The sequence below is a fragment of the Haliscomenobacter sp. genome, assembly GCF_033763495.1.
Lineage (GTDB): Bacteria > Bacteroidota > Bacteroidia > Chitinophagales > Saprospiraceae > Haliscomenobacter.
The window spans coordinates 1-57,671 of record NZ_JANRKL010000227.1; the positions used below are offsets into that span (position 1 = coordinate 1).

The 57,671-nt window shown below is 46.3% G+C and carries 22 protein-coding genes and 1 CRISPR repeat array; of the genes, 15 read left to right on the forward strand and 7 right to left on the reverse strand.

Going from position 1 to position 57,671, the window contains the following annotated elements; genetic code table 11:
* Positions 1–1,421: 1,421 nt before the first annotated feature.
* From SFV55_RS26735 to cas2, 4 genes are read left to right on the forward strand one after another with little or no spacing between them, the layout of a single operon-like run.
* The gene (locus SFV55_RS26735; RefSeq protein WP_320032650.1) at positions 1,422–3,446 is read left to right on the forward strand and encodes a hypothetical protein; all 2,025 of its coding nucleotides are present in this window, start codon (positions 1,422–1,424) and stop codon (positions 3,444–3,446) included.
* A gap of 3 nt (positions 3,447–3,449) precedes the next feature.
* Positions 3,450–4,517, forward strand: coding sequence for a reverse transcriptase family protein (locus SFV55_RS26740; RefSeq protein WP_320032651.1), 1,068 nt, complete (start codon positions 3,450–3,452; stop codon positions 4,515–4,517).
* Positions 4,518–4,520: 3 nt separating this feature from the next.
* Positions 4,521–5,525 carry a CRISPR-associated endonuclease Cas1 gene (cas1, locus tag SFV55_RS26745; protein WP_320032652.1) on the forward strand — a complete coding sequence of 335 codons (1,005 nt, stop codon included), beginning with the start codon at positions 4,521–4,523 and terminating at the stop codon, positions 5,523–5,525.
* A gap of 60 nt (positions 5,526–5,585) precedes the next feature.
* Positions 5,586–5,888 carry a CRISPR-associated endonuclease Cas2 gene (cas2, locus tag SFV55_RS26750; protein ID WP_320032653.1) on the forward strand — a complete coding sequence of 101 codons (303 nt, stop codon included), beginning with the start codon at positions 5,586–5,588 and terminating at the stop codon, positions 5,886–5,888.
* A gap of 279 nt (positions 5,889–6,167) precedes the next feature.
* Positions 6,168–8,394: direct repeats of the CRISPR family, unit length 36 nt; unit sequence GTAGGAGTGATATGTGCTGACAAAGGGCACTTCGAC.
* A gap of 291 nt (positions 8,395–8,685) precedes the next feature.
* On the opposite strand, the gene SFV55_RS26755 is transcribed toward cas2, so the two are convergent.
* The 3 genes from SFV55_RS26755 to SFV55_RS26765 form a co-directional block, all read right to left on the reverse strand.
* A complete protein-coding gene (locus tag SFV55_RS26755) occupies positions 8,686–10,464 on the reverse strand; it encodes a T9SS type A sorting domain-containing protein (protein WP_320032654.1) in 1,779 nt (592 codons plus the stop codon).
* Between the two features lie 71 nt (positions 10,465–10,535).
* A complete protein-coding gene (locus SFV55_RS26760; RefSeq protein ID WP_320032655.1) occupies positions 10,536–14,609 on the reverse strand; it encodes an RHS repeat-associated core domain-containing protein in 4,074 nt (1,357 codons plus the stop codon).
* Between the two features lie 16 nt (positions 14,610–14,625).
* Positions 14,626–24,333, reverse strand: coding sequence for a right-handed parallel beta-helix repeat-containing protein (locus SFV55_RS26765; RefSeq protein ID WP_320032656.1), 9,708 nt, complete (start codon positions 24,331–24,333; stop codon positions 14,626–14,628).
* Between the two features lie 661 nt (positions 24,334–24,994).
* Between SFV55_RS26765 and SFV55_RS26770 the strand changes: the two genes are divergently transcribed.
* The 11 genes from SFV55_RS26770 (at position 24,995) to SFV55_RS26820 (ending at position 50,760) form a co-directional block, all read left to right on the forward strand.
* A complete protein-coding gene (locus SFV55_RS26770; RefSeq protein WP_320032657.1) occupies positions 24,995–25,108 on the forward strand; it encodes a DUF4942 domain-containing protein in 114 nt (37 codons plus the stop codon).
* Between the two features lie 86 nt (positions 25,109–25,194).
* Complete coding sequence (locus tag SFV55_RS26775) at positions 25,195–26,652, forward strand: 7TM diverse intracellular signaling domain-containing protein (RefSeq protein ID WP_320032658.1); 1,458 nt, start codon at positions 25,195–25,197, stop codon at positions 26,650–26,652.
* 76 nt (positions 26,653–26,728) lie between these two features.
* A complete protein-coding gene (locus SFV55_RS26780) occupies positions 26,729–27,703 on the forward strand; it encodes a response regulator transcription factor (RefSeq protein WP_320032659.1) in 975 nt (324 codons plus the stop codon).
* A 420-nt stretch (positions 27,704–28,123) separates the two neighbouring features.
* Positions 28,124–28,576 carry a DUF6623 family protein gene (locus SFV55_RS26785; protein WP_320032660.1) on the forward strand — a complete coding sequence of 151 codons (453 nt, stop codon included), beginning with the start codon at positions 28,124–28,126 and terminating at the stop codon, positions 28,574–28,576.
* Positions 28,577–28,643: 67 nt separating this feature from the next.
* Positions 28,644–30,593, forward strand: a complete 1,950-nt coding sequence (locus SFV55_RS26790; protein ID WP_320032661.1) for a hypothetical protein — start codon at positions 28,644–28,646, stop codon at positions 30,591–30,593.
* A 419-nt stretch (positions 30,594–31,012) separates the two neighbouring features.
* Positions 31,013–38,785 carry a SpvB/TcaC N-terminal domain-containing protein gene (locus tag SFV55_RS26795; RefSeq protein WP_320032662.1) on the forward strand — a complete coding sequence of 2,591 codons (7,773 nt, stop codon included), beginning with the start codon at positions 31,013–31,015 and terminating at the stop codon, positions 38,783–38,785.
* A gap of 59 nt (positions 38,786–38,844) precedes the next feature.
* Positions 38,845–39,549: a hypothetical protein gene (locus tag SFV55_RS26800; RefSeq protein WP_320032663.1), complete on the forward strand. Its 705-nt coding sequence runs from the start codon at positions 38,845–38,847 to the stop codon at positions 39,547–39,549.
* Between the two features lie 8 nt (positions 39,550–39,557).
* Positions 39,558–48,944 carry a neuraminidase-like domain-containing protein gene (locus SFV55_RS26805; protein WP_320032664.1) on the forward strand — a complete coding sequence of 3,129 codons (9,387 nt, stop codon included), beginning with the start codon at positions 39,558–39,560 and terminating at the stop codon, positions 48,942–48,944.
* Positions 48,944–49,261, forward strand: a complete 318-nt coding sequence (locus tag SFV55_RS26810) for a nucleotidyltransferase domain-containing protein (RefSeq protein WP_320032665.1) — start codon at positions 48,944–48,946, stop codon at positions 49,259–49,261. Before SFV55_RS26805 ends, SFV55_RS26810 begins: the two co-directional genes overlap by 1 nt.
* A gap of 597 nt (positions 49,262–49,858) precedes the next feature.
* Positions 49,859–50,056 carry a hypothetical protein gene (locus tag SFV55_RS26815; protein WP_320032666.1) on the forward strand — a complete coding sequence of 66 codons (198 nt, stop codon included), beginning with the start codon at positions 49,859–49,861 and terminating at the stop codon, positions 50,054–50,056.
* Positions 50,053–50,760, forward strand: coding sequence for a hypothetical protein (locus tag SFV55_RS26820; RefSeq protein WP_320032667.1), 708 nt, complete (start codon positions 50,053–50,055; stop codon positions 50,758–50,760). Before SFV55_RS26815 ends, SFV55_RS26820 begins: the two co-directional genes overlap by 4 nt.
* 214 nt (positions 50,761–50,974) lie before the next feature.
* Here the strand turns inward: SFV55_RS26820 and SFV55_RS26825 are convergent, their stop codons facing one another.
* From SFV55_RS26825 to SFV55_RS26840, 4 genes are all read right to left on the reverse strand, one after another.
* Positions 50,975–54,514: an adenylate/guanylate cyclase domain-containing protein gene (locus tag SFV55_RS26825; protein WP_320032668.1), complete on the reverse strand. Its 3,540-nt coding sequence runs from the start codon at positions 54,512–54,514 to the stop codon at positions 50,975–50,977.
* A 291-nt stretch (positions 54,515–54,805) separates the two neighbouring features.
* On the reverse strand, positions 54,806–55,057 hold the full coding sequence (locus tag SFV55_RS26830; RefSeq protein ID WP_320032669.1) for a hypothetical protein: 252 nt from the start codon (positions 55,055–55,057) through the stop codon (positions 54,806–54,808).
* Between the two features lie 330 nt (positions 55,058–55,387).
* The gene (locus tag SFV55_RS26835; protein WP_320032670.1) at positions 55,388–56,242 is read right to left on the reverse strand and encodes a KilA-N domain-containing protein; all 855 of its coding nucleotides are present in this window, start codon (positions 56,240–56,242) and stop codon (positions 55,388–55,390) included.
* Positions 56,243–56,464: 222 nt separating this feature from the next.
* Positions 56,465–57,397: a CHC2 zinc finger domain-containing protein gene (locus tag SFV55_RS26840; protein WP_320032671.1), complete on the reverse strand. Its 933-nt coding sequence runs from the start codon at positions 57,395–57,397 to the stop codon at positions 56,465–56,467.
* Positions 57,398–57,671: the final 274 nt, after the last annotated feature.

A 57,671-nucleotide genomic window follows, 5' to 3' on the forward strand; every position in this document is an offset into this window, starting at 1 on the left:
TATGTGCTGACAAAGGGCACTTCGACAGGTCCTCTTCAAGCCACATAAAAAGTTTATATATTGTAGGAGTGATATGTGCTGACAAAGGGCACTTCGACAGGCCGAAGAGAGCCTACGATTGCGTTCAATGTCGGGTAGGAGTGATGTGTGCTGACAAAGGGCACTTCGACTCACGATGTACTTGAGCTGAGTAAAGAGCTAAGTGTAGGAGTGATGTGTGATGACAAAGGGCACTTCGACAGGAGGCGTAAACCTGCGTTGAATTTTGTCATTTGTAGGAGTGATGTGTGCTGACAAAGGGCACTTCGACTTGAAGGCTGGTTTGAATATGTTTTCCATGTTTTGTAGGAGTGATATGTGCTGACAAATGGCACTTCGACTCCCAGTTAGAGTCGGTGAGGTTGGTAAGCTCGTAGGAGTGATATGTGCTGACAAAGGGCACTTCGACTGGAGAGCTCAGCTTTTCTGTTTAAATAACTTGTTGGTAGGAGTGATGTGTGCTGCCAAAGGGCACTTCGACTTTTTATCCCCGATTTTGATGGTGAGGTTTTGGGATGTAGGAGTGATATGTGCTGACAAAGGGCACTTCGACATCAGGAACAGCACCGCGAAAAAAAATAATTTTTTGTAGGAGTGATGTGTGCTGCCAAAGGGCACTTCGACAAACTTGCCATGATTTTGAAATGTTTTGGTAAATTGTAGGAGTGATATGTGCTGACAAAGGGCACTTCGACAGTGAAAGTCGATAAAAACGTTATTCTCCGATCCGCTGTAGGAGTGATGTGTGATGACAAAGGGCACTTCGACAACCAATGAGGTGCAGACAAAGGTCAAGATATACGTAGGAGTGATATGTGCTGACAAAGGGCACTTCGAAGAACCCCTTTTGAATCGTGCTTTCACGTAGTTCTTGTAGGAGTGATATGTGCTACCAAAGGGCGCTTCGACTAGCTGCCACGTTTTTGCTAATGGTCAGGGAGAGGTAGGCTCTAGGAATCTGCGATCGTAGAGCCTGCTCGCGCAGCGAGCGTAAAAGGATCGACGAGCGCCCGACGTAGTGGCAGGTAAAACCTTAAGCAAAATGGCACAAACCCGGCATCAATTCATTTAGATAAAATAAAATTCGTTCACTCTTTGTAAACCAAACCACTTAAACATATAAAAATAAAAATTTAACCTTTGTGCATCTTTTTTTACCACTTGCTTGTTACGTCTAATGTATACAATCCAAAGAAACCAAATTAGTACCCAGGAAGTAAGCTCGAAGCGATTACCATTACCCTAAATGTAGCACGACGAATTAGCGAATACATCATCTTGTAGCACTTGCACACCAAGACCAGCAAACACCCAGCATACTACGTCCTGTACCTACAGTGAACGCATTCCTCTTATTGCTCCATTCCAAAAACTATTAGGTCATGAGCAAGGCCAAATCCAGTAAAACTCCGGCTGAAACCCTCTTCAGCCATCATGTTTTTTTGTTCCCTTTTAAATGGGCACCCTTTACCCAAAAAGAGGAAGCCAGTGCTTCTTTTGATAAACAAACCAACCTGAAGCCTTTGGTGGAAGAATTTCGCAAAGTGCCCGAACGTTGGCGCAGCAAAGCCTTTAAAATCGACACCCTCTTGGGCTATTCCGAGTACAATTATTTTTTGGACTACGTCCGGGAAATTTTGTATGATTTGCACGAAGACGAGGCCAAAGGGGATGACAACTCCGACCCGGTTGGCAGCACTTCCCCTTTGTATACTCCCAATAGTGGGACTAAGGATGTGATCCAACATTTTGAATATGTACCCAGCCGGGGCAAAATGTTTTACCACATCAAATTGCAAGGTCGTGAAAAGCCCTACGAACTGGAAATTGAGAGCTTTTTTCTGCACTTGTATTACACCGGAGTGGGTGTGTTCAGTTTTCACCTCAACAATCGTCATGCGGAGCAGGCTAACCCGGAAGACATCCTGGCGATCAATCAATTTGGCCGCCGCCTTTACCCCATTTACTTCGACATCGATCAAGATGTGATTGGAACCCAGGAAATTTTTAAGGATCAAAATTTTGCCGCAGGTTTGAAAGGGGTAGCCGGCAAACGTGAACAAGGCGCCCAACGCGAAGTACTCGCCGAATCCATCTCCGTAACCTTGGGTGAGCAGACCTCCATGGAAGATTTTGCAGACTATACCAATTACGAGAAATTCAAACACAATCCTTTTTTGTTGCCCAAGTTCATCAAGGAATTTTTACCCGAGGGTTTGTTTTGCACCCACGACAACCCAGAGGCCAACACCAAAGGGCGTTATACCATCAGCCCAGCGCTCGACGATCGGATGTTTGTAGTATGTTGGTACGGCCAGTCCCAACTCTCGGCACAATTGCGCGAGGCTTTTCGCTACGAGCAGGTGTATAAAAACGCAGTGATTGAACCCCAGCATGCTGCCATTGAACCAGCCCTGGACTGGTGGTACAAATATGTTTTTGTAAATACCAAAACCATGACCTGTCAGAATGCCGAGTTGCGTTGGAAAAACATGCAAAACAGTACCAATTTGCGCTGGCGAGATCAAGGTACATTTTATGGGGTTACGGCTTATTCGCTGGTCATGGTGACGAACAACTTGACCGAGTTGAAAAAAAGCAACCGCGGCTTTTTGGTGACTTACCTGCAAAGCATTTATTACAAATTAGTCGAACTGGTCTTGGTGCAAAGAGCCACCGTAGAGCGTTTTGCCGATGAGGTTACCCACATATCCCGCCTTGAAGACGATAAAAATGGCAATGAATTGCCCATAAAAGTGAGTGCCTTATACAAGCAGTACATTCGGTTTGTGAATAAAATATATTTTCGGGAGGTGACAGCTCAAGCCTTGGGCTCAGAGTTATACGAGGGATTGCAAGAGCAGGCCAGCGTGAGCAAAAACGTCAAGGATTTGGACGATGAAATCAAGGAACTACATGCTTACGTCCAACAAACCCAAGAGCGCAAACGCAACAACCGCCTGGCTCAGGTATCCAATATTACCGCGGCTTTTTTGGGGCCTTCCCTGTTGATCGGGTTTTATGGCATCAGTAGTTACCCTCAATTTGAGAGCCCTTGGCGGGAAATTGGGATTCTTTGGCTGATGCTCAGTTCGTATTTTACAGGTTATTTTTCGCGACGCATTTTTCGTGAGAACCCCAGTTATCCCAACCAGAAGGAAGTGAATCTACGTACGCGGTACGCGTTGATACCTTTTGCAATCGGAATGGCTTTCCCACTATTGGCACCATTGCTGAAAACCTGGGTTTTCGACAATAAACCTGCCGTCATCGAAGCAAAGCATCTTGACGTCCGACAAGAAACAAAACTAAAATCCTTGCCCATTCAAGGAGATACCAGCCGCAAAAATTTGATCGTTCAGCCGCCGCTCGCACCAAACTTATTCACGTTCCCCAAAACCAACTGACCCATGCCACTAGCCATCACCCTTGTGGGCATGCAAGCCCGGACGCAGCGCTTTTTGGCTTGCCGCAGCCTGGATCAACTGGCTTTTGTGCTGCGCAGAGCACCGACCATGTTGGCTTCGCTAGCCGAGCATCCGCAGTACCGGGAATTTTATGTGCCGAAAAAAAACGGCGATAAGCGGTTGATAGAAGATCCCCAACCGCCCCTCAAAAAGCCATTGCGCAAGCTCAACGACTTCTTGCAAGCCGTGTATTTTTTTCACCGCACCGAATCGGCCTACGGTTTTTTGACCAATCCGGTCGACGATCCGCAGCCGCGCCACATCCTCAGCAATGCGCGAGTCCATTTGGGTTGTACCTGGTTGTTGAACATGGACATGCAGGATTTTTTTCACACCATCAGCGAGGAAAGGGTGTTGGAAATCTTCGAGGCGCCCCTGTTCAATTTTCCCCGCGATGTAGCTGCGGTGCTGGCTGGTTTGTGTTGTTACAAGGGGCGTTTGCCGATGGGCGCACCTACCAGCCCTATCTTGAGCAACCTGGCTTCCATCCCTCTGGATCAGGATTTGCAACATTATGCCAAGGAGCGGGGTTGGGCCTATACCCGCTATGCCGACGACATGAGTTTTTCGGGGCACAGTCCGATTGAGGCAATACATGTGGAAGAAATCAGCGCCATCGTGCAACAGTACGATTACCGTATCAACCCAGCTAAAACCCGGATTTTTGCCCCCGGTGGCGCACCCAAAGAAGTGACCGGGTTGTTGATCGAAAACCAGGATGTTGCACTCACTGCCGAGTACTACACCCAATTGCAAGCCGCCATTGAACACCTGAGCCTGGTCGTAGATGCCAAATACAGCACCAGTGCCGGGCAAGTACACTTCACTCCCTGGCTCAATGAATTGCAACAACAAGTACAGGGCAAACTGGCTTTTGCTGGGCACATCCTCGGCCCGGAAGCCCCCCAATACCTGGAACTGGAGCGCAACTTTGAACTGGCCTTGCAGCCGCCGGAATACTTCGGCCCGCTGACCTGGCTGGAATTTGGTTATGAACACCTCAAATTTTGACCCATGCAAATGATCCTCAATACCACCGGGCTGGCGCTGAAAGTAGAAAAAGGTGTGTTTTTGGTGAGCACTGGCGACGAACGCAGGCTGATCAGCCCAGAAAGCCTGCATAGCATTGCCATCACTTCGCCCTGTTTGCTTAGTTCAGCAGCAATAGAATTGGCCGCTGATGCTGGCATCCCCATCTACTTTTACGACGATACTGGCGATGCTCGTTCCTGTTTGCGCAGCCCCTATTTCGACAGTCTAGCCACTCTGCGCCGCAAGCAGGTCTACTTTAGTGATGATCTGGCTGGTTCCTGCTGGGTCTTGGAGCAGTTTCGGCACAAAACCCAGCACCAGTTGCAAAACCTGACTTACTTGCAAGACCGTCGTGGCAGCCAAGAGGGGGCCTTACAAACTGCAATACTGGCTTTGCAAGAAGGACTGCTGACCTTGAATACCCACCAGCAGATACCTTCTAGCACCTGGAGCGCGGGCCTGATGGGGTGGGAAGGCAGCCAAGCTCGTGCGTACTGGCAGGCGGTAGCCGCAGCACTACCCGCAGCCTGGACTTTCAAAAGCCGGACGCGGCGGCCAGCGCAAGATGCTTTTAATGCCTTGCTGAATTATTTTTATGGCTTTTTGTACGGGATAGTGGAGCAGGGTATTTTTGCCGCAGGGCTCGACCCTCACCTGGGTATTTTGCACGTTGATGACTACGACCGCCCCACCTTGTCTTATGACCTCATTGAGGCTTTTCGACCCTGGGTTGATCGATTTATCCTGGAATTGGTACTGAGCGATCAGGTGGAGCAGGGGTATTTTGAACCTCGTTCTAGCGGCATTTTCCTCAACAGCAACGGCAAACGTTTTTTGATCCCACAATTCAACGAGTGGATGAAACAAGCGGTGCGTTGGCAGGAGCGCCAAATGAGCCGAGAGGCACAGATTTTTCGCGCCGCCGCCATGCTGGCCAAACACATTCAAGAAACGGTACAGCGCCCCGATCCCGCTGCTGCCCCATAAGTAGCGGCAGCCCTATGTGGCTGCTTGAAATAATGCTGCTACACCAAAACAATAAAAACCATGCACCTGATCAGTTACGATATCGTACACAATCGCTTGCGCCTCAAAGTTGCCAAACTGCTGCTGCGCTACGGCCTGCATCGGATTCAGTATTCGGTGTTTTTGGGTGAAATCAAAGAGTCGACTCTAGGGCGTTTGCAAGCCCAACTTCTGCTGCTGCCCCAAAGCCCCGAATGGTCGCCCGAAGACACCATTCTGCTACTGCCTTTGCACCAATACAGCGAAGACAACCTGGAATTCATCGGAAAAACACCCGAACGCTGGGAGGAAATGACTGGGCAATTGCATACCTTAGTGATCTGAAAAGCGAAAAGTGAGGTGGGCGGCGTCCAACAAATTCGTCACTTTAAAAATGTTCTTTGACATGCTGAAAACATCCATTATCTTTGGAAAAATGATGCCAACATTGGGCAATGTGCTGAGAAAACCAGCACGGGATACGGGGTTCGGAAAGCAGGTTTTACCCCTGCCCAAACCCAAATTTTGCAAATTTGATAATCTCCTATGTTCGTGTACGCCGAGTTATCTACAGCTGAACTACTCCTACTTTATTCATTATCAGTCATATGGTGATTTTTAAGGGTAGGAGTGATATGTGCTGACAAAGGGCACTTCGACACGGAATGGCGTATTCAATGAGCTTTTTCATGAGCGTAGGAGTGATATGTGCTGACAAAGGGCACTTCGACTCACTAGCACGGCCACCAGGATCAGGAAGACTGTAGGAGTGATATGTGCTGACAAAGGGCACTTCGACCTCCTTGTCCCATGCTATTTCCCATGGCCTTGAAAGTAGGAGTGATATGTGCTGACAAAGGGCACTTCGACCGGCTTGGGTTTTCCCAGAAGCACGTGTAAGGAACGTAGGAGTGATATGTGCTGACAAAGGGCACTTCGACTGTTTTGGGGGGTGCCGCCGTTATTTGGCGACTGTAGGAGTGATATGTGCTGACAAAGGGCACTTCGACCAAAGCGCGCAAGAATGGCGTTCACGTCCCCCTCGTAGGAGTGATATGTGCTGACAAAGGGCACTTCGACATCATCGCCCTTGTGAGTTGTTTGCTTGTTTCGTGTAGGAGTGATATGTGCTGACAAAGGGCACTTCGACAAGAATCCCACCAGCGAGAAGATGATCTTAAAGCGGTAGGAGTGATATGTGCTGACAAAGGGCACTTCGACCGCTGTGCACGCCATACGTCACCATCAAAATACCTGTGTAGGAGTGATATGTGCTGACAAAGGGCACTTCGACTTTCCACGAAAAATAGCTGAGACAACCGGCACACTAACGTAGGAGTGATATGTGCTGACAAAGGGCACTTCGACGCTTTAGCGATAAATTCGGAAGAGTTCTTCAAGAAGTAGGAGTGATATGTGCTGACAAAGGGCACTTCGACTTGAGCCGTTGCAGTAGTCGCAGTCCCCATCAAAGTAGGAGTGATATGTGCTGACAAAGGGCACTTCGACCGTATTAATCGTCCCAAGTTCGCCGTTGCCGACGGTAGGAGTGATATGTGCTGACAAAGGGCACTTCGACTGAAGCATAGACCTTGAGGCATCATAGTTGCCCATTGTAGGAGTGATATGTGCTGACAAAGGGCACTTCGACTTGCGTGCCCCCTTCGCGCTGATAATAAAAAATGTTGTAGGAGTGATATGTGCTGACAAAGGGCACTTCGACGAAAACGAAGCGGATTGCGAAGCTGTCTATCGCGAGTAGGAGTGGTATGTGCTGCCAAAGGGCACTTCGACTTTGTTCTTCCGTCATTGTTTGTAAATTACTACAGTAAGAGTGATATGTGCTGACAAAGGGCACTTCGACTTCTTTTTTGGCAACTGATTGAATGGCTCTGAAAGTAGGAGTGATGTGTGCTGCCAAAGGGCACTTCGACTTGCTGTAGACGGCGAAGGATTTCAGGTATCCTTGTAGGAGTGATATGTGCTGACAAAGGGCACTTCGACCGGCGGCTGCCAAACCGATAACAACAAAAGAAAAGTAGGAGTGGTATGTGCTGACAAAGGGCACTTCGACGTTTGCCGGACAGTCGAACAATCTTTCCGTTATCGGTAGGAGTGGTATGTGCTGACAAAGGGCACTTCGACGAGTTGTTCTTTATTTAAACGTGGCATTTTAAATGTAGGAGTGGTATGTGCTGACAAAGGGCACTTCGACATTGACTGGACGTACCTGCCCGAAAACAAAAATTGGTAGGAGTGGTATGTGCTGACAAAGGGCACTTCGACTACGGATTTATTCTTAGCCTCCCACACTGCCCGAGTAGGAGTGGTATGTGCTGACAAAGGGCACTTCGACAAAAGATGCTTCTCAAAGAAGCGGGTAGCTTCAAGTAGGAGTGGTATGTGCTGACAAAGGGCACTTCGACACCATGTCTCCGACGACTTCACCATTACCAGTTATGTAGGAGTGGTATGTGCTGACAAAGGGCACTTCGACCTTAGCTTGAAGCTGAATGTGGTGATGCCGATTTTGTAGGAGTGATGTGTGCTGACAAAGGGCACTTCGACTATCCACCAGCTAGTGAAATAAATTGGTTAATGGTAGGAGTGGTATGTGCTGCCAAAGGGCACTTCGACAAGCCTTGTGCATATGCTAGCCCAATTAGGTTCAACCAAGTAGGCGGGATATGTGCTGACAAAGGGCACTTCGACACAGGCCAGATTAGTGAAAGTGCAAACACCCAGTAGGAGAGATATGTGCTGACATAGGGCACTTCGACGCGAATGGTTGCGGTGGTTGTTGGTGTGCTCATGAGTAGGAGTGGTATGTGCTGACATAGGGCACTTTCGGGAATTTCGAACGCAAGGCTCCCCACACTCACACTTTCACACGCACACCTCACACCTTCTCGTGTGCCGAAATTGGGCGAGGCTTTACATCCAAAATAGGAAAAAGTCCAGGCATATTGCTTTGTCAAAAGCTTGTCTTTGTGTCCTTTGTGCTGCCTTCGGGTTCTTTGTGCTAATTTTTCATTGTGATACTTGTAAATTCGGGATGATTCATGTTTTATGCGGAAGTTCTTGTCTAGGAGCCGTACCCAACTGCCCCACAACCCACAAGTGCCCGCCTCAGAACTACGCATCAATACTTTAAAAACTGCCCAACCGCGATCCTCCGATTCCCATTTTTCACCAATACCAAATAACTACCTGCGGAAAGCCCATCAACCTCAAACAGTTGGGTGAACCTTCCCGCGCCAATTTTCCCAATCGGCCGCTGCAAGGTTTGTTTGCCCTGAGCATCCTGGATGATGAGCGTCAAATTTGCCGCTTGTTTGAGGTCAAATTGAACATTCAAAGCGTTTTCTACTGGATTTGGGAAAAGTTTAAAGGACTGTACAAATACGGGGTCGATGGTGCTGACCGAGCTACTGACCGTGATCGAATCTCTACTCTTGCAGCCGTTTTCACTGACCACCTCAAGGCTATAAACGCCTGGAGTTTTGACCCGAATACTTTGGCTTGTTGCACCCGTCGACCAGCGATAGCCGGCTCCCATACTGCCCTTGTTTGCCAATGTTACAGAATCCCCTTTGATCAATTGCACATCGGGCCCTAAGTCCACTTGTGGGCTAGGGTAGAGGCTGAATACGGCGGAATTGGCTACAAACCGATCATCGTCCAGCGATCTGATTTGGATGATGGAATTGGCACCTGCCGTGGCATTTTTGGGGATGTACCAGCTGTACTTGGTTCCTGCACTGACTTCAGACTTGATCAAACTGAAGGTCTTTCCTTGATCGGCGGAGTAATACAGCGCAAAACGTTCTCCGGCATTGGTCGCCTGCCACTGGATAGTGAGGGTGTCCCCGCTACAATAGCTGCTGCCCAAGCGGGGGGAATTCAGTGCTAAAGAACCTACTACGCCCAGGGTTGTTGCTGCTTCAGCCATGTTTTTGGGCGCTTCTTTGTTGCCCACATGATCGGTAGCCCGAACGTAAAAGGCGTATTTAGCCAGCGCTTCACCCGCAAACAGGAAAAAGGTAGTGTCGATATCTCCCTGATACAAGTAAAAGGGGCTTTCATTTTTGGATACGTAGAGGTCATAGTACGAAAGGCCTGATCCCTTGGGGTCGTCTTCGGCAGTCCACTGCAGCAAGATGGTATTGGCTGGACTGGTCTTGGGTATGGCCTTTAACTTGCTCTGCGGAGCAATGGCATCTACGATATTGGTCCACAAATTGGTGGCTATGGCTGGGTTGATGTCAAATACAATCGAGGCTTTGGCCTTGCAGGTGTCTCCACTGGCAATGCCCTGGTGGGGTAAAATGGTAAAGGTGGCAAAACCTTCCCCTCGTTTGGTGAGGGTATCGTTGAAACGGTTGATGGTGGTATCGTTGACGGGCAAAAACCCCCTTAGTGCATCTTCTGGGCGCAACCCGGTTTTAGGGTCAATGGATTCAAAGATCCAGAAGGCTTCGTTTTTTTGTACGTCAATGCCCGCGGTAAGGTCTACAAATACGCCTAGTGAATCAACGGTGTTGGTGATGCGGGTGCGGTAGAAGGACTGATCCGCAGGCACCTGGTAACGGAATTGGCCAAAGCCGAATTCGTTGAGCCGGAAGGAGTAAAGGTCGTAACGCGGGTCTACAGGCATGCGCACCACTACTCTTTGGGCGGGCCCAGTGGCAAAATCTGGATCGTTTTCAAAACGGATCATGTATTGCAGGTTCTCCCTGGCTTTGACGTAACGCTGATCGGCATAGCCGAGTGGGCCTACGATGTCGTTGGGGTCAAAGGCGTGGATGACGGGGAAGCCGAATGGGTTTCCGGGCCAGGGGAAATAGGGTATGCAGTTTGGACAACCGTAACCGGGCCCTGGTTCGCCTCCGTTTGGGTTTGGGTATGGACATTGCGCCAATAAATAGCTGTTTAGAGTAAAGACTAAAACAGTTATTATTAATTGAATTATTGTTTTCATCTCAGTTTGAATTAACCCTTAACATCAAGTCGTGTTCCTACGCCGTTTTTAGGGAAGAAATGATCACGATATTCTGGTTTCTGTTGTCCTTGTTGCTGTTGCCCTTTCTGTTGTCCTTGTTGCTGTTGCCCTTTCTGTTGCCCTTGTTGCTGTTGCCCTTTCTGTTGCCCTTGTTGCTGTTGCCCTTGTTGCTGTCCTGTAGAGTTGGGGGGATTAATAGATGAATTATGGACAGATGAAGCTGTTTGATTTTGGCTTGAAATATGATTGATTAGGGTGGCTGTACCTATAATAGCAGCACCTGTGGCTAAAACAGCAGCAGCTGTGATGACTTCAGCAGGGAGCGCGGCTATTGCAACACCAGTAAGTGCAGCTATCGACGCAATTTGTTGGATAATTGGCACAGCTTGTTGAAGACACGTAGTGTTAGTTCCATTTGGGTCAACAAAATTTACAGGATTATTTATAACATAAGCATATTCATTCAACCCATCCACAAATCCCAACGGATCCCTTTGCCCAAATCGTCCCAACTCTGTTGAAAAGCTCCGCGCCCGATAATGATACATGCCCGTCTCTACATCGTACTCCCGCCCTGTAAACAAAAAAGGGTTCCCAATTGCCGAGGTGCCGAGCACCTGCCCAGTACCATTGAAAAAGCGCACTTGTCCATACGCATCGTATTCGTATTGCTCCACCACATTGCCCGCCTCGTCGCTGATTTTGCGTGCTGAACCCAGAGGGTCGGAGTGGTAGTAGTAATTTTTGCCACTGCGCTGCATGGAGAGTACCTGGTCGATGTTGTCGCCGTATACAAAACTCGCTTTGAGCAAACCCTTGTTCCCACGCTCTTCAATCAAGTCCAGACCATTGTAAAGGTAGAAGGTGGTATCCTGCTTGATGATTTTTTGGATGCGGCGCCCCAGGGCATCGTAACGGTACAGGGCCGTAGTACCATTGTCGACAGCAGTCAGTCTATTTTCAAGGTCATAGCCCAGGTTGAACTGGCCATCAAAAGTCAGGTTGCCATTTTTGTCATAACTCAAACTGCGGTTGGTGTTGCCCTGGCTGATGTTGGTGTATTGGTTGAGGGTGTTGCTGGTGTAGGTTTTGCTTTGTTGTTGCTCTTCGGCGCTTTTGCGGTTGCCAATGGCGTCGAAGGTGTACTTGCCCTGGCGTATGGGGTTCACTATGGTATTGCTGCCACTAATGACGCCTTCCTGCACCTGCGCCAGGCGGTCGATGGCATCGTAGGCGTAAACGCGCGAGCGATCAGCCTGGGTGTTGTTGAGTTCCCTGGTGCGGTTGCCCAGTTTGTCGTAATTGTACTGGTAGCTTTGGTTTTGATTTTTGAAAGCATATTGCAAGCCAGTGATGCGGGCATTGGCATCATAAGTCATATCATTGACTGTAGTATTGGCATAGCTGAGTTTACTGAGCTGCCCCAAAGGATTGTATTCAAATTTGGCCAAAGGGGTTTCACCGAGCAGTGGGTCAAGGATTTCCTGGAGGCGATTGCGTTCATCTAGGTTCAAATTCAGCTTGCGGCCACTGGGATAGGTGATGCTGCGCTTTCGATTTTTGGTGTCATAAGTGAAGTTACTTTGGTAAGTATTGAGGGTTTCTGTGCTGCGCCGATGGAGAGCATCATAAGTGAAGCGCACCAGGGCATATTGGTTTTGTGCACTCAACAGATTCCCTCTGGCATCATAGTTGAAACCCTCTTGACTACCATCGGCGTAACTGCGTCCAGTCAGTCGATAGAGGGGGTCAAAAGTGTAGGTGGTGATTTTGCCATTGTTGTCGGTACGGCTGATGACCTGATTGGTGGGATTGTAGCGGTATTGCATGGTACTGGCATCCGGGTATATTTCTTCCACCAGACGATCGAGGGCATCGTATTTGTATTGGGTTTGGTTTCCATTTTGGTCGATTACCGTCATCGGGTTTCCAGCAGGGTCGAAGCTGTAGTTGGATGTTGCATTGATGGCGTCTTTTACCGCAATACGACGGTTCAGTTTGTCGTAGGTGTAAGTGGTAGTATGCCCGTTTTGATCGGTAAGTGTATTGACATTGCTGTTTTTGTCATAACTCAAGTTAAGTTCTCCATTCAGTGGATCAGCTTGTTTGATCAATCGATTAAGGGCATCGTAGCTGAAGGTATAAGTGTTGCTATTGGCGTCGGTAAAGCTGATGCGGTTGGAGTTTTTGTCGTAACCCATTTGCGCCAGTAGGCCAATTTTATCCTGCACCGCGCTCAAACGATCTAGTTTGTCGTAACTCAGGCTCATCTCATTGCCATTGGGCAGGATGACACCAGTGAGGTTGCCATTGTTGTCGTAGTCAAAAATGGTACGTTCCCCTAGTGCGTTTTTGACCTCTGCCAGCCGATTTAGTAGGTCGTAACTGTATTGCGTGACGTTTTTGTTTTCATCTACCCAACGGCGCAGATTACCACGGACGTCGTATTCAAAAAGTTGGGTGCCACCTAAAGCGTTTTTAATCAGGGTGAGGCGATTCAAAGCGTCGTAGGTGTACTGGGTTTGATTGCCACTTTTGTCATTTGAAGAAAGTACATTGCCTACATTGTCATATTCATAAGTTTCTGACTGATTTAATGCATCAATAGTAGTGATGATCCGGTTCAGGTCGTCATACACCCATTGGGTTTTATGCTGATTGGGGTCAGTACTTGTCAGTAAATTGCCAAGTTCATCGTATTCATTGAGGGTTATGCCTTGATTGGGGTCAGTAACTTTGGTCAGATACCCAGAGGAGTTGTACTCATAATGGGTTGTATTGCCGTTACCATCAGTGTAACGAATACGATTCCCTGATTCATCATAGGTATAAGATTCAATAATACCCAAGGGGTGCGTAATTTTGGTCAAGTTGCCCTTGGCATCATATTCATAATTACGAATATTGCCATTCTTGTCCGTCATTTTGATGATCTGGTTAAAAACAGGTTCGTATTGCCATTGCTCGATCTGTTGCAGGGCGTCTACGGATTGCAACAAGTTGCCTTTCCCATCGTAGGTGTACAACATTTCATTGCCATTGGCATCAATCTTTTTGCTGATGTTTTTTTGTGCGTCATAAAAAAAACGCATGCTGTAGCCGCAACAGTTGCCCGTTTGGGCTTTGAGCAAACCGAGGGTATCGTATTCGTAGGTAGTCAGTTGCAATTCGTTGGCCACTCGTTCAGTCACATGGGTTTTGTATTGGTTGTAGTCGTAAAAAATGTTTTGGGTGCCAAAACAAGAGCTGATTTTGGTTGCGGCTTCATTGCTGTTGTAATCGATGTTGACTGGGTTGCCGTTTTCATCAATGACCGTGATGATTTTGCTGGCTTCGTCGTAACGGTATTCGCGGGTGCCACCTCCAGGGTTGATGACCCGGATGGGATTGCCGCTCTTGTCATATTGAAACTGAATACTACGGGCAGGTTTGGTGTTGGTATTGATTTTTTGCAAACGCCCTTGCGCCCAGGTAAAGCTTAATTTACGTCCCGCTGCATCGCTCACTTCGGCCAACAAGGTGTCGGTATAGCTAAGCGCCAGAGTGTTATTGTTGCGGTCTGTGATTTTGGTTAGCCGATGGTGCGCTGCGTTTTCAAAATAATAAGCAGTGCCATTTTTGCTTAGCAATTTGAATTTACCAACTTCGTATTCTTGCAGTGTTTCAAACACACCAGCAGGGGCAACAAGACTGCCATTCTTTCTCGTAAACACATCGCGCCGACCATCCATGCGCTCCAGTGCAATGCCCGCAGAATCAGGCATACAGGCCATGTTGTAATTAAGAACCCAACCGCGTCCAAAGCCCCAATCGCGGCCTCTTTTTGAAGTATTGTAGGCAAAAACGATTTCGAGATTTAGGCCCTGGCCTGGAATGAAAAGATCGCTGCGGTTGAGAAACAGGTTACCCGAATAACTATTGACACTCACACCATTTGGGCCAAGAATATTGGGTTTGGTATTGTTCACATCTTGTGCCCAGGTCAACTGGCCCCAGGCCAATAAACCAATGCTGATGATGAACGCCTTTAATTTTATATGGGATAAAATAGCTTGCTTGCGCATAACTTGGGTTTTGAGGTTATTCCGTTAATAAAAATCGCATTGGAGCCACCGCTTTGGTATATACCACAATGGAGCCACTACTCCCAGGACGCAAAATGCCCGGCGGTCCGTCTTTGTCCACAAATTCCAGCAGCAATTCATGAATGTTTTGATCCAAGCCCTTAAGGTCAAATGAAATGGGGGCTTCTTCCTGACTGAACAAGAAACGAGTCGGCGTAGGTACGTCCACATTGCCTACGTTCGCGTATTGAATCCGCATGGTGACAATTCGGTTGCGCCGGGTATTGGGCGGATGCAACGCCGCCGTGCTGATCAACTCTTCCGTATCGGTATTCTCAATCGAACACACAAACCCATTGTTGGCCGCGCCTACACCATTGCCCAAACTTGAGCCCTCTACGACTTCAAAGCCTTTTGCCAACACGGCGAGGGCACCATCTGCTTTTTGAGCTTGCACATCGTAATGACCAACCGCGGCTCCGCTGAGGTTGAAGGAAATAAAGGCTTGGGTAGAGTTGATGAAATACACTTGCTGGGCATTGATGACCGGCCCACTCGTCAATTTCAAACTCCAGGACATCGCTTCTTCAAATTTTCCACCCTCTACTTTGACGGTTACAGTGCCTGTGTTTCCGCCTTGTTTGGCTTGTACACTGCGAATTTCAAAGGGCACAATCCTGGCCAGTAGAGAGATTTTTTGCGCCGCGCCCTTTCGATTGTTCCCATAAGCGAGTAAGTAATACGTCCCGGCTCGGAGATTGGGCACTACTATCGTTTGTTTGCTCTTGAAGGGATCGCTGGAGGCGTACTCGTGGTCGGATCGGGTAGGGGTGCTCTGGTGACTGAGGTACAACTCGTTTACGCCATTGAGCGAATCGCCTTGCAGACTAATCAACAGGGTTTCACCAGCCAGGGAGTCAACTACCTCAATTTTGTAATAGAGGTTTTGTTCGTTGCTGAGTTGGTCGGCGGTGAGCACATTGATGGGGAGGATTTTCACCCCGATTTTAATGGTCTTGCTGGATACCCCAATGTTGTTGGTATCGTTGCGCTCAATGATGTTGTTCAGGCCGTCGGTTTGCACAATGAGGTGGTAAATTCCACTTTCGAGCCCCGGCACCATCATGCTCATGCTTTGTTTGTCTTGTCCACCGGGGGGCAGGTTGCCATTGATGATTTTGCTGCCCAAAACGCGGTCACTCAAATCCCACTGATTGTCTTTGGAGAGGTAGACAAAATCTTGGCGGCGGCCATTGGCCGGGTTGGTGCCTTTGTTGATGGTCGTCCATTCTACCGTCAGTTCGTTGCCGACAAATACGCTGTCGGGGTGCGCAATGGCACCCACTTGCAGGTCGGCGGGTGGCGGTACCACTACGTTGATAGCGTAAGAAACGAGGTTGTTTTGTTCCGAAGGCACCTCATACTCTGTATTGTTGGCATCGGTCTTGAGCCAAAGCAGGTAATTGCCTTTTGCGCTGATGGGGATGCTGGCTTCGGTGTTGACGGTATAGGTTCCTCCGGGATTAAGTGCTCCATCGCGGTTGACGCTTGCGACGATTGGATCCAGATTGTCCAAACGGGCATCCTGGGAGAGGTAGGCTTTGTCCACCCAACTCGAGCCCAAAGTCCCACCTTCACCTTCGTTTTTTACTGTCCAGCTGAGCGCCAGGGGCTGGCCTGCCACTGCATTGAGGCTGGTTTGGTAATCCGTGATGGCCAGATCTGAATAGTTGCGTTTTTTGAAATGTATGGCTTTGCCCTCGCGGAGTGAACGTACGTTGTTGAGCATATTTCCGTCGCGCACCAAACCCTTATGGTCACTGACCAACAACAGGTAATAATCACCACTGATCCCGGGTGGAAGTACAAACGATTGCCGGTCTTCGTAGTCTTCTTGTTCTTCCAGAGGGCCCTGCTCTGTCCAATCGCTGATGAACCGATCGCCTGGATCCCACTTCTGGTCGTTGGACAGGTACACCCCGTCGTACCAGTAGTAGTAATCCCAAACTTCAGTTGAAGAGCCAATGTTGTTAACCGTCCAGCGGAGATTGACGCGTTGCCCGGATTGCAGGGTGTCATTGACGTCTGCTTGTACACTCAATAGGTTCAAATCTACCGGCGGTGGGGCGCTCACATTGATCGGGATACTCCGCAAGGTGTTGTTGCCTTCATCGGTATGCTCGTAAATGGCATTGATCGCGTCGGTAAAAATGTAGAGGTAACATACTCCGGTCATCGCTGCGCCTGGCAACATGGGGAGGTTAAAATTGATCGTACGCAGGTACGATGCCTGCGGTGATAAACTTTGCACGATATCAACGTCCTGGAGTGGTTTCGCAAATTCCGGCATCCAGATCGGGGACGCGGAGAGGTACAAACGGTCTTTCCAAACCCGGTTGCTGATGTTTCCTTCGCCTCGGTTTTGTACGGTGTAGGTAAGTTGTACCGCATTCCCAGCTATCATTTTGCTGGGCACGCCTTCGATCTTGCTGACTTGTAGGTCTGGCCAGGGCGCCAAACTGATGTCAACCAGGGTTAATGCGCTATTGTTGCTTTCATTCCCGTTTTCAAATACCTTGTTGTTGGCATCGGTGAAAACCACTACGTAGTATCGCCCACTGATGCCATTGGGTAAGGTGATGCTTTTTTGCCGCCTGGTGTTTTGCGCTACTTCCAGTGCACCTCCGTATTCGATCGAATCGAGCCGGATGGATTTACTGACCTCAAAGCTCGAACTTGGCGATAGGTAGATCAGGTCGCGACGCTGGACGTTTGCTAGGGCTCCAGGGCCAGCGTTTTGAACGGTCCAGGATACATTGATCGTTTGCCCGGAAATGGCGCTTCCGGGAGCGCTTAGGTTTTGTACCGCCAGGTCTGGACTCAATACCGTGGCGGCTTGGTCGCTGCGCCGGGTGTTGTTGTCTTCTTTGTTGTATTCAAAGATGTTGTTGTTGACATCGGTCATTACAAAGAAATAATAAGCGCCATTGATGTTGTTCGGGATGGCAACTTCGCTGGTGACGCTGTAGGAACTGTTCGGAAGCAAATCTCGATTGTACTGATACTGGGAGCCAATGTATATGGCCTGGTTGTTGAATACTGGCGATTTGCTGATGTAGATTTCATCGCCCCAACTGCCTTTCGCGCGTGAGGCGCCTAAGTTGTTGACGGTCCAACGAATGGCTACTCGTTCTCCATTGCTTACACTGAGTGGGGCCTGTAGACTTGTTACTTGTAAATCGGGCGGTGGGGTCAGCGTGATGTCCATGGTGTCGCTCCGGCCACTGTTGTTGTTCTCGTAGGCGTATTCAAAAACTTGGTTGTCAAGATCGGTGGTGACATGAATAAAATATCGCCCCGATACCCCTTTGGGCAAGGCTATGTTTTCTTTGCGGGTATAGGTTTGCCCGGGCTGTAGGTTGCTGCTGTGGGGATAGCTGCCAAGTACAATGGCACGATTGGGCACCAATTCCGGGTCTGGTGAAAGGTAGATGCGGTCTCGCCAAACGCCTTCTACCGTGGGGCCTTTTCCAATGTTGCTTACGGTATAAGAGATCGGAATGAATTGTTCCGAAAAAGCATTGAATGGCGCAATGACTGAACTGACAGTAAGGTCTGGCGGCGGGGTCAGCTTGATGTCAATTCCGGTAAACCGGGTATTGTTGTTGTCGTTGAACTCCCGGATGTAATTGAAGTTGTCGGCAATGACAAACACGTAATAGCGGTCCTCTACTTCTTTGGGGAGGGTGAATTGTCCCATTTGGGTGTAACCTTCACCCGGGTTGAGGGCAATGTCATTGTATACTGCCCCTAAATAATAGTCATCCTGGGTATCTAGAACCGAATCTTGAGACAAATAAACGGCATCGTACCAACGGATATCACCGGTACTGCTGGTTCCTTGATTGGTCGTCTCCCAGGTTATTTCTGCTACCTGACCGGAGAAGGGGGCATTGGGGACTTTGATTTGTTTGACAATCAAGTCGGGTAAACTTTTGACTTTGAAGGTTTGAATGGGGCTGGAGACACTGGAACAGGGGTTTCTGGCAACTACCTTCCAGCGGTATTGGGTGCCATACACCAAGGCTTGACTGAATTGATAACTTAAGCCCGTGAGATTGGCCACCGTTGGCACGCTTGGCTCTATGCCAATCGCCAGCCATAAGTATAGGTCGTAGCTTGCTGCATGTTCAATGGGCGACCAGGAAAAGAAGGGCTGGCTTGCTTCTACTTCTGGCTCGTTGTTGGCGGGTTGTAAGCTGCTGAATTGGGCGTTTGATGCAATCGAGCGATAATTGCGGATGGTCTTTTCTTTGCTGTCGTTGAAGATGTTTTGCTCAGTGTTCAGGTTGGTGAAAATTTTGAGGTCGTAATCCCGATAGGCCGATAGGTTGATTTTCGTGCGTAGGGTATAGTCGGCTGTGGCTTGGTTCAGGACTTGAAACGCCCCTACATTTTCGCGCACAACTTCTACGCCATTGACCATCACCACTACCTCAAATCCACTTTGAACTTGACTCCCAAAATTGGTAATGGACACCTTTACGGTTTCTGCGTTGCTAAAGTTACATGCGGTATTGGGGGCCAGTATGGCGGAAATTCCGAGGTCGTTTTTGAAGCTCACTTTTTGCTGTTGCCAAGGCTCAAACATCACGAAGTCGCTTACTTTGTTGCCTTTGCCTCCTGGGTTTTTCTGGGGATGTAAGGGGCCGGTAGGATCGCCCCACCAGTTAAGGGTGGCGTCTACATTGACCGTGGTGGCATTTTGTACCCCAAAATCTATGTTTTCAAAAATGTTGCTGTTTTTCACCCTTACGGTACCGCCTTCTTTGTATACCCCAACTCTGTTTTTAGTGAAATCACAACTGTCTATCGTAGCATTGGAACTTCCGGATACCACTATCCCTCGGGTATTGGCAACGAATTCACAATTGGCGATCAAGGGTGGAGCACTGTTGTTGATCAGTAAGGCACCATATTGGGGGTTTTGGGTTGAAAACCCACCATAACGGAACTTGCAGTATTTGAAGCGACTATTGGTGCTATTGTTCAAGGTGATACCGTGCCAGTCTCCGCGTTCAGCCGGGTTTGCTGCACCATTGAAATAAGTGTCGCCTCCAAATTCATCGTCATTGGCGGAGGTAAAGACAATGGGTTCGCCTAAGGTGCCTTCGGCGCGGACTGAGCCATTGACAATGATCCGGTTGTTGTAATAGTCATCTTCTTGTTCGTGTACTTTGACGACAATCCCAGGTTCAATGACCCAATTGAAACCTGTTTCTAAGGTGATAAAATTATTGGTGAAATATGGGATGTTTTTTATACCTGCAAAGTCTCGTTTCTTTAAGATGAAATCTCCTTTATCGCTATAAGTAGTCGGAATTAACCCAATGGCTCCGATGGTCAAACGGTCGATTTTATTGTCCTCCAAACTGGGGTTAGCGGTAAGCGCCATGGATACTGCCGTCCAACCACAATCAATAAAGCTATTGCCACTGATTTTGGGGGTGGAGAATCCTGCGGCTACTACTCCTTCGGAGTTTTTGAAAAAAGTACAATTGCTGACGGTGGGTTTACTTTTGCCAAGTGATCGAATGGCGCCGAAGCCACTCTCGCTACTATAGTTGTAGTAACCTCCGTACCTAAAAATGCAGTTGCTGAATTTACTGTCCTTACTTTCGTTGGCGATAATAAATCCATACCATTCTCCAAGACCAGGCTTATTAAGGCTGCCATCATTGTTGGTATCGCCGCCGTATTCATCATCCGTTTCAGTGGTAAAGATGATGGGTTCTGCTGTTGTTCCTTCCGCGGTAAGTACCCCATCTACTTTAACCCTTACATTCTGTCCTGCATTGTCGGGTTTATTGAATTTAAGGATTACACCTGCTTGAATCTTCAAACTGATGTCTTTGCTTAGCGTAATGTCTTGTTGTATGTAGTAGGGGATATTGTCAATCCCCGCCAAACTGAGCTTTTCTAGGGTGTAAGTACCTGTTCCCGTATACTCTCCCGGAAGGATACCGACCGCATTGATGGTGTTTCTGGTAAAAACAATATTGGAAAATACCGGCGAAGCACCAAGTGCTACAGAAATGGGCGTCCAACCACTTGCCGTAAAGGTACAATCAGCTATATTGGGTTTCGATCCATTGCCCACCACAATTCCTTGAGCATTGCTGAAAAAACTACAGTTTTTAATGCTTGGTGCACTCGTACCCAAAGCACGGATAGCACCGTATTGGTCGGTTGGAAAATCGTTTAGATAGCCCCCATGCCTGAACTGGCAATGTTCAAATGAGCTGCCTGTTCCACTGGCGGAGGTAATGATCACGCTATACCAGTCCCCTAGTCCTGCTTGGGTGTTTTTTCCATCGTTGTGGGTATCTCCGCCAAAAGCATCATCCCGTGAAGAAGTGAAAATAATGGGATCCTCTGCTGTGCCTTTGGCAATTAATTTCCCATTTACGGTAATGGAAACCCTGCTGCCATTGTTCTCTCCTTTGAGTTTTAGAATGACTCCCGGCTCAATGGTAAGGGACACACTTTGTTCGAGCGTCATGCTCTCTTCCAGGTAATAGGCGTTATTGCTGCCATTGTTGGCATCTACAATTTTGCTCAGCGTATATAACCCAGCGGTATTATAGGTACCCCCAATCAGCCCAATCGCGTTGATTCCGTTGTTGACAAAAGTATTGTTGCTCAATTTCGGCTTGCTCGAGAGATAAACGGAAATGGGAGCGTTTTCTGATTCCGTAAAATTGCAATTGGAAATGCTTGGGGAGGCGTTAATCCCTACTGTTATTCCACGGTTGACTCTGAAAAATTGACAATCGGAAATATTCGGGCTTCTCGTATCGCTAATTTTAACGGCTGCATCGGAATCAGAATAGTAGCCACCGTAGCGGAAGGTGCAAAATTTCAGGCTGCTTTGGTTGTTTTGCAGTATAATCCTTCCCCAATCTCGGTTGGAAGGTTTCGCTGTTGCTCCATCGTTGTTGGTGTCTCCGCCATATTCATCGTCTTTTATCGATGTGAAAATGATGGGCTCGGTAGCGCTTCCTTCGGCCTTGATGCTGCCTTTGAAGTCGTAATTCTCATATGGTGAAGCGAACTTGATGATCACACCAGGTTCTATGGTCAGATTGACATCTTGATTAAGGGTTAGTGCGTCTTCAATGACATAAGATGCAAAAGGAAATTGCTCTGGCTTTATTTTCTTGAGGGTATAATTGGCTGGATCGGTGTAAGTGCCGGGAACAATGCCAAGTCCGTTGATTTTATTGTTGATGAAATTGTTGTTTTCGAAGACTGGATTGGAGGATAAGGAGACGGAAACAGGAACGGTAGTATTTTCTTCAAAAACGCAATTTCTAATGATTGGCGCAGCACCGGCGGTTGAGTAAATACTTTTATCATTTTTGAAGAAGGTACAGTTTTCAATTGTGGGGTTACTGGCTGTTATCAACAGCGCAGCCTGCTGATTGAAGTAGTATCCCCCGAAACGGAATTGGCAATTTTTGAAACTACTTGCAGTAGTACGAACAACAACGGTTCCCCAGTCTCGGTCAGTAGGTTTGGCAGTGGTGCCGTCATTATTGGTGTCTCCACCGTATTCATCGTCCTTTACAGAAGTGAAAATGATGGGTTCAGCAATGGTTCCTTCAGCCTTAATGTTCCCTTTGAAATCATATTCTTCGTATTGAGTAGCAAACTTGATGACCACACCTGGTTCTATGGTCAGATTTACATCTTGATTGAGTGTTAGTCCATCTTCAATGACATATGATGCAAAGGGGAATTGCTCTGGCTTTATTTTTTTGAGGGTATAGTTTGCTGGCCCAGTGTACGTTCCAGAAACAATACCAAGTCCATTGATTTTGTTGTTGATGAAATTGTTGTTTTCGAAAACAGGATTGGAGGACAAAGCGACGGAGACAGGAACCGTAGTATTTTCTCTAAAAACACAATTTTTAATGATTGGCGCAGCGCCGGCGGTTGAGTAAATACTTTTATCATTTTTGAAGAAGGTACAGTTTTCAATTGTGGGGTTACTGGCTGTTATCAACAGCGCAGCCTGCTGATTGAAATAGTATCCTCCGAAACGGAATTGGCAATTTTTGAAACTACTTGCAGTAGTACGAACAACAATGGTCCCCCAGTCTCGGTCAGTAGGTTTGGCAGTGGTGCCGTCATTATTGGTGTCTCCACCGTATTCATCGTCCTTTACAGAAGTGAAAATGATGGGTTCAGCACTGGTTCCTTCAGCCTTAATGTTCCCCTTGAAATCATATTCTTCGTATTGAGTAGCAAACTTGATGACCACACCTGGTTCTATGGCCAGATTTACATCTTGATTGAGCGTTAGTCCATCTTCAATAACATAAGAGGCAAAGGGGAATTGCTCTGGTTTTATTTTTTTGAGGCTATAATTTGCTGGCCCAGTGTACGTTCCAGAAACGATACCAAGTCCATTGATTTTGTTGTTGATGAAATTGTTGTTTTCGAAAAAAGGATTGGAGGACAAAGCAACGGAGACAGGAACAGTGGTATTTTCTCTGAAAATACAATTTTTAATGATTGGCGCTGCGCCGGAGGTAGCGTAAATACTTTTATCATCTTTGAAGAAGATACAGTTTTCAATGGTTGGATTACTGGCTGTTATCAACAGTGCAGCCTGCTGATTGAAGTAGTATCCCCCGAAACGGAATTGGCAATTTTTGAAACTACTTGCAGTAGTACGAACAACAATGGTCCCCCAGTCTCGGTCAGTAGGTTTGGCAGTGGTGCCGTCATTATTGGTGTCTCCTCCAAATTCATCGTCCTTTACAGAAGTGAAAATGATGGGTTCAGCACTGGTTCCTTCAGCCTTGATGTTCCCTTTGAAATCATATTCTTCGTATTGAGTAGCAAACTTGATTACCACACCCGGCTCAATAGTCAAACTGACATCTTGATTGAGGGTTAGTCCATCATCAATAACATAAGAAGCAAAGGGAAAGGTATTTGAATCAATCTTCTTCAGGGTATAATTCGCTGGCCCAGCATAAGTACCTACAACAATCCCCAAACCATTGATCCCATTTTGGACAAAGGTATTTTCAGCCATCAAGGGTTGACTACCGAATGAAACCGAGATGGCCATTTTTGTGGTACGTTCAAATCGGCACTTGTTGATTGTTGGTTTTCCGCCTTGCCGAACGTATATGGACTTGTGCGTACTGAAAAAAATACATTCGCTGATGGTTGGGCTGCTGCCTTCTACATCAATGGCCGCACTAGTACCAAAATAATAGCCCCCGTAACGAAATTGGCATTTGAAAAAGATACTTCCTGAACCGCTGCTGGCTTTGATTTGAATAGACTCCCAATCTTGGTCGCTTGGCTTGCTTGCTGCCCCATCTTTGTTGCTGTCGCCACCGTATTGATCGTCTTTAGCGGAGGTGAAAATGATGGGTTGAGCATCGGTACCCTGAGCTACGATGTTGCCATTGACCACAAATTCATCGTTTGCACTGGTGAATTTAACCACTACTCCAGGTTGGATGCTTAACGTAACACCAGCTGCAACCGCCGCGCTACTGCCTAGTAGATAAGGGCTCCCGGCGCTTGTCCATACGGTATTGCTGTTGATGGTAGTGTTGATGGTAGTTTGTGCTAAACTGCTTGTAGCCGCGAATAAAATAAGGAGGGAAAGTATAGGCTGTGTTCTTTTATAGGGCATAGGAGTAGTTTTTTACAAATATAAATAATCATTTTGAAGTAAAGAAGGGGTAATGTTATTTTAGTGTTAAATGTGGATTAAAAACGTATTTTGAAAACACTTTACTTGATTTTTAGGTGCTTACAACTTTTTAATACAAAATTGAAGGTGGTTTCAATTAATGAAAATCAGGATAGGGTAGGGGAGCAATTTAGGTGCAATGTGTTGCAAAATCCGGGCTTTCGGGGCATCGCTATAAGGCGGGCAAATTCTTCTACATAGTCGTCGGCAGGGGAGGGGAAGCCCGCTGGGACCGACTGGAAATAGGGCAAATGGGTCTGAACCTGGCTGATTTCAATGACGGGCACACGTGTGTCCGCCTCACTCTTGGTGCTGCTCATGGTTGTTTTCGTTGTGAGGCCTTGTTTGATGGCCTCCGTTTCATAGTATGTGCTAACGGGCGGGAAATTTAAAAGTATTTGTGTTTAATTTTGCCAATTGCATTAGATTTTTGTTTTTTTGGATGTGTGAAAAGGGAGATGTGAGGGGGTATGGGAGGCGTTTGTATGAAAATTCAACTTTCTGGCATTTAAGATTGGAGGAGATTCTGAGCATCGTCAATGCGTTGCACGAGGCCTTCAAAGATTACTCGTACCGAGAGGCATAGAGTACTTTTTTCAAAATGCGGTTTTTTAAAAAAGGGACGCTGCACCTGGTGTTCAAGGATGTGGACTTGCGTCGGGAGTTGACTCGTTTTGTGTGGGGTAAGAAGGGATGGCTTAGGGAGGAGGTTTGAGTGAGGACTGGACTTTTACTTTTTACTTTCCATTATGAAATATTATAAATACTTTTTACTTTTATGTAAATAATTAAATAAACTCCATGCGGCTATTGATCAAGAATACATTAGTTTTTATGTCTATCTCTTTGCTCAGTTGTTGTAACAAATTAGAAACTGGAAGTAAAGATAATCTTGCAATTAATAATCATATGCTTTTGGCTGTCCTTATCGCCTTACCAATCTTTTTTTTTATAGTCTCTTTGGTCCAATTTCTAGCCTTTAAGCAAAAGGCCATTATTTACTACTCAATGTATTTATTATCAATGCTATTTTATTTTATATACAAATGTAGTGATTATGAATGGTTTGGAAATAGCACTCATTGGATTAATGAACATAAAAATCAACTTAAATCAATTGCAAATTTTTTACCCTATATGTGCTATTTTTTATTTGCTAAACATTTTTTTAACTTTCAAAAGGAAAAACCAAAAGTTGCACAAATTATTGATTTAGTTGTTTATGGACTGATTGGCTATTTTTTTCTAGACCATTATATGTTCGAAGGAAATCTCTTTTATGGAGCTGCTGCTATCCTTGCGATTGTATCAATTTATGCCTTTTTACAGGTATATCGCATAAAAGACCTTTCAGCTTTCTACATTCTCACAGGTACTATGTTTTATATGATTGGTGCTATAGTTTCTTTATTTATGTATAAAGATTCTTCTTTAAAAATTACTTCAGTATGGGAAAAAGACATTCTCTATGATGGCCTAGGTATGTTTATTGAAATTATATGCTTTATTATTGCCTTTATGTATAGGGTAAAAATTAGTGAACAAGAGAAAAATAGATTGGAAATAGCAAAACTAATACAAGATCAGAGACATGAGGCCGAGAAAAAGGCGATTCATAAAGATGCTCAAGAGAATCTAAGAATGGATTTGCATGACTTTTTAAAATCAGCATTAAGTGCATTGAAAGGTAATGCAAACATACTTAAGAGGGAAACAGATGTTGTAGAGTTGCAAAAAGGGTACATTCAAGCTGAGCAAACACTTACATTGACCTTACATTTAATGGATGGCTTGATTGCTATTCTAGCTCCGGACCAGCCCAGTATTCCCGTTTTAGAGAAAATAGCCCTAGATCATTTTCGATCACAATTTGATGAAAAAAGAGGGCATAGCATTAGCATTGATTTTGATCAATCAGTACCATTTATGGACCAAATATTACCTCTTGAAGTAACGCATACATTAATGGCAGTAATAACAGAGGGTATTCATAATGCCTCTAAGTATGCTAATCGTGAACAAATAATCATAAATTTAGGATTTAGATTGGAGAACGATACCCATCTAATCATGACGTTAAGTGATAATGGCCCTGGATTTGATGTAAAGAGTACCTTGAATAACTTAAATCAGAGAAAAGGGCATGGATTAGTCAATTTACAAAGAAGGGCTAGAAAAAGTGGAGGGGCCATGCACATCGAATCAGACATTCAGGGTACCAAAATAATAATTAAGCTACCTTATTCTCCCATAAATTAGGGATTGACATGAACCAAAATTTTCTCTTACCTTTAACTTTCAAACAATTTAATTTTTTATCCATATCTAGCTAATTATGTCTGATTTACTTACTTCTTTTCTCCTATATGAGGATTCTCGTGATTTTGCTGAGATGGTTATTCGAACTATAAAAACCAGGCCAGATCGCTGGATTCTAAAGGAATGGTTGCAAAATACGCGTACCTTGCTGAATGACATGAGTTTACACAAGCCTGGTATCGTACTCATGGACATTCACATGGAGAGAGAGAAAGAAGGTTTAGAAGCTCTCTCTGTCATTAAACAGAATTTTCCAGATAGTAAGGTTATTGTATTGACCGACTTCACCCAAAACGAAAATATTTTTGATGCTTTTTGTCTACGTGCAGATGGATTTTTGGATAAGAAAGCTTTTAGCGACAAAATTGAATCGGCGATCGAAGATGTACAGGCTGGAACAGTATTCATCAATGCCTCAATCGCGCAGAAACTGCAGGGATTATTTCCTAAAACTAACAGCTTTGTAACCAATGAACCTAGCCTTACTCCTCGAGAGGAAGAAGCGCTAAATTGGCTTGCCCGGGGGTATTCGTATAAAATGACTGCGGATAAAATGGACATAAAAGATTCAGCAGTCATGTCACATGTAAAAAATATGTTTGTTAAACTTCGTGTACATTCTGCCACCGAGGCAGTATATAAAGCCCATCAGAAGGGGATTCTTCGATTACTTAATCGTCCTTTTGATCATTGGATAGAAAACCTAATGCATTGTTTTCGTAAAACGACAATTGTTCGATTTGGTACTGAGAGTAAAGTACAACTAGTATTTAACTGCCCCGTTATCCGCAAGAGTCTATCAGCAGAAAAAGAAAATGAACTACTTCTATTTGTGGAAGAAACAATTGCTGCTGCACCAATTGCAATTAGCCGTATAAATTTAAACCTGCAATGGGCCGGAAATATTGGCAACCGAGACTCCATTTTATTAGTGACTATTAGTTCTACTCCTGGCGAAAATTCTGTGCAACGTGTATTTAGTTTGGATTGAAATTGTATCTTACTTATATCCCTTCGAGAGCTTTTAGACAATTTATTCCGGCGCTAACTCATCGATTCCGGTTTAAGGTAAACTCCTCCAAAAGTAACATTATGGCCAAAAACAACCCCATGAATAGGGGATGGGGGCTACTGTATTTATCAACATTTGGGGAGATGAAGTGCTTCAAATTATATGTTTACTGACATTTGTGGTGTTGACCGATTATTACTTTTTGTTGCCGCGGCAGAATCAAAAAGTAACTTTTTCTTCACCTTAATAAAATCAAAAACATGTGACCTAAAGTTCAGTTTAATTTTTGTGTTTTTTACTTTGACTTAGCTCAGGCGAATATTCTGATTGGAATATGTGTAAATCTGAGGCGTCATTTTTCAAGAATTCAAAGCATTTTTCATCCCAAAAATTTTTTCAATGGCAATTAAACATGCTTCATGGACGCACGGAAGCGGCGTTCAAATTGAGAATCCAGAGAACCTTAAACAAGTAACGCGCTATGCTTTTTTTACGAAGTTAGTTGGTAAACCAGGTACTGGAACTTGGGTGCATTTTGCAGTACCAACTCCGGTAATTGTAGACAATCAGCGCTTAAAACTAGAATCAGCAATGATTCGTGTTCGCTGTAATTCTACCAAAGTTTGTGTAGCCAATTTCCATGTATGTGATGGGGAAGATCGCTTCTTTGTGAAGGATAGGCTTAATTTAGCTGTTCTAGATTGGCAATCCCCTCTACATAGAGAGCTGATTCGCCCCGAGCGCCCTGTTCTATGGGGAATTGGAGTTACACTCTACATCGCATTCAATGGTACTACCGACGCTGAAAACACGATTGAACTAGCGAGTGCAGGTTGCGATTTCAGTAATTAAAACATCTCAAATCCAGGTGGCTATGCTAAATTACTGTGTAGCCACCTTCAAAACTCAATCTACACCTATGAGAATCATCATCATTTTTTTCCAGTTGCTCACTTCCTTGCTTTTGACAGCTCAAAACTTTCAACTAAGCCCACAACAATTTGGCGCAATCCCCAATGATGGTAAAGATGATGCTTTGGCCTTGCAGCAATGGATTGATGCTGTTGTGGCTAATAAACAAACGACGGGTTACTTGCCCGAAGGGATTTATGATTTACTTAGTGGGGATCGAGGCCTGTATTTTGATGGAGCAAATGCTAATTTTGTTGGAGACGGCCCGGAGCGTAGTATTATACGAGCTGGCATCAATATAGAGGCTGTAGCAAGAATCAACGCCGGAGGGCAAAATATTTCGGGGATAAAATTTGATGCAAATCGGAAAGCAAACCATGGTTTATTAATGCTCAAAGGCGCTTATGGTTCTTTTCATCGCTGTGCAGTAAGTAATGCTTTGCAAGATGGTATTCTACTGCCGGGTGCATTCACTTACACCCCTAATTCACAAGAATGGTCTGCACGAGACTTGAAAGGTTTACCAGATAAAAAGGTTTTTAATGATCCTCTATTATGGGAAGAAATGAGTGTAGGCGGGAATGGCGTATTTTATTGTAGTCAGCAAAAATTGGTGATCGGTGGACCAGACCATACTGTAAATGTACTTGGGGGGCAATTAGAATATTCCGCCAGTACCCAAACCCTAATCGCAAGGGGTAATGCTACATTTCAACCCACAGCACCTCTGCCAAAAGCCAGGCTCGATGATCTGGTTCGCATTCCAGTACTGTACTCTTCTCTTCCTTTGTCAAGCGCAATTACAGTGCCAGGCAAAGCATTTTTTACTCAAAATGACCATCGCATCAGAATCTCCAACCCTGCTCTTTACAATTTGGGTATTCGCTCAGGAGATCAGATCACGCTTACTAAAAATGGAATCATCAAGAATTTTACGATCGCTAAGCTCATTTTTGAAGGTACCCATTGTTGGGTTAGTCTATTTAATCCTACGAATGAGCCAACTATGGATAATGCCGACTTCACAATTTCAACGCAGCAAATTTTTTGCATCACAGAAATCATCGATGATAAAACAGTAAGGGTTGTGGCATTACACACTAATAATTTAATTGCAAAATTACCTATAAGTATTCCGCCTTCTGATTATGTCATCATGACAGGCGACGGTGTTCGAGAAGAGCCTGGTTTAGATAACCATATCAATATTTGGATCGGAGGCGTTTTTAGAGGCAACGCCGGTTCAGGTAGATCACTTCGAGGCACGGCAGGCCACAATATCATTGGCGGATTGACGGACTATAATGGGGGGTATGCCCTGAGCATTGGAGGCATAGCCCGAAATACCGTTTGCCATAACACTTCAGTGAACAAGTTTTATTCAGAATCCAATCAGTGTGGAAACATTTTACTAGGAAGATGCAAGGCCGCATTCATCAATTCAGTACATGTAGGCACCCTTGAAGCCATTGAGCACTTTGCAGATGGAACATTTTCAACTTATGTCTATTCTGGCAGCGAAATCAACGGGAGCGGTGTACAACTGAGCAAAGCCACCAACGGCGTAAATTTCGGTAATTGGAATTTCAACATCAGTAATGACGAGGGTGTTCCTTTGATTGATAATCGGGGGGGCAACAAAGCACCAGTGATGCCTATACGAGGACGCACAGTAGAAGTTGGGGTACCTGCAAACGGGTTTATTGATTTGCCACTCGAGGTGGGGTTCTATAACTACTGGGTAGCCCCGGAAGTATTAAACCAGCATAAATATATTCCTAATGTAACGTTAGTTGGTACACAAGCCCCCGTAAGCATGACCGGAATGTTCAATGAAACCTATGGTTCAACAGGCCCAGCCACCAGCTCGATAAAATTTATTGCCAGAATCAGAAATACCGAGAACTATGAAGTTCGTGTGAAAGCCATTCCGACCCTTCAATTCGTCATCTACTAACCAAGAATCCATGAAAACCCATTTTGGCTATTCGGAAATTTCAAGGTACAATGCTCCCTACACTCACACGACACCTCAACTCACACTTTCTGGTGTGCCGACATTGGGCACTACGACAATTTCTTTTTCATACTAAGGTGTCCGTAAGAGGGCCGAGAAATGAAAGGAAAATGGGGAGAAAGTCAATCTATTTAACATAATGTAGATTATGGGGCAAAGAAAAAGAATGTATATCGGCAAAAATAATTATTTTTCTTTTTTGAATTATCATAAATTTTAACCTATTGATTTTTATGTTTGTAACATTTATATTTGCATAAAATACATTAAGCCAAATATTATTACATTCCCAAGTCGTCTTGCTTTACTTCCTCAAATGTTTTACCTGTAAAGCAAAACATCAAAACCTAAAACCAGCAATGCCCCCTCAGGTTGACGTAAAAAACCCGCCCAACCAAAGAGGTGATTCTAACACCTCTTCTAGCTCATTCACTCAAGAACGTGCTACTCAATCTAACGCCATTCAAATTCCCCAAATATCCCTACCCAAAGGCGGTGGAGCAATCAAAGGTATCGATGAAAAGTTTCAGGTTAATGCTGCGAATGGGACTATCTCATTTAGCGTACCGCTTCCGGTAGCAGGGGGACGAGGTTTTGCTCCACAATTAGGCTTAAGTTATAACTCAGGCGCAGGTAATAGTCCGTTCGGCTTTGGGTGGAGTTTGGGACTTCCCTCCATTTCAAGAAAGACTGATCGACAATTACCACTTTATCAAGACGCAATTGGAAATAAAGGCTCCGATTCCGATACCTTTATATTATCTGGTGCAGAGGATTTAGTCCCTTTTCTGATTTTGTCCAACGGCAATTGGATTCCCAAGACGGGCGAACGTAGTATTGCGGGTGAGGGTGATTATTGGGTGAAGTATTACCGCCCCAGAATAGAAGGCTCATTTGCCCGAATCGAATTGTGGCGACACAAAACTACCAGTAATACTTATTGGAGAACCATCACTCCGGACAATGTCACCACTATTTATGGCAAATCACCGGCCGCCAGAATCGCCGACCCTGCTGATCCAACCCGAATATATGAATGGTTGATCGAGCGCAGTTACGACGACAAAGGGCATTTAATGGAGTTTGAGTACAAAGCAGAAGATTCTGAAGGTTTGCCCCTAAGCCAGTTGCATACGAAGAATCGAACAAAAGGTGGAGAACTTGCCTATACAAACACTTATCTTAAACGTGTACGCTACGGCAATCGCGATTCTTTTGTGGCACTCAGAGGCGGACAAGGCGGATATACAGGTGATTTTTTCTTTGAAACCGTTTTTGATTATGGTGAATTTGACCAAAACGAACCCTGGCGAGGTGAGGTAAATCCGTGGGCATACAGGACCGATGCGTTCTCAATGTATCGCGCCGGGTTTGAAATACGCACTACCCGCCTGTGTAAAAGAGTGTTGCTTTTTCACCATATACCCGATGATGGGGGCCGGAGGGGTTATGAGGGTTTGGTGAGCAGTCTGGAGTTGATACATGGAAGTAATACCAATCTTCCAAATCAAAAAAGCATCTGGACAGAACAGGAAAACATATTCGATGCCAAACAACCAGATATTTTTACCTTCCTGACCGGACTGACCTCGAAGGGCTACCTGAAACATGAGGATGGCACGTATACCCATAAAGAAATGCCTCCAGCTTTGTTTCGATACCAGCCACATACCTGGAATTTGGAGGTAAAACCAGCAGGAAGCGATAGTTTAATCCATTCGCCAGTGGGCGTAGATGAGATCAACTATGCATTGATTGATTTTTACAGTGAAGGGATTGCGGGTATTTTAAGCGAGCAACAAGGCGCGTTGTTTTACAAGGAAAATTTGGGAAATGCCCAATTCTCAGCTGCCAAATTGGTATCGCCCAAGCCTTCTTTTGCCGGAATCAGTTCGGGTGCCATGCTAATTACCGACCTTGAAGGCAACGGAATGAAGCAGTTGAGCATGTATGGCAAGGGCATAAGCGGCTATTTTGAATTGACTCCAGAAGAGCAATGGCAACCATTTCAAGCTTTTGAACAAGTACCTAATATTGATTTTGCCGACCCTAACCTGCGAATGATTGATTTGGATGGGGACGGAAAGCCCGACCTCATGCTGACCGAGCACGATGCTTTCGTTTGGTATCGGGCAGACGGTAAAAAGGGCTATGAAGCCTCTACTCGGGTCGCAGCGCAGTACGATGAAGAAAAAGGCCCAGTCTTGGTTTTTGCCGACCAAACGCTGAGTGTTTTTTTAGCCGATATGAGTGGCGACGGACTGACGGACCTGGTGCGGATTCGCAATGGCGAAATCTGCTACTGGCCTAATCTGGGATATGGCCGCTTCGGGGCTAAAGTCAGCATGGATTATGCACCGGTATTCGATACACCTGATCAATACCACCCGCAATACCTGCGCTTGGCTGATATTGACGGTTCTGGTATTACCGACATCCTGTATCTGGGGCAGGGCAAATGCCATTGCTGGTTTAATTTGAGTGGAAATGGCTGGTCGGAAAAGCCCATTCAAATTCCTTTGCCACATATAGACAACCTGACGCAGGTGACCGTGGCCGATCTGATGGGCAATGGCACGGCCTGTCTATTGTGGTCATCGCCGCTACCAGGTGATTCAGGTGCTCCAATGCAGTATATTGACCTGATGTCGGGCAAAAAGCCGCATTTGCTGCATCACTTTGAGAACAACATGGGTAAAGAAGTGGACTTTGAATTCAAGTCTTCTACTCATTATTATTTGGAGGATAAAAAAGCGGGTGGGCCCTGGGTAACAAAATTACCGTTCCCTGTGCATTGTTTGGAAAAAGTGGTGGTGCGCGATCTGATTCGGGATACGGTTTTTGCCAATTCCTATCGTTATCATCACGGCTACTTTGACTACGAGGAGCGGGAATTTCGGGGCTTTGGCCGCGTGGAGCAGTTGGATACGGAGACGTTTAACTTGTTCTCGCGCCGAATCGGACAAAATGTTGTGGCAGAGGAACACCACCAACCGCCAGTACGCACGGTGACCTGGTTTCATACCGGGGCACTGATTGAAGGAAAAAAGATGCTCGATCAGTACGAGCAAGAGTATTATAAAAACACAGTCGTTGAGGAATACCACTTGCCCGATCCCGCTGCGCCGATAAATGTAAATACCGAAGAGTACCGCGAAGCCTTACGCGCTTTTAAAGGAATGGCTTTGCGACAGGAAGTATACGCCGACGACGATACCGATAAAGCTAACATCCCCTACTCCACCAACCGGGCTACCTACCAAATCCGCATGGTGCAGCCCAAAGGGGATAATGAGTATGCTTCATTCCAGATATTTGGTGGGGAAACGGTTTCCTATGGCTATGACCGCAACCCCGCTGATCCTCGTATCTCTCATTCTATTATTTTGGAAAGCAATGAGTTAGGTCAATCACTGGTGTCGTCTTCCATCGTTTACTCAAGGATGACGCGACCAACGGGGGCCGATTCTATTCCCGATGTGGTGTGGGATGAGCAAAACAAAGGCCATATCGTTGTCTCAACGGGCCGCTATACAAACGATATTGATGATTTGACGCTACTGCCCAATGATTACCGCTTACGGACGGCTTGTGAAAGCAAATCTTATGAGTTGCTGGGGCTGAATATTTCGGCAATCCGATATTGGGATCGGGAAAACCTGTTGGCAGAGTTTAATGCCGCTGCTGAAATTCCTTTTGAACAAGAGGGCGACGGCAGCAAACAAAAACGCCTGTCAGGACATAATCGGGCATATTTTTTGAAAAACGACTTGTCCGATCCGACTGTTCCGGCCAATCGCTTGTCGCTTGGGCAGATGGAAAGCCTAGGTATTGGGTATCGCAGCCTGGAAATGGCTTTTACGCCCGGTCTGATTACCCGGCATTATGGCGCCAGGGTAACCGATGCCATGTTGACAGCGGCCAAATACGAGCACAGCGAGGGCGACCTAAACTGGTGGATACCCGGCGGAACTGCCATTTATCCACCAGATGCCGCCACCCAATTTTATTTGCCCATTGGCAGTCGGGACGTCATGGGAACCGAAAATCGGGTGGAATACGATGCTTTCAAACTCGCGATAGTGAGCGCAACCGATGCCAAGGGCAATACGGTCAGCGCTGAAAACGACTACCGCATATTTGGCCCAGTGTTGGTGACCGATCCCAACGGCAACCGTGCGGCGGTGGCAACCGATGAATTGGGCATGGTTGTCCGTTCAGCTATTATGGGCAAAGCAGGGGCCGGAGAAGGTGATACCCTGGCCGACCCTACCGCTCGGATGGAATACGACCTGTTCAATTGGGCCACTAACCGCAAACCCAATTTTGCCCATACGTTTGCCCGCGAGCAACACGGCGCCACCAATCCGCGCTGGCAAGAAAGTTATGTGTATTCGGACGGCAGCGGAGGCATTATCATGGCCAAGGCGCAGGCCGAACGCGGCCCGGCTTTGCGCTGGAATGAGGCCATCCAAACTTTGGAAACCGTCGGCGATGAAAACTCGCCCCGCTGGATTGGCAACGGACGCACCGTACTGAACAACAAGGGCAACCCCATCCGGCAATACGAACCCTACTTCAGTACGACCCACGAATATGAAGCGGATGCGGCATTGGTAGAAATAGGTATATCACCAGTTTTGTACTACGACCCCATAGGGCGCAACTACCGCACGGAATTCCCCAATGGAGCTTTTGCCAAAGCGGAATTCGATCCCTGGCTCTCCAAAGCTTATGATGCCAACGATACCGTCCGCGACAGCCAATGGTATGCCGATCGGGGTAGTCCCGATCCGGCAGGAGCAGAGCCTGCCGATCCAGAAAGGCGAGCAGCCTGGCTAGCCGCCAAACACCACGATACCCCTTCGATAGTACATACCGACAGTTTGGGACGCACTGTTTACGCCATTGCGGATTACGGCGGCGGTAAAACCACTGCTGTGCGGTCAGAAACCGATCTGTTGGGGCGTTATTCCCGCGTGTTTGACCAGAAAAACCGCCAGGTGGCTACCGGGTTTATCAATATGCTTGGGATGTCCATGTACGGCGAAAGCGCGGAAAAGGGCGAACGCTGGATTTTTCAGGATGCTCTGGGGCGTTTGGTACGCATTTGGGACAACACCCAACGGGAATTTTTCACAACCTACGACATTTTGCACCGTCCGGTTGGCGCTTTTGTGCGCGAAGGCGGGAACGACACGCTGTTTAACTACACCGTTTACGGCGACGACCTGCCCGATGCCACCGCCCGCAGCCTGAACCTGAAAGGTATTCCTTTCCGGGTGTACGATACCGCGGGTGTGCTGGATTTGAAACGTTTGGATTTTAAAGGCAATCCCTTTGAAATGGAGCGGCGCTTGGTGCGCGATTACAAAAATACCATCAACTGGGGTGCATTGGCGGGTGCAGGAAACGTAGCTGCTATAGCAGCCGCAGCTGAACCCCTGCTGGAAACGGAGATTTTTACCGCCGCCAGCACCTACGATGCACTAAGCCGACCTATTCAGACCATTTTGCCGGATGGCACGGTCATCCGGCCTACTTACAACGAAGGTAATGGCTTAGACAAACTCGAAGCCCGACTGCGTGGTACAGGCGCATTCCGCACTTTTTTGGAAAAACAGGACTACGACGCCAAGGGCCAACGCCAGTACGCCGAATACGGCAACGGCTTGGTGACCCGCTACTTCTACGACCCCAAAACCTTCCGGCTCACCAACCTGCTGACCGACCGGAAAGGCAACAACCCCGACCCCATTACAAATACTACTGCACTACAAAACCTAAAATATAACTTCGATCCCGTAGGCAATATCACCCAAATGCGCGACGACGCACAACAAACGCTTTATTTTCGCAACGCCGTGGTCAGCCCGATGCAGACCTTTGAGTATGATGCCATATACCAACTGATCCGCGCAACCGGGCGCGAACACGCGGGGCTGAATCCCGCCCAGCCTGCACACGGCGATATGCCAGCCCTGTCGCCAGTGCCGCATACCAATAATGCCAATGCAGTACGAATCTATACCCAAACCTACGATTACGACGATCTGGGCAATATCACGCGAATGGCGCACCGCACACCCGGCGGTGACGGTAACTGGACGCGCTTGTATCGCTACGCTTTTGATGCCAACCCTGCCGACCGTACCAACCGATTGATCGGTACCAATCGGCCCAATGAGCAAGACGGCTCTATCAATGATACCAACTACTTGTACGACCTGCACGGCAATATGACCCGAATGCCGCATTTGCAGGTGATGGGCTGGAATTTTTTAGACCAGTTGCGTCGGGTGGATTTGGGGGGCGGCGGCGAAGCTTTTTACAATTACTCTGGTGGCGGGCAGCGGGTGCGCAAAGTCATCGAGCGCAACGGCGGTACCCGCATCGAGCACATTTATTTAGGTGGCATAGAAATTCGCCGCGAGCGCAATGGCGATAACCCACAGCGCTTGGAACGTTGGACAGTGCATATTTCCGACAACACGGGTCGTATAGCCCAAGTGGATACCAAAACAATTGATACCCTTAACAGCGACCCCGACAACCCGCTGAATACTCCGCTGATTCGCTACCAATACGCCAACCACCTTGGCTCGGCGGTATTGGAGACGGATGAGACGGGTGTTGTGATCTCTTATGAAGAATACCATCCCTACGGAACTTCAGCTTACCGTGTAGCCAAATCCACTGACGACCTCAGCCTGAAACGCTACCGCTTCTCCGGCAAGGAGCGGGACGATGAAACGGGCTTGTATTACTTTGGAGCGCGGTATTATGCAGCTTGGTTGGGAAGGTGGACGAGTAGTGATCCGGCGGGATTTGTGGATGGGGTAAATTTATATAGGTATTGTTCAGCAAATCCTGTTATGATGCATGACCCAAATGGAATGGAGGGCGAACATAAACCTGGGATGCCCATTATTGATATGGATACAGGTAAAGAGGTAGGATATATTTGTGGGCCGGACGGACATATACATTATTATGCAACATCACCCCCTCCTTCATCGTCGTCTCAACCAAGCACACCTAAGCAAAATACAAAACCCAAACCAAAGCCAGCAAAACCAACATCTAAACCTAAGGATTCTGCGCGTACGCCTAATAAAACGTCAGACCCAAACACAGAAAGTGGCAATCAAACTGGAGGAGATAATGAACAAGCGGGAGGAATTTCTCCACTACTACGCCCTAATATTCAACCGGGGCCATTGCCTGATTCTTTGCCTGCAACAAAACCAATACCAAAGATTGATTTGCCTCAAGCACTGCCAGGAACAAATTTTGAAGCAGAAGCTGAAGCGGGACAAAAAAATGCTCGCGCAGCCAACCCAGGTGCATACTCCTCCCCTGGAGTACACGCTCACCATAATTTTAAATGGAGAGAGGGTGCAAAATTAAATTTAGACCCAAGGATTACAAATGATCCTCGGAGAATAACTCCCCTTCAGTCTATTGGAAGGAATGTCACTGACCCTGCTTATCCAAAGTCAGCTCCAAAAGGAATATCTGGTGGACCATATACTACACCACATAAATATGCTGATAATGGATCACATCCCTTTCATACGCAAGAACAGCAACGAAAATTTGGAGATTATTTTACTGATCGGACAATTCATGGAAGGGCAAGCCGGGCTTCTCAAAAAGAAATGACCGGATCAGCCGGGCCAAGGCTCCCATATATAGTTGGCCCCACGCTAAAAGGAGCGGCTGGGGCATTAGGAATAGGGCTTGCGAGAAATTTCATTCCTTTATTTGCTGAAGCAGAAATTGGAATTGAGTACGTTGGAATGTATGCAACCGCAAATGGTATAGGTGCTGGCACAATAGTAGGGGAAGTCGCGGCTACTGCTGCCGCAGCACCTGCAGCTGTTGCTGGAACAGCCTTAGCCGCAGGTGTTGCCGGCTATGTTATCGGAGGTACTATTGGTCATGCTGTAGAGAGGGCTACAGAGAGTAAGACAGCTGGCGTTTTGGCAGGTACAGCCTCTGGCGCTGCGGTAGGTGCTGCGGTAGGTGCAGCAGTAGGGGTTTGGTTTTTTGGTATCGGAGCTGCACCAGCGGCAGCAATTGGTGCTCTAGTAGGCGGGATAGGAGGCTTTATCGGTTCATATTGGTAAAGTTGAATTCCCCCAGTACAGCAACAAACTAAAAAGCATAACATATAACAATTGACAATATGGATTTCAAGCCATCCAACTTATACATCAGCCTCGTTGACCTATTCGCCATCCTCCTACCTGGGGCGATAGCGGCCTTAGTTATTTATCACTTCAACCAGTCAGCCATTAATGGTTTTCTGGATGTAGGCAAAGACAACAAGGCTTTTTTTAGCGGTTTTGTGCTATTGTTTGGGTCTTATTTACTTGGCCATATCATCAGCCAAATAAGCGCTTACCTGGATGATTGGGTATACGACCCTTTAAAAGATAAAGTCTTTAAAGACCATAAATGTGTAAAGAAAGTAATGGAAATCAGAGCAAATCGCTATGGTAATGAAATGACCCCAGTATATGTGAACTCCTACAAATGGTCGGTATTTAAACTGCAAAAGGAATACCCCGATGCAGCGGCAGAGGTAGAGCGCTATATGGCCGACTCCAAGTTTTTTAGGGGTTTGTTTGTCATCATGGTGATACTTGGCTTCGTGTTTTTATTCCAGTCGGTAATAAAGGCAAAAATAGTGCTGGCTTGTTTCCTGCTGGCGGCATTTTCAATGGTTCGTTACTTTAAGAAACGGCGTAAATCTACGGAAACAGCCTATCAGTACATCATTTTTACCGAGGAGCTCAATTCCAAAAAAGAAGATAAGCCCAAAGAAACCTTACTGGCTCTAGTCAGTATGGATAAAAATAAAATTGACATCACTGCAAGTCCAAAATAATACGCGTCATGGCAAAAAATACATCACAATCCTACATCCTCTCCGGTCGCATCACCGACCAGCAGAACCAGCCCCTTGAAGGAGTGATTGTCCTTGCTTTCGATCAAGACCCGAAAACTCCTGCGAACCTTCTGGGGCAAGCCACTACCACTGATGCGGAAGGCAAATACACCATCTCTTTTACTGAAAAGGACTTCAAGGTCGGTGGTGTAGAAAGCGGCGGGCCGGATGTGTTTATACGAGTTTATGAGGGGGAAGAATTAATGGGGGAAAGTCCAGTAAAGCGGAATTCAAAAAAAACCATCAAAATTGACCTGAAAGTCAAATACGAGCGGCAAGATCCGAATGAACCCTGGCGGCGGGTGTACGGAGTGGTGCGCAATGCCATTGGTGAACTGATGACGGGCATGACGGTTCTGGTATTTGACCGCGACCTGCGCACTGAGCAACTCCTAGGTCGTACGGCCACCGAAGCAGGCAAATACGAGGTGCGCTATCGCTCAGCTCAGTTCAAAAAAGCCGAAAAGGAAGCCGCCGATATTGTGGTAAAAGTATGGGACGCTGCCGGGAAAGAGGTGCATAAAACGGCCGTCTTTTTCAACGCACCAAATGAATTGGAAGTCAATATCAATCTGGATGGTGTTGAGTACAAAGGCCCTTCAGAGTGGGAGGTTTTAACAGACACACTTATGCCGCTCTTGGAGGGCGTGTCGCCACTTGGCCTCCGCGAAGACGAGCAGTTTCAGGATGTATCCTTCCTGGCGGGCGAAACGGGCAAAAATCAGGTGCTTATTGGTACGTGGATTGCCTGCCATCACTTGGCCGACAAAACCACACGCGAAAAAACACCTTTGGAAGCCGCGCTTTTTTTTGGGTTTATGCGGCAGGGCCAGCCTGCGCTGCTCTACGATACGCTGTTGCAGGATATTCAGCACCCCGAGCGGGCGGAGTTATTGAAAGATAAGTTGTTGCGCTATGTATCGAGCATCAGCCCTGAACTGAAAAAACAACTGATCGAAAAAGCGCTGAATGATAACTTAATTCCGGCACGTATTCGAGCAAACATCGAAGAAATTTGCGAAATACTTCGCCAAATCAAATTGCATTATATTGCCGAAAATACGTTTGGGGCTGGTAAAGGCACAATAAACCAGTTGTTGCAATTGACCCCTAAAGCCGCTAAAGAGCAGGCCAAGTTTATGGCTGCTTTTGCCGATCATAAAGGCTCGATGGACATTTTCTGGAAAAAATTAGAAACGGACAAGATATTCCAGCCCAGCGTAATTCGGGATGTAAAATTGAGTTTTGAGTTGGGAGCTCTGACTTGGAACCACATCCCCTTGGTGGCGGCGTTGAACCAAAAATTCAAAACAGGAGAAGTGGAGGGCAAACGCGAATTGGCGAAATTAGATCGGCAGGGCTGGATTGAAATCTTCAAAAGCAAGGGGTCGGATGGCAAGGTTGTTGGCGTACCTGCGAATATGGATGGCACTAATCAGGAAGAGAATTACCAACAATTTGCCGTCATATTGGAGGAGAGTATGGAACGTGCTTATCCCACGACGGCATTTGCGGCAAAATTGGCTAGAAATGAAAATAGCCCGATTGCTGCCAAAACTGAATTAGTCCGATTTTTAGACAATAACCCGATCTTTCATTTAGATCGTTATCGAATAGACCACTATATCGCTGAAAATGCTGATGCACTAAAAGATATTGAGGACAAAGAAAGCGTAGTACAGCAACTCAAGTCGGTGCAGCGCGTATTCAAACTCAGCCCTAAACACCAGACGGTTGATGTGCTGCTGGGGCAAAAAATCGAATCGGCCCAACAGGTTTACTTTATGGGCAAAGAGCGGTTTGTTGCCTCACTGAAGGGAACGGGCATCAATAAAATCGAAAGTAAAAAGATTTATCAGCGCGCCGAAAATGCGTATGCGATGACGCTGACGCTTTTTGGAAATTATAATAACACTGTCAATGGTGTAATTCCATTTGGGGCAACCCAACAAGTCATGAGTGCGGAAGATGCTGCTAAAATAAAGGCCCTTCCCAATCTTCAAACCCTGTTTGGCTCTTTGGACTATTGCGAATGTACTCACTGCCGCTCGGTGTATAGCCCTGCTGCGCATTATGTGGACATTTTACGTTTCCTGAAAGAGCGCAATACCAATGGTAAGACCACCCACGCGGGAAAAAACGTGAAAGATGTGCTGCTGGAACGCAGACCCGACCTCGGTGAAATCGAGTTGAGCTGTGAAAATACCAATACGCCGTTGCCCTACATTGATTTGGTCAATGAACTCTTGGAGGATGTTGTGTCCCCGCCTGTACCCAGCACATTGAGCAGTAGTATAGAATCCGACCTGATTGCCGGGCCGATTAAGTCAGATGTTTCGGATGAATTAGCTGAAAATGGATATATTATCTCTTCCGATGCTGAAGTTTATGCACAAGACAGTAGAAGTCAATGGGCTATTCGGGACAAGCAAAATGCCTATAAGTTATTCAAGCAAGGAGCAAACCTGAGGATTTTGCCTACGAAGCAAACCCACTGGACAGCCGCCGAGTTGAGAGCCAACCCCGAATACACCAATGCCCAGGCTTATGATAAATTATCTGCCGAGGTATTTCCTTTTAACCTGCCTTTTAACCTTTGGCATATCCAAACACGATCTTACCTGAGTCATTCCAGCGTGGCACAACCCCGCTTGTTTGAGTTGTTCCAGCAAACCCTTGCCGACGGCATTACACATACACCCAATGAACTCCAAATAAATAGTGCCTACTTAAGCTTAAATGAAACAGAACGAAAAATCATCACTGGAACCTTGCCCGGAAAACAATCCTGGGACTTTTGGGGATTGACCGAAACGGGTAATAATTTGTTCCATCCAGAAACTCCAACCGACCCAAGCACCAATGTCACCGGAACCTGGATTCAAGTACTGAGCCAGGTCTCCGTAATGCTGCATCGAACCGGGTTAACGTACAAGGAGTTATTGCAACTCCTGGATATGACCTTCGTAAATCCTGCGGGCAGTATCTTTATCAATGACAATGCAGACAGCAATGCCGCCAATTGCGATACCACCAAATTCCAAATCATTGGTCTTACCCAGACGGCTTTGGATCGGATGCACCGCTTTATTCGACTCTGGCGCAGATTAGGTTGCGCCATGTGGGAATTGGATATGCTGCTGCCGGATACCAATCCCGCTCCAGGTATCACCGACAAACAATTGACGGATGCTGTTTTGCAAGATATTTCCTGCATGAACCGCATCCGGGAGAAATTTGGCTGGGACTGGCGGGTTACGCTGGCCTTGTTCAACAACATAGACTACGCCATCTATTTAGACCGGAGTAAATCGGATGCCCCAGCTATTCAAACGCTCTACCAGCGGCTGTTCCGCAATAAATTAGTGGATGCTACAGCTGTGTTCCCGGAAAGTCCGGATTTGATCGCTGGGCCGATTGAGGGGAATGCGGCGGCTTTACCGCCTGTTGCCGACAAAATTCCCGGTATCTTAGCTGCATTTCGCATTAAGGAAAGCGATTTGATCCTTATTCTTGACGACCTGTCGTTAACTCCAGCAAGTACACTCGATTGGACTGTTTTAAGCCGAATTTACCGCATCACCCTACTTGCTAAAGCCTTAGGCTTGAGTATGAATCAGTTTATTCGTTTGAAACGCTTGGCCGGAACAAACCCGTACCTCAACCCTAAGGCAACACTTGATTTTATTGAATTGGCCGAAACGCTTAGTGCATCCGGATTTTCTGTGGTAGAATTAGATTATCTGTTGTCCCACCACTATACTGCTAATTCTGGAATCGTATTAGAAGACAAATCCATCACGGCATACATCACTGCTCTTCGGGAGGGTTTGCAAAAAGTGACGGATGATCTGACCATTAAAACAGAAGAAACGAAGGATGCCTACATTAAAAGCAAATTGGGCTTGTTGCCTGCCTTGTCCAAAGATGCTGAACAGGTACAGGCACTGGCCATCATTGAAGGAACCTGGACTGGTGCACCTATGGATCGGAATGCTTTGATTGATAAATATTTTGTAGGTGTATTGGATTTAACGGTAGCGAAAACCAATCTCGCAGCCCTTCCGCCGAGCGGTACGGGTATGGCGCTTGAGGCACGGTATGGCTACTTCCAACCTGAGCTACAGGCTTATCTGCTACAAACCCAGAAAGAAGTCTTTTTAAAGCAAAAAGTCGCCGAATTTTTCCAAATAGAAGTGCCCAATGCCGATTTGTTGCTTACGCGCTTGCAGCTTTCAGGTGCTGCAACAACCCTGTTGCAGCACCTGAATAATGCCCAGTTGTTATTAAAGCCAAGCGGAGTATATCAGTTTTCGATAATCGAGACGAACTTCCCCAATATGTACGCTGCGCTGCGCCTGTTGCATAAGAATGCCATGATTGCCCGAAAATTGAAAATAAAACCCAATGAATTAGATTGGTGGTTAACGGGTACTCATGCCACAGATATGGGCTGGCCTCAAGCAGGTGCTTTTCCACTTGACACAACAACTACGGTACCGATAGCAACATGGTTTAATTTCAGCGGCTTTTTTGCTTGGAAAAACACCTTGCCCAAATCGGAACAAACCGCTTTTGAATGGCTCGATCTGGTATTAGATGCCGGAATTTCAGCAACAGATACCATCACGGCACTTTCAGCACTAACGGGTTGGGATGAAACGGATGTAAGTGATTTAGTAGCCGCTTTCCGATGGGATACGAAGGTAGATTTTAAGGAATCCGTCGCACTCCATCGGCTGAGTAATTGTATGGCAGCTTTGCGGCGATTGGGCATAGGGGCTGCCCGTGCCATTGCCTGGGCTACCTCTGAGCCGGATTTCGCCATAGCGGAAGGCATGAAACAAACTGTCAAGGCCAAATACGACCTGAAGCAATGGCAGGAAGTCATCAAGCCCTTACAAGATATTTTCAGGGAACAAAAACGCGATGCACTCGTAAGTTGGCTCATCGCTCGAAATAACCCAAATTGGTTGGATAAAAATGCTTTGTACAGTTATTTCCTTATAGATATGGAAATGAGTGCCTGCATGCTTACTTCCCGGATCAAACAGGCAGCAGCGGCAGCACAATTGTTTGTACAGCGTTGTCTGATGAATTTAGAATTGGATATTGCCGTGCGCTCTGAACGCATAGATACTACGGATACACAGTTTGATACCAAATGGAAGCAGTGGAAATGGATGAAGTACTATCGGGTATGGGAAGCCAACCGGAAGGTGTTTCTTTATCCGGAGAACTGGATAGAACCGGAGCTGCGCGACGACAAATCGCCTTTCTTTAAAGAATTGGAAAACGAATTAATGCAAAACGACATCAGCCGTGATATTGCCGAAGAGGCTTACCTCAATTATTTGGAAAAATTGGATAGGGTGGCGAATCTCGAAATCCGGGCCATGCAAAATCATGAAGGAGAAGTGCACGTGTTTGGCCGTAGTCGCAGCAGTTTGGCACCGGAGTATTACTATAGAAAACGAAACCAAACCGGCCGTTGGGCGGCTTGGGAAAAAATAGACCTGGAGATCAATGCCAATCATTTGATGCCCGCCATTCATAATAAGCGGTTGTATCTGTTATGGCCGCAATTTTTGGAGAAGGCCAATGCGCCAACTTCGGCGCCGGTACCCGCACAAAGTGATGATAATGCACCAATACCTCAACCAGAGAAATATTGGGAGATTAGACTGTTTTGGAGCGAATTAAAAAAAGGGAAATGGACGCCTAAAACTTTATCTAATGAATATACATGGGTCTATCAAATGCAGGTAGGTGGTGAAAATTTACAAAATATTGATTTTAGAGTTCAAACAGACGATTTTATTAAGATCAAGTTGTATTATATACCTGATCCAAGCATTGATGCACCAATTAGTTTTGGTGGCTTCCTAAAACAGGGAAAACAGATTTCACATTATGCTGGAAATTCCGAAAGTATTATTTCTGCTCCTTATAGTCAATTTTATAATAATTTAATACGCCACAATACAAATTCATATTATTTTTATTTTTCATCAATCGAACATTGGAGTATACAGCCTGCCAGTTCTAATTCAGAAAGCATCAGGCTGCTTAAGGCAATTCATGCTGACAGGAGTTTTACTGTTATTGACGTTGAGGCCAAAAGTTTCATAAATAATGGGTCATTTTTCTTTTGGGATCCTCAGAGGACTTACTATGTAACATATAGGTCGCAAAGAATCGATTACGCATCACATTACGAGACTTCTTCCAGAACACTCTTCGAATGCGATTTTGAGATACACTACCATCCATTTGTTGAGATTTTTTATAAAGAACTCAATATTAAGGGGATAACAGGGCTCCTTAATAGGCGTATTCAGATTAATCCGTCCGGAATTGACGGGGCACCGCCTTTGACTGATTTTGAACAGACCTATTGGCCGGAACATAAAAATTTTTACGATCCTGGCTATTACCCAGTGGAGGTGGTCGATTTCTCACCTTCAGGTTCGTATTCAATTTACAATTGGGAATTATTTTTCCACATTCCCTTTCATATCGCCAACAAACTCGCCAGCAATCAACGGTTTGAGGAGGCTTTGGAATGGTTTCACTACATATTCGATCCAACCAACACCGATAATGCAGTCCTTGATCCCAATACCCCGCAGCAAAAGTACTGGATTACCAAACCCTTTTATGAGACCACCAAGGCGGACTACTATAAACAGAAAATAGAAAATTTGCTCTTGGCGATTGCACAGGAGGAAGCAGCAGCCGTAGCACAAGTGCAGGAGTGGCGCAACAACCCTTTCAACCCGCATCTGATTGCCCGGATGCGCACGGTGGCTTATCAGAAAAGCGTGCTGATCAAATACATACAGACTTTAATTGCCTGGGGCGATCAGTTATACCGTCGCAATACGATGGAAAGCATTAATGAGGCCACCCAACTTTATATTCTGGCGGATTCCGTGTTGGGACCACGCCCTAAAAGTATCCCCAAAAAAGTAGGCAATCCGATCAAAAATTTTTATCAACTGGAACAAGAGGGTATAGATGCTTTCGGCAATGCGCTGATGGAAGTGGAAAACCTATTGCCCAGCTTGTCTTCATCCACTATTATGGGCGAAGAAAACCCAGAGATGCCTCGTCTCGATGTGCTGTACTTCTGCATACCGAACAACGAAAAGCTACTCACCATGTGGGATACAGTGGCCGACCGCTTGTTCAAGATTCGGCACTGTATGAACATTGAAGGAGTAGTGCAACAATTGCCGTTATTCGACCCGTCTCTTGATCCGGCGGCCTTGGTACGGGCCGTGGCAGGAGGCTTGGATTTGAGCTCCGCTCTGGCCGAAATGAACGCCCCCCTGCCTTTGTACCGCTTCAATTTTATGATTCAGCGGGCGATAGAATTGTGTAATGAAGTAAAATCGCTGGGTACGGCTATGCTTTCTGCTTTGGAGAAAAAGGATGCAGAGGCATTTGCGCTGCTGCGCTCCAGCCATGAGTTGGTGATGATGGATGCAGTACGGGATGTAAAAAATCAGCAGATTGAGGAAGCGTTGAAAAACTGGGAGAGCCTTATTGAAGGGAAAAAAATAACAGAGGAGCGAAAGGCCTATTATGATAAATTGGTGAATGACGGATGGAATAACTGGGAGAAAATCAGTTTTCTTATCTCTTCTGGTGCAATAGTCGTGGAGGCTGTTGCTACTGTCTTAAATACCCTATCAGCCGGTGCTAGTTTAATACCTACTATTAAAGCTGGGGCCGCTGGTGTTGGAGGCTCACCTACTGTTACATTGGAAGTTGGTGGCAAACAGGTTTCTAATTCTTTACAACAAGCAGCTGCCGCAGTTTCTGGAGCGTCAAGAATTTTACAGATGGGAGCCTCCTTAACTTCCACTGTGGCCAGTTACCAACGACGTTCGGAAGAATGGGATTTCCAAAAACGCCTTGCCGAAAAAGAACTGCCGCAAATAGATAAACAGATTGCTGCTGCCTTAGTCCGTTGGAACATAGCCAATACAGAACTGCGCAATCACGACCGCCAGAAAGAGAATCTGGAAAAGGAGTTTGAGTATATGCGCAACAAATTCACTAGTCAGGAACTGTACGACTGGATGGTGAACCAACTTTCTACGGTGTATTTCCAAAGCTACCAACTGGCCTACGACATCGCCAAGCGGGCAGAACGTTGTTTTCGTTACGAGATGGGCTTAACCGATTCAAATTATATCCAGTTTGGTTACTGGGATAGTCTGAAAAAAGGGCTGCTCTCCGGAGAAAAAATATATCACGACCTAAAACGCTTGGAAACGGCTTATTACGAGCAAAATCGCCGCGAATACGAACTCACAAAACACATTTCGCTGGCCCAGCTTGATCCGGTGGCGCTGTTAAAACTGCGCCAAAATGGCGAGTGCATCATAGATGTACCGGAGACTTGGTTCGATATGGACTATCCGGGTCATTATTTCCGGCGAATCAAGTCGGTCAGTCTTTCTATCCCTTGTATCGCCGGACCTTATACCACGATTGCCTGTACGTTGACGTTGACTAGCAATAAATTAAGGAAGGATTCGACACTGTTGGGCGGCAACTATGAACGTGATTTGACCATTGATGACCCACGCTTCCGCGATGAAATTGCGGCCATCCAATCCATCGCTACTAGCAGCGCCCAAAATGATAGTGGTATGTTTGAATTAAACTTTCGTGATGAGCGCTATCTGCCTTTTGAAGGGGCTGGAGCTATTGGTACCTGGCATATTAAACTGAACAAGCATTTTCCACAGTTTGATTTTGCGACCATTTCTGATGTGATTCTCCACTTAAACTATACGGCTAGAGAAGGCGGCGGCGCGCTAAAAGCAAAAGCGTTAGAGGCGTTTAATCAAAAACTGAACACCTTGGCACTAGCCGAAAACCAACAAGGGTTATTCAGGGTGTACGACATTAAACGCGAGTTTTCTACCCAATGGCACAAGTTCCTGAACTCAACTGCGCCAGATGGCGATCAGACTTTAACATTGGATAACTTACACGAGCGATTGCCCTATTTTACCAAGAACTTTAGCACAAAAAAGGTATCAAAAATAGAGTTGGTGGCAATGGTAAAAGACAGTACTAAGTCTTATAAGGTGATGGTATCTCCATTTGGAATTAATCCAGCTGATTTACTGTCCATGTCTGCCGGAACGACTTATCAAGATTTGCACAATGGTTTTAGAGATTTGACTGGAAGCGAAGTTGACCTGAATACCTGGACATTCAAAATTCAGGAAGACGGCGCTGCGGATTTCCACTCCTTGTCTGCTGATGCCATTGAAGAATTATTTTTAATCATCAACTATGCCATTTCCTGATGTTGACAGAAGCAGAAATACAAACGCTCGTGGACAAAATCGCCAAGCGTATGGAGCCGGAGAAAATCATCATTTTCGGTTCCTATGCCAAAGGTACTGCCACGGCGCGGAGCGATCTTGATTTATTGATTATCAAAGATACACCCTTACCCATGCATGCAAGAGATGCGGATGTTCGTACTCTTACTACTCATCGGTTGGTTAATGTTGATGTTCATGTTTATACGCCAGAAGAAGTAGAAGAGTATGGCAATGAGCCGTTTTCTTTTATAAATTCAGTGTTAAAAACAGGAATTGTGGCTTATCAAGTGAAATAGTCACAACTTAATCGTGCAGACAGAGCACCCAAAAGTTAGACGAAATCTGACAGGTTAGATAATTTTCTTTGACAAATGCCCTCAAAAATGCAACCGGGCGTTTGTCAAAGAAAAAAATTGCGGGTGGCCAAATGTTCGACAATGTTCAACCCGTTTCACTCAATTTGTCCGATCGAGTAGCATCTATTACAAATAAAATTTTTTGACACACTTTTTTGAATAATCCCGTCGGCCCATCCATCCTCTTGCCCCATTCTCCAAATCCCCCTATCTTTGCACCCAACAAGCACGCCCCTCCGGGCACTCATCTCCACAACCAGGTTTCACCAAACCTTAGCAATTTTTTCATAGCAAGCACCGGCCGCTGTCCGCAGACGAAGCCCCTCGTCATTCGTCATTCGAAAAATTCGTCATTAAAAACCATTTGCTATGAAAACCATCCTTTTCACCACCCTTCTATTGTTCCCCTTCAGTTGCACCTTTGTCGATCGTCCCCCTTTCATCCCCGTCACCGTCCACGGCCACTGGGCCCCTGCCGACGGTGTCACCTGGTCCACCGGCTCCAGCTGGGTCGACCCCTGGCTCGACTTCGAGGGTATGGAATCCCCCAACTGGTGTTGCACCACCAGCCTCCAGCTCCAGGCCATCCGCATGCCCGGGTACCGGCACTACGCCGAAGTCTCTCGCCCCATCCCTACCCTGCTCCAGGGCTGCGTCGATGTGTACGAAGAGCGCTACGCCGCCGCCTTTGATTTTGAAATCGATCTCCGTGTACCCGAAACCCTCGTCCCATGAAAATGATCCTCCGAAGCACCAGCTTCTTTACCCTGCTTCTGCTATTCCAGCCAGCAGTCTCAGCTACCCATTACCGCTCGATGCAGCCCCGCCAACCCACGGATTTATCCGTGGGAGGCCACCCTACAGCGCCACCCCACGAATTTATTCGTGGGCAACAAAGGGGAGACACCCTCCCGCCCCTGGCCACCCTCCACGCCTCCATCGACACCTTCCACGCCCACGCCGCCCATTCCTCCCTCCTCGAGCTCCAGGAATCCCGCCGCGGCAACTGGCTCAAGTACCTCCCCGCTCTCGGCTTGGCTTACACCCCCAGTGGAGCCCCACGCCCCGGACTCTCCTACTCCACCGCTGTCATCTACCAGGCCAAAAAGGACAAACAAACCCGCGCCGCCAAGCGCTTGGCCATCCTCGAACAAGCTCAGGTTGCTGCCCGCCGCGACAAGGAGGCCCTCCTCCCCTACCTGGAGCGCCTCCTCAGCCTCTGCCGCGAACTCGCCGCTGCCCTCCAGCTCCTGGAACTCGACCGCGAGCTCCTCTCCTACTGGCAACAGGAACTGGCCGCCAAGAACATCGGCCCCGTCGAGTTCCTGGGCAAACGCAAAGACTTTCTGGAAAAAGAAGCGGGCATTGAGCGGCTTCGCGATCGCCTCCGGGAACTGGAGGCCGAGGTGCTGGCAAAGGCACATTTTTTTGAACAATAACTTGCAATTTGTTGGAATTGCATTTATCTTACCACAGTTATTTGACTGGTTGCGGTGGGACAATATTGGCTCCTACCGCTACAAGATCATTAACTGGGGTTTAGTTTTACTTAGGCCGAGGTGCTATGCACTTCGGTTTTTTTGTTTTCAAAACCCTTTGAATTGGAATTTTTTAAGCGGAAGATGAGTGGATGACAGTCTTATCTACTCCTATTTATTCAGACAAATATGCATCCACAAAATACATGTCAATTTCCCCTTTTCCTTTTGCATACACTTTGCCACGATGGCTGCATTGGAATAGTGTCTTAACCAGATCATAGGTGGTCCCGGAAATGTTGATTTTTCCAATTTCTCCACTGCTTTCCATTCGACTGGCAGTATTTACAGTATCACCCCAGATATCATATTGAAATTTTTTGGTGCCCACTATCCCTGCTACTACTGGTCCTGTATGAATCCCGATCCTGAGTTCAAAAAATAATTCCCCTTGTTGTAATTTGGTTTGTTTGTACTCTTGCATAAAGTGCTGTATTTCCACAGCAGCCTTGACAACATCCTCCGCATGGCTTTTATTGGGTATGGGCAATCCTCCTGCGGCCATATACGCATCCCCAATGGTTTTGATTTTTTCAATTCCGTGCTTATGAATGATTTGGTCAAACATGGAAAAGCAAAGGTTGATTTCTTTCACAAGTTCGATTGCACTGAGTTGTTCTGAAAGTTGTGTAAACCCTTTAAAGTCTGTAAATAAAACGGTTACGGCATCAAAAAGCCTGGCTTCAGCAGCCCCCTTAGTTTTTAGCTCTTCAGCTACTTCTTCAGGGAGGATGTTCAACAATAGCTCATCGCTTTGTTTCTTGGCAATTTCTACTTCTTCCTTTTGTTTTCGTATCACAATGGTTGCTTTATCAACTTGAACCTCCAGTTCTTTTGCACGAGCACGCAAACGACGACCATTCCACCAAACGATCAAAATTACTACGCCAATCAGGGTCAAACCATAGATGGTATAAGCCCACCAACTTCGATACCACGGAGGGCGAACCCTGAAAGTATAGGTCACGGGAGGAGTCCAGTTTCTTGCCTGACTATTGCTCAACCCTTTAAATCTTGCCATGACTTTAAAGGTATAGGTGCCTTCATTAATGTTTCCAAAAGTTGCACTCGTTTTAGTCAGTGCCGGACTCCATTTTTGGTTGTAGCCTTCCAGTTTATATTTATACTCTATTAATTGTGGCTTTGCTAATTCGGTAGTTGTATAATCAATGGTAATATGGTTGTGCTGATAGGGCAAAATCAGACCTTGGGGCAATGGATTGAATCCGGAAATGCTGTCAAATTTTAGCTTCAGGTATTTGCGGCGCAAAATTTGGCGCTGTTCTTCGGAGAGGGCTTTTCCCAGGACGCTGACTTCCTCCGTAACGTATGCCGGTTTATTGAGGCTGTCAAGCCAAGGTTTAGCAGCTGGTTCAGCCAGAGTATGCCAGGGAATGGCTTCTTCGTTTATTCGAACTTGTTTGATGAATATTCGTGGTTGTACCTCGTTTTTATGCAATAAGTGATAGTCAAATTTGACTAAGCCAGTTTGATCACTTCCTGTACCTACCCAGAGTATTCCTTTCCCATCACTGTACAAGGCTGTTTGGCCAACGTTGATGTGTTTAATTGGGTAGCCGGTATTGATGTTGAAAATTTCAACTTTTTTAAGTCGAGTCAATTTGTTAGCGCCCTGGTCTGGTACATCAAAAATGCTTAGCCCAAGATTTGTCCCTACGACTATTTTATGCTCTGGTAATGCTAAAACCTGGGTAACGTAGTTGTCTGGTAAACCTTCGGATGTTTTGAAGGTTTTGAAGGAAGGAAGGAATTTGCTTCTATTGGATACCTTTGTTTGCGCCAATTTCTTGATTTGCTCGGCTGGCAAAAAACTTAACCCTTCCTCTGTACCAAACCATAGGTTTCCTTTTTGGTCGGAACTGACTTCCCAAACGAAATTACTTGCTAAACCCTGGGCTGTAGTGTAATTGGTAAAACTGCTACCGTCAAAGTAACTCACTCCTCCATCTCGAGTGCCTAACCAAAGATGTTGGTATTGGTCAACTACAATACTACTTACCCAATCACCTGCCAAACCTTGTTTAGTAGTGTAGTTGGTGAAACTTTTGCCGTCAAAATAACTAAATCCTCCGCCACGAGTGCCAATCCATAAGCCACCATCTGAAACTGGGGTAATGCACCATATGTCATTTGTAGTGAGCCCTTGATCGGTGGTGAATGTTGTTAGGATTTTGCCGTCGTATCGACATAGTCCACCTCCCAATGTTCCGAACCAGAGTTGGCCCGCTTCATCAGTTGCTGTACTCCAAATTACATTAGCGGGTAGTCCCTGCTCTGTTGTATAATTACTTATGCTTTGGCCATCAAATCGGCTGATGCCTGCATCTGTACCAAGCCAAAGTCTATCGGATTGGTCTGTCGTTATACTCCAAACAATATTTGCAGCTAGACCCTGAGCAGTTGTGATGTTGGAAACCCCTTGGCCTCCATAGTGGCAAATGCCACTGCCAAATGTGCCGAACCAAAGTTGACCGGTATTATCTACTGTGATACTCCTGATATCGTTATTCGCTAACCCGTTGGCTTTAGTGTAGGTAAAAAAATGACTTGCTCCATCATAGAGGCTGACCCCGCCCCCTCTTGTGCCTACCCATACTTGTCCATCTTGGTCTACGCCAATGCTCCGTATATCGTTGCTTGACAATCCATTTTTTATGGTAAAACTAGTGTGCTGTTGCCCATCGTATCGATTTACCCCTCCATCTTGAGTGCTAAACCAGAGGTTGCCCAATGAATCTTTGGCAATACATCTTACATCTTTATCTGCTAACTGTATTAATGTGCTTGGTTTATTGAATTTTCTGCCATCAAAATAACATACTCCTTTCCCCTGTGTTCCAAACCAAAGTTCGCCATGGAGACCTTCCATGATGCTAAAAACACTATTGCTAGTCAATCCATTTTTGGTGGTATAATTGATGAATTGTTTCCCATCAAAACAACTTACTCCACCACTCCGGGTACCAAACCACATCTGCCCCTTCGAATCTTCCGTAATGGCATATACCACGTTGCTCGCTAAGCCTTGCTCCGTTGTGTAATTGGTAAAGGAATGCCCATCATAACAGCTGACGCCTCCTCCTAATGTCCCAAACCAAAGCCGCCCCTTGTGGTCTTCAGCAATGCTCCAAACCCAATTTCCTGCTAAACCTTGTGCTGAGGTGTAATTGGTAAAATGCTGGCCATCAAAACTGCTTACACCGCCGCCATAGGTTCCAAACCAGAGTTGCCCTCTTCTATCTATAACAGAGCTTACTATTACATCAAGTAACAATCCTTGCTCGGTTGTATGATTGGTAAATAGTGCTACACCTAAGTTTTTAATGGGTGGGGTTCCTCCTGTTGAAAGTTGAGTGTTCTTCGGGGTTTTAGATGACCTTGGGCCTAATGGTTCGTAGAAGGTGCTGCTATTTTTATGCTGTCCTTTAGGGAAGATTGTCGACTTGGGTGTATTCCGGCTATGTAAAAAAATGGTCTGTGGCTTGAGCGTATCTGCCAGCTCATCCAGTAGTATAATTTCAGGGGCTTTATGTGCTTTTGATTCTTGATCAGATATATGCTCTGAATCAGCCCTATTAGTACAGGCAGGTAGAACTAGGAGAAAGACTAGCCAGGTACTATAGTTTTTTTTCATGAACTGCTGAATCTGATCTTTAAGTAACGCAGAATAATCGGGAAGTAATTTTTTGCGTCACACTATGGCAATTTATGGGGATATATCGAAACTTCAAAATAGTTGATTATTACCCTAGCCATACTCTTCTAATGGGGTGAGATTGATTAAATAATGTTTAAAAAAATCAAACAAAAAATTGATTATATCTATTTTATTCCTTACTTTTGTAGCATCAAGATTGACCGTCTTGACCAGTTTTTTGTTGTTTTTGTATCTACACGAGCCGTCCTTCCCGATGGCTCTTTTTAATTACCGTACAGCCAACACATCTTCCAACTCCACATACACATCCTCATTCAGCTCACTGTACAGCTGTACGGTATTCCCTCTGAAAGCAGCAATGCTCAAAATGCACAGATACCCCCAATCGGTTTGTTGGACCAACTCCCAGGGGTACCCTATGTTTGCCAGTTCCAGAAAATTGTCCTGCGGGATCTCTGCCCGCACGGTGGCATCCTGATACTTCTGCTGGATGCCAGTAGTGGTACTTACCTCAATCATGGTTTTCTATAGCTTTATGAAAAAATAATAAGGTAAGATACGGGTATGTACTGAAATTTCAAATCGATATTCACATCTGAATATCGCCCTTCAAGCGGTTCAGAGCAAGCTGTTTTAATTCCATGCAATTGCATGGAATTAAAATTGGAATTGTGTAAGCTCTCCTGGAGTTAATCACCATTTTTATCCCTGCAAATTCGTAGGGATTAAAACCCAAGTGCTACAGCCAACCCACGGATTTATCCATGGGAGGCCACCCTAGTGCCTTAACCCATGACTTTAGTCGTGGGAGGAGCGTGCCGTGGGAGGAGCGTGTCCTAGGGGCCCCCCCTACTCCAACTCCCCATCCAACTTCATCCCTGCTTTCAACTCCTTAACCGCTGGTAACCCCAGCAACACATTCATCTGATCAATCGCCGTTTTATTCAAAATCTCCAAGCGTTGCTCCTGGTCACAATCCCATTCCAGCAATTTGGCGTTCAGGGATTCCAGATTAGCCAGAATAATCAATTGTTCTGTCGAAGCATGATCCCGCATATTGCCCTTGGCTTCTGGATTTTGCATTTTCCATTCCCTGGCCGTCATCCCGAAAACGGCCACATTCAGCAGATCTGCTTCCGAAGCAAATACAATCCCTTCTTTTTTGGTATTTACCAACTGAGGGGGCATCAAGTACTCCCGTACTGCTTCAGCATGAACCCGGTAATTGACCTTTGCCAGTGTTCGTTTCAAGTTCCAATCCAGTGCCTCCTTACTTTCTTTGGCTTCTTCTTTTTTAAGGCGCTGGAATTCTTTGGCAATGTACAACTGGAAGGTGGGCGACAACCACAAACAAAAATGGAACGCTATATCCAGATGTGCATAGGTTCCGCCATAACGCCCGGCACTACTTCTTAATCCAATCGCACTCGTCAACTCCACCCATTTTTTTACAGAAAGTAAAAATCGATTGAGTCCTATTTGTTCTTTAATTCCATGCAATTGCATGGAATTAAAATTAGGGTTGTGCAAGGTTTCCCAGGTGGTCAAATATTCAATAGTGTTTTGATTCCGAATCCAGTTTTCAATGTGTCTTCCCCCTCCTTCAAAACGTTGATCGATGTCAGTTAAAGAAATAAAATCATCTTCCCCAATGCTGAGCAGGGTGATCGCTGTTCCTTCTACGTTGATTGTCTTTTTTGCCATTTGCTTGATAATTACTATTGAGCCAAACTAGACATGTTGTAACTTGTTGATTAACAACGATGTGTAAATTTGCATATCGGAAAATGTTTTAATGCGCTACCCCGCTCGAAGATACGGAAACGCCTTAAGATTATTCCCGTTATGGGAATTCCCATAACGCTTAATCCCTTAAATTCAAGGACTTACCCGCACCGATATTCCATTTGGAATATCGGAAAATCGTCAATGCGTATTCATTCCTGCCAACTCAACGCCCGTCCCCTCTTTCTCCCACCACGCACTCAAATCCTTATACCCCCGATACCGCCGGTGTTGCGGCGCTACCCGTTCCTCCCCCAGCCGGTAAATCAACTCCAGCGTAGCTACCCCACCCGCTTCATCGTTGTCCAGGTAACTGTGCACCCGGCCATAATTCCGCGACTCCAGCAGACTGAACCCTTGTTCCTGAAAACTCAGCGAGTTCAACACCAATACATCCTGCGGCAACTCTCCACTGATTTGCTCCAAACACAGCCAGGCCAGAAAGTCAAAGAAGCCCTCAAAGATACAACACTGGCTCTTGTCTTTTCCACCCAAAAAACTGATGCCCTTGGCGCCCAGCGAGGTTTTGAAGTAGGGATTCCGCAACTCGTAGCCGCCACAGCCGTTGGCGAAGGCCAGACCAAAATATTGTTTCTTGGTGTCCCAGTGGTGGTAATAAGCCTCTTGGATCCAGTGGCCGGCTATACCTGGCTCAATGCCGCGCGATTGCAAGTACTGCTTCAAGGCCTGGTTCTGAAGAGGCTGTACCTTGTCCAACTGAAACTTGTCCCCTGGGGAAGCGGCTACGATCCCACTGTCAGGCAGGTTCCAGAGACTCGGCCCTGCTGCTCCTCCCCTTCCGTACAGCTTTTCCAAAAAGGCCATCGCCCGGGCAAAGGAACAGTTTTGATGCCGCATCACAAAGTCAATCAGGTTGCCCCCAGTGCTGTCGCCATCGCCAAAGTCGTACCAAACGTTGCGCTCCTGGTGGATGTGGAAGCTGGGAGTCTTCTCTGCCCGAAACGGTGACAGGTACCATACGTCGTTGCCGCCTTGCCGCGCTTCGGCTGGCTGATGCCCCAATCGGGCCAACAGGTCGGCTAAAGGAATGTTTTTGGCTTCTGGTACGGTCATCTGTCTCGATGTTTTACACAAAGATAATTGCTTTAATCTTTTTATTATCAATTACTTATCCACGTGTACTTTGGTAGGGAAATGTACGTGAAGTTTGGTAGGTGTGCACACTAAGCACGTGTACTTTGGTAGAAATCGACGTGTAGTTTGGTAGAATGCACGTGCATTTTGGTAGCTCCCGCGTGTACTTTGGTAGGCTCGCCCCCTAAATCTTCGTTTTGACGTGTACTTTGGTAGGGTTTTGGGCTTAACAATATTCTTCCGAAAGTTATCC

Coding starts and splice junctions, on each gene's coding strand:
- cas2 (WP_320032653.1), top strand. CDS start 5,586: ATGCACCTGATCAGTTACGATATCGTACACAATCGCTTGCGCCTCAAA.
- SFV55_RS26740 (WP_320032651.1), top strand. CDS start 3,450: ATGCCACTAGCCATCACCCTTGTGGGCATGCAAGCCCGGACGCAGCGC.
- SFV55_RS26785 (WP_320032660.1), top strand. CDS start 28,124: ATGGCAATTAAACATGCTTCATGGACGCACGGAAGCGGCGTTCAAATT.
- SFV55_RS26820 (WP_320032667.1), top strand. CDS start 50,053: ATGAAAATGATCCTCCGAAGCACCAGCTTCTTTACCCTGCTTCTGCTA.
- SFV55_RS26840 (WP_320032671.1), bottom strand. CDS start 57,397: ATGACCGTACCAGAAGCCAAAAACATTCCTTTAGCCGACCTGTTGGCC.
- SFV55_RS26815 (WP_320032666.1), top strand. CDS start 49,859: ATGGAATCCCCCAACTGGTGTTGCACCACCAGCCTCCAGCTCCAGGCC.
- SFV55_RS26830 (WP_320032669.1), bottom strand. CDS start 55,057: ATGATTGAGGTAAGTACCACTACTGGCATCCAGCAGAAGTATCAGGAT.
- SFV55_RS26735 (WP_320032650.1), top strand. CDS start 1,422: ATGAGCAAGGCCAAATCCAGTAAAACTCCGGCTGAAACCCTCTTCAGC.
- SFV55_RS26800 (WP_320032663.1), top strand. CDS start 38,845: ATGGATTTCAAGCCATCCAACTTATACATCAGCCTCGTTGACCTATTC.
- SFV55_RS26825 (WP_320032668.1), bottom strand. CDS start 54,514: ATGAAAAAAAACTATAGTACCTGGCTAGTCTTTCTCCTAGTTCTACCT.
- SFV55_RS26760 (WP_320032655.1), bottom strand. CDS start 14,609: ATGCGCAAGCAAGCTATTTTATCCCATATAAAATTAAAGGCGTTCATC.
- SFV55_RS26775 (WP_320032658.1), top strand. CDS start 25,195: ATGCGGCTATTGATCAAGAATACATTAGTTTTTATGTCTATCTCTTTG.
- SFV55_RS26810 (WP_320032665.1), top strand. CDS start 48,944: ATGTTGACAGAAGCAGAAATACAAACGCTCGTGGACAAAATCGCCAAG.
- SFV55_RS26805 (WP_320032664.1), top strand. CDS start 39,558: ATGGCAAAAAATACATCACAATCCTACATCCTCTCCGGTCGCATCACC.
- SFV55_RS26835 (WP_320032670.1), bottom strand. CDS start 56,242: ATGGCAAAAAAGACAATCAACGTAGAAGGAACAGCGATCACCCTGCTC.
- SFV55_RS26795 (WP_320032662.1), top strand. CDS start 31,013: ATGCCCCCTCAGGTTGACGTAAAAAACCCGCCCAACCAAAGAGGTGAT.
- SFV55_RS26790 (WP_320032661.1), top strand. CDS start 28,644: ATGAGAATCATCATCATTTTTTTCCAGTTGCTCACTTCCTTGCTTTTG.
- SFV55_RS26780 (WP_320032659.1), top strand. CDS start 26,729: ATGTCTGATTTACTTACTTCTTTTCTCCTATATGAGGATTCTCGTGAT.
- SFV55_RS26765 (WP_320032656.1), bottom strand. CDS start 24,333: ATGCCCTATAAAAGAACACAGCCTATACTTTCCCTCCTTATTTTATTC.
- cas1 (WP_320032652.1), top strand. CDS start 4,521: ATGCAAATGATCCTCAATACCACCGGGCTGGCGCTGAAAGTAGAAAAA.
- SFV55_RS26770 (WP_320032657.1), top strand. CDS start 24,995: ATGCGGTTTTTTAAAAAAGGGACGCTGCACCTGGTGTTCAAGGATGTG.